This is a genomic window from Paenarthrobacter sp. TYUT067, assembly GCF_023656375.1.
Taxonomy (GTDB): domain Bacteria; phylum Actinomycetota; class Actinomycetes; order Actinomycetales; family Micrococcaceae; genus Arthrobacter.
Genome location: NZ_JAMOIT010000025.1, coordinates 1 through 54,857, shown reverse-complemented (window position 1 = coordinate 54,857; position 54,857 = coordinate 1). Strand labels below are relative to the sequence as shown.

The window sequence follows — 54,857 nt, the reverse complement described above, 5'->3', positions numbered from 1 at the left end:
TCCCCTTTTTCGAGACTAAGGATTCGCGCGGCCTGTGGATAAGACCTAATGTGCGTGGATCTATAAGGGGCTCTTATGACGCGGGTCTCTTTATGGGGTTTCAGAACCCATTCGGCGCACAGAATGCGTATGAACGCACCCTGAGGCACCTCTTCCATGCACTTTGCTTATGGGTTCACGCGGTATTGGTATTTTCTTGGACCGGTGAACACTGCCTAGATTCGAGGGGTCAGAAGTGCTGTTCCGAAACTGAAAGGGAGCCAATGACAACCCAACAAGAGTCAGGGCCCGCAGTTTCGCACCAAGCCAGGTCAGCCACCGGACGGTACACCTACCGGGCCAAGGCCCAGCGTCCGCAGACCACGGATCACAGTGATCACGCCAAGTTGGTGCATGCCCTCGGAGCGCATCGGCAGCTGCTGTCCCACGCAACGAGCGCCATTCGTACCCTGGCCGCTGCCAGGAACGAGCTGATTGCGCAGGCCATTGAGGATGGGCTCACCATCGCCACTGTTTCGGCGGCTACAGGGGAGAACATGAAGGCGGTCCGAACCATCGCTTTGGCTTATGACGATCTCCACCCGAGCGGGATCCCCCGCAACGTACACTTGTCCGACTTAAAGCAGAAGAGCGACGAACTCAGGGCCGCCGAATGTCATCGGGACCAGATCACCGAACGACGCGAGGCCCTCATTGTGATGGCCCTCCGCAATCGAGTCTGCGACGACCTGGAGCTCGCCTCACTGACCGGCCTCACTCCGGACCACATCCGCCGGTCAACGCGGGGGATCGCCCGGCCGGCCTGAGTTCCCTGGCCCTCACCGTTGAACCCACCGGCCCCGGAGGGTAGAACGGGTAGATGACCAACGACGTGAACTCCTGGATGGACAAGTACGAACGCGCGTGGACCTCGAATGAGCCCGAGGACGTCCGGGCACTCTTCACCGAGGATGCCGTCTACTACGACAAACCCAACACGGACAAACCATGGAAGGGCCACGAAGAGATCGTCAAAGCGTGGGCTGACGCCGGCGACAAGCCCGAGGACTGGACGTTCGAGTGGAACCTTCTGGGCCAGGACGGCGACACGGCTTTCGTCCAAGGCCTGACCACGTACCTGAACGGGGATCCCACCTACGACAACCTGTGGGTCATCCGCTTCGCCGAGGACGGACGCGCCCGCGAATTCACCGAGTGGTACATGGCGCGGAAGCCCACCCCGCCCGCACCCAACTGAGTCAGTAGCTGTCGCGCTCCGCGGTCTCGGACACGGGGATGAACGTTGAGGCGAACCCCTCAGACGCGCGGGCCAGCACCGCAACATCGGCGCCGACCAGCACAAAGGAGGCACCGGCGTCGAGATAGGCCCGGGCGGTTGATTCGTTGAAGGCGTTCACGCCGGCGGGCTTACTTGCCGCTTTTGCGGCTTCAAGGCAATGCTCGACGACGGCCCTCACCAGGGGATTTTCCTGCTGTCCCAGCAAGCCCATGGAGGCTGCTAGGTCCGAGGGGCCCAGGAAGATTCCGTCAACACCGTCGACGGCCAGAATCTCCTCGACGGCCGATGCCGCAGCCTCCGATTCGATCTGAACCGTCAGGCTGATCGATTCCGAAGCGGACGCCAAGTAGTCCGGGACCCGGTTCCAGCGTGATGCGCGGGCCAGAGCCGAGCCGACTCCCCGCACCCCGAGTGGCGGGTACATTACCGCGGCCACTGCGGTGGCTGCCTCGAAGGCCGAGTTCACCATGGGGATCAGCAGGTTCTGCACACCGAGGTCCAGGTATTGCTTGATGATCACGGTGTCGTTGACGGGTGGCCTGACCATGACCTGCGGCGGGTACCCGCTGACGGCGTGGAGCTGCGCAAGGATGGATTCGAGCCCGTTGGGGCTATGCTCGGCGTCGATCAGCAGCCAGTCCAAACCGGAGCCCGCGCAGATCTCCGCCACGAGCGGACTGCCGGAACAGACCCACATGCCGGCCAACGGACGGCCGGCTTCGGAGAGGGCCGAATAGAAGGTGGGGCTCAGCTGAAGTGACATGTCACAACTCCCAACGGTCCGTAGTCCGCGTGCACGGTATCACCTTTGTACACCCATAGGGGACGTGTAAACGAGCCCGCCAGGATGATATCTCCGGCCTTCATGGAGTCCCCGTGGGCGGCGATCTTGTTGGCCAGCCAATGGACGCCGTTGGCCGGGTGGTCCAGCACGCCGGCTGCCACACCGGTCTCCTCCACGGTCTGGTTTTTGTACAGAATGGCGGAGACCCAGCGGAGATCGACGGCGTCGGGCCGCACCGGGCGGCCGCCCACCACCATGGCGCCCATCGCAGCGTTGTCCGAGATGGTGTCCACGATGGTCCGGCCCTCCATTTCGATCCGGGAGTCCAGGATCTCGAGGGCCGGAACCACGTAGTCGGTGGCGTTGAGGACGTCGAAAATGGTGCAGCCGGGTCCCTTGAGCGCGTCCTTGAGGACAAACGCCAATTCCACCTCAACCCGCGGATGCGTGTACTGGTCCCACTCCACTGAGCAGCCGGTTTCCAGGACCATGTCATCGAAAATGGCACCGTAATCAGGCTCGGTGATGCCCGTGGCGGCCTGCATGGCTTTGGACGTGAGGCCGATCTTCCGCCCCACCAACGTGCGTCCGGCTTCCTCGTTTCGCCGCATCCACAACTGCTGCACGGCATAGGAATCCTCCACCGTCATCTCCGGATAACGGGCAGTCAGCCGCGGCACCGGCTTGCGGTTCCGCCCCGCTTCCACCAGTTCATCGGCTATGGCTTCGATCGTCTTTGCGTCCAGCATTTTAGACCTGCGCTCCCAGTTTGAAGCCCTCGGCAGCTTCGCCGGAGGCAGCGTCGGGGCGGGTGTAGGAGAAGCCATCGGCGCCCACGGTGACGGCCATTTCGGACTTGTCCTCGCGTTCAATAATGGGCTGCGGGTTTCCGTCGAGGTCCAGGACCGGGGAGGCCTCCGTGTACCAGGACGGGACCACGGGGTTTCCCCACCAGTCGCGGCGCTGGTTGTCGTGGACGTCCCAGGTTACGGTGGGGTTGTCCGGGTCTCCGGTGTAGTAGTCCTGGGTGTAGATCTCCACGCGGTGGCCGTCCGGGTCCAGGATGTAGAGGTAGAACGCGTTGGACACGCCGTGGCGCCCGGGGCCGCGTTCGATCCTGTCAGAGATGCGCAAGGCGCCCATCTTGTCGCAGATCTGGATGATGTTGTGTTTCTCGTGCGTGGAGAACGCGATGTGGTGCAGGCGGGGTCCGTTGCCGCCGGTCAGGGCGGTGTCGTGCACGGTCTGCTTGCGGTGCATCCAGGCGGCGTACGTGACGCCGTCGGAATCTTTGATGTCCTCAGAGACGCGGAAGCCCAGATCCTCGAGATAGGCCCGGCCGCGCGGAACGTCCGGGGTGACCTGATTGAAGTGGTCCAAGCGGACCAGTTCACCGGCGGAGTAGAGGTCGTAGCGCTGGGTGAGGCGTTCCACGTGCTCCACGTCGTAGAAGAACTCGTACGGGAAACCCAGCGGGTCCTCCACGCGGACGGAGTCGCCCACGCCCTTGGTGAAGCCTTCCTTGCGGCGTTCCACCCGGCAGCCCAGCTCGCGGTAGTACGCCTCGGCGGCGTCCACCTCGGCCGGGGACTTCACCCGGTACGCGAACGCTGCAGCGGCGGCGACGGGGCCCTTGCGAAGGACCAGGTTGTGGTGGATGAACTCCTCGAAGGAGCGCAAGTAGATGGTGTTCTCGTCCTCTTCGGTGACGTGCAGGCCCAGGAGGTCCACGTAGAACGCGCGGGACTTCTCGAGGTCAGTGACCACGAGTTCCAGGTAGGCGCAGCGGACAATGTCCGGCGCGGGGACCGACGGTGTGGGGATGGGGCCGGTGAAGTTGCTCATGGGATTCTCTCTTCGTTGAAAGGGGTCAGGTGGATGGAGTTTTTGTACAGGTACGGCCCTTTAGAACGGGTTTTAGGGGCGTTATCTGTACAAAAACTCCGAGTTTAGGCGCCGAATTTGGGGGTGTGCACGGATCCGAGGGTGATGTGCACGGCCTGCTGGTCGGTGTAGAAATCGATGGAGCGGTAGCCGCCCTCATGGCCCAGACCGGACGCCTTCACGCCACCGAACGGGGTGCGGAGATCGCGGACATTGTGGCTGTTGAGCCACACCATGCCGGCTTCCACGTTCTGGGAGAAGTTGTGGGCCCGGGTCAGGTTCTGCGTCCAGATATAGGCCGCCAGGCCGTACTTGGTGTTGTTGGCCAAGGCGAGGGCTTCGTCGTCGTTCTCGAAGGGCGTGATGGCCACGACGGGACCGAAGATTTCCTCTTGGAAGATCCGCGCGTCAGGCGCGACGTCGGCAAACACCGTGGGTGCGATGTAGTTGCCTTCAGGGAGGTGGTCGGGTCGGCCGCCACCGGCCAGGAGCCGGCCTTCGGACTTGCCGATCTCCACGTAGGACGCCACCTTGTCGTAGTGCTCCGGGTGTACGAGTGCGCCCACCTGGGTCTTGGGATCGTGGGGATCGCCCACCACGATCTTCTTGGCCCGGGCGGCGTACTTCTCGCAGAATTCGTCGTAGATGGCCCGCTCCACCAGGATGCGGGAGCCGGCGGTGCAGCGCTCGCCGTTGAGCGAGAAGACCCCAAAGAGCGCGGAATCAATGGCTGCGTCCAGGTCTGCATCTGCGAACACGACACACGGGGACTTGCCACCGAGCTCCATGGACAGGCCCTTGAGGTTTTCGGCCGCGTTCCGGAAGATGGTCTGGCCCGTGGTGGTCTCACCGGTGAAGGAAATCAGCGGAACATCCGGGTGCTTCACCAGTGCATCGCCGGCTTCTTCGCCCAGGCCGTTGACCAGGTTGAACACACCGTCAGGCAAGCCTGCGTCCTTGAAAATCTGCGCCCACAGTGACGCGGACAAAGGTGTGAATTCGGCAGGTTTCAGGACCACGGTGTTGCCCGTGGCCAGGGCCGGGGCAAGCTTCCAGGACTCCAGCATGAACGGGGTGTTCCACGGGGTGATCAGGCCGGCGACGCCGATCGGCTTCCGGTTCACGTAGTTAATTTGTGAGCCCGGGACCTTCATGGCGTCGTCGAACTGGGCCACGATCAGGTCCGCGAAGAAGCGGAAGTTCTCCGCCGCACGGAGGGCCTGGCCCTTGGCCTGGGTAATCGGCAAGCCGGTATCGAACGTCTCAAGTTCGGCGAGGCGTGCTTCCTGCGCCTCCACGGCATCGGCGATCTTGTTCAACACCCGTGCACGCTCGCGGGGCTTCATCTTCGGCCACGGCCCATTGACGAAGGCTTCACGGGCGGCGGCGACAGCAAGGTCGATGTCTTCCTTTTGGCCGGCAGCAGCGGTGGCGTAGTTGCCGTTGGATACCGGATCCAGGACGTCGAAGGTCTTGCCGGACACCGAGTCAACGAACTCACCGTTGATGAAGTGCTGGATGTGGGTGGGCAGGTCCTGGGGGACGTAGTGCTTGGTGGTTTCTGTAGAGGTACTCATCATTGAAGTCCTTACTGGTTCTTTGCTGTGGCGAGGTACGCGTCCAAGGTGGCGGCGCGGTGTTGTCGGGCTGCTTTTTCGATGGTGTCGGCATCTGCTCCGCCCTCGATGAGCTGGAGGAGTGCCTCGTGTTCGCGCACCGATTCCTGGGCGCGTCCGGGGACAAAACGGAAGGTGGACGATCGCAGGGACGCCAGCCTGTTCCACCCCCGGTGCACGAGGTCCAGGATGTGCGGGTTGGGGCAGTGCTCAAACAGGACGCTGTGGAAATCCTGGTTCAGCGCGGTGAAGCGGACGGGATCAAAATGCTCCAGGCATTCGCGCATCTCGGCGTTGACCGCACGCGCACGTTCTATGGCAATGGCATCGATCAGTGGCGCGGACAACGCGGTGGCCGCACCTTCCACGATGCTCAGCGTCTGCATGGTGTAGAGGTACTCGGTGGGATCAATGCCCGAGACCGTGGCGCCCACGTTCCGCTCGAACTTCACCAGCCCTTCGGCCTCCAGCCGGCGGATCGCTTCCCGCACGGGAACCACGCTAAACCCCAGGTCCTCGGCGATCTTGGCGAGCACTAGCCGGTACCCCGGCGTGTAGGTGCCCTGGATGATCCGCTCCTTGACGGCGGCATACGCCTGCTGGGATTTACTCTCGACGGCGGCGCTCTCGACGGCGGTTTCAGGCACCGTGGGCTCCTTCCGCGGTTTGCTGGCGAGCGGACCACTCCTGGAAGCGTGCCTGCCATTCCTTGTTCATGGGGTAGAGCCCGTCAACGCTGTTGCCTTCCTGCACCATCTGGAAGATGAAGGTTTCTTCCTTCTCCTGGGCAATGCAGTCATCGGCAAGTTCATCGGCGATGGCCGGCGGGATCACCAGAATGCCGTCCGAGTCGGCCACAATGATGTCCCCCGGCTGCACGGTAGCGCCGCCGCAGGCGATGGTGATGTCCGTGTCCCACGGAATGTGGCGGCGGCCCAGCACTGCCGGGTGCGGGTTGGCGAAGTAGGTAGGCATGTCAAGGTCAGCCACGGCCGAGTAGTCGCGGACGCCGCCGTCGGTGATGATCGCGGCAGCTCCGCGGACCTGGGCCCGCAGCGCCAGGATGTCCCCCACGGTGCCGGTGCCCTTCTCGCCGCGGGCTTCCATGAGCAGGATTTCGCCCTCGTTCACGGAATCGATGGCACGTTTCTGGGCGTTGAATCCGCCGCCATGGGTTGTGAACAGGTCCTCGCGGTTGGGAACGTAGCGGAGAGTCCTGGCGAGGCCCACCACTTTGCGGTCCGGACGGGTTGCCTGCAGTCCGTCGATGCTTACATTGTTCAGTCCACGCTTGCGGAGTTGCGAAGAAAGGGTCGCCGTAGCAACGGATTCCAGCTTCGCCTTCAGCGCCGGAGTCAGCACGGAAACGGCAGGAGCCAAACCGGCAGCTTCGCGCGATCCGTAGGCCTCTTCCCGCTGGGTGTCATCAGTCCTGGGCCGGGCACCAAAGTCCGCGAACGGCGTCGTACCTTCCGTTACTCTGGTGGCCAGGCGGCCGCTGCTGAAGTCGCCGCCGGTGACTTCAATTTCGACGACGTCACCCGGCTTGGCAACAGAAGCGCCGGCCGGGGTGCCGGTGAGGATGATGTCGCCCTCTTCCAAGGTGAGCAGCTGGGAAAGGTCCGCGACGAGCTGCGCGAACGGGAAGAGCAGGTCCTCGGTGGTGTCGTCCTGGACCAGGTCCCCGTTGTGCCAGGTGCGAATTCGCAACTGGGCCGGGTCAACGGCGTCGGCCGGGATCAGCGCGGGACCAACGGGAGTGAAGCCGTCGCCGCCTTTGGAGCGGACATTGGAGCCCTTGTCCGCGTAACGGAGGTCGTACACGCCGAGGTCGTTGGACGCCGTGACCCACTCGACGTGGCTCCAAGCGTCCTCAAGACTGACGCGGCGGGCGGACTTGCCGATGACCAGCGCGATCTCACCCTCATAGCCAAGCAGTTCACAACCGGCCGGGCGCTCTACCGTGCCTGGAGCTTCAGTGGTGCCGAGCGCCAGCGAGGACGACGGCTTCAGGAAGTACGACGGCTGTTCAGGGGTGCGTCCGCGCTGTGCGGCGCGGCTGGGGTAGTTGATGTGGACGGCAATGACTTTGCGCGTCCGGGCCAGCATGTCCTGGCTGACTTCCTGGGTCCGAAACTCCAATGTCACGGCGCCTCCTCTTCCTCGAATACGATCAAGTACGAAATCGTATACGAATCACTATGACGTCGAACGTGACCTTCGTCAACCCCCCGTACGCACCCAACCGAGTAGCGGCAGAGCGCGTTTTCAGCGCTCACAACCGCTCTGCTGCGACCTGGTTGGGTGAGGGTGGAGTTGGGGGAAGCCTACAAACTGTCGGTGGGCTCCCGTAGGGTACCGGCATGGACATCATCCTTGTACCCGGATTCTGGTTGGACGCATCGTCGTGGGAGGAGGTGACGCCGCCCCTGGAAGCAGCTGGCCACACGGTTCATCCGCTGACGCTGCCAGGGCTGGAGTCGGTGGATGCTTCACGCGCGGGCATCGGCCTCCGCACGCACATTGACGCCGTGGTGACGAAGGTGGACTCCCTGGACGGCAAAGTCATCCTGGTGGGCCATTCTGGTGGAGGCGCCATCATCCACGGCGTGGCAGACACCCGCCCGGACCGGGTAGCCCACGCCATTTACGTTGACAGCGGACCGCTCGGTGAGGGCGGGGTCATCAATGATGAACTGCCCGACGACGGCGACGACCTCCCGCTGCCGCCTTGGGAACTGTTCGAAGACGAAGACCTGATTGACCTGACTGACGAGCTTAAGGAAGCGTTCCGTGCGCGGGCCATCCCCGAGCCCAAAGGCGTTGCCTTTGACCAGCAACACCTGAGCGATGTCCGGCGCTACGACGTTCCGGCCACCATCATTGCCTGCCAGTTCCCGCCCTCTCTCCTCAAGGAGTGGATGGATGCCGGGCATCCCTTCACCGCGGAACTCGCCAGGATCCATGACGTCGGGTACATCGACCTCCCCACGGGACACTGGCCGCAATTCACCAAACCCAAGGAACTGGGCGAGGCGATCCTGACTGTGGTGGAACGCGTCAGCTAAGGCTTGGGCGGCGTGTTAGTGGCCGGCCCTTCCGGTGCAGCGCCGCCCTCGCCGGTCCAGTCGCTTCCTGTGGTGTCATCAAGGGCGGGATCAGAGACGACATCCGACTTAATGGTGGGAACGGTGGGCGTGCTGCTGGAAGAGGAGTCCGTGTGCTGGCCCGACTTGGGGGAAGTGATGCCCGGGAACATGGTCTCGGCCTTTTCCATCAACTTCTTGCCGGCCTCATACAGGTTGTCCAGAATGTCCGGAACCGACTCTTGGACCGCTTCCGTCGCTTGATGGACGTTCTCTTGCACGTCCGGGTTCTTCCAGACCTTCTCCGTGCCTCCGCGGATCCGCCGGTACACCTCCGGCCAGGACTTCGATCCCCACACGTAGCCGACAGCCACGCCAACTGCGAACAATGCTTTGCCTTTCACAGCGATCACTCCTTTCGAGGTGTTTGTATATCGACATTAGCCCCGCGCGCCGCACCCTGCCACCTGCACTTTGACGGCGGGGCGGCTTATTTGATGGCGGGGTGACTTAACTGTGACCGCCAAAATAGAGCATTAAATTCAACTGCTTTGCCAACCATTGGAATTCCACAGAACTAACAGGATGACAACCCCATGGATGAAAACCCTGAGGACCGGGGCTGCGGGCCGAGGGCCGGAGGAGCATTCGGATGCAAACCCGAAGCCGTCGCGCGAGAAAGTTCAGCGCACTGCCAAGGGGTTCATGGACTCCCATAAGGGCCACTGGAGCACGAATCCCCGGTGTTTGGAGGCCGCAAGCAAGGGCGCGCTAATAGTCAGGTTACTTGCTACTAGTCCCGGGAGCAGCTAGCGTTGCTGATGTAGCACCCAGTCCGACCCCATCGGCACGGGTACTTTGTTCGCTGTAATTCATAATTTCATCGGGGTTGCGCAGTTCGTTCCACTCCCCACATTCCATAGGGCCTTCAGGGCCCGCATTTGGTGACTACATTTTGGAACAGGGCACCCGATGAACTGAACCTCTTCATAATGTTCATGGGACCTCCATCAATAAGAAAGTAGGAACAAAAATGGGTTTCTTTGGTTTTCTTCTGCTCGGTCTTTTGGCCGGCGCTATCGCTAAGCTTATTCTTCCCGGCCGTCAGGGTGGCGGCTGGCTCATCACTCTGGTGTTGGGCGTCGTCGGCGCACTCCTGGGTGGTTGGATCGGCAGCCTCATCTTCGGCACCGGGCTGCAGGAATTCTTCTCCCTCACCACCTGGCTCCTGGCCATCGGCGGCTCCATCATCGTGCTGCTGATCTACGGCCTGGTCACCGGCCGCAAGGCACACCATGGCTAACAGCCAGAACCACGACGCCAATGGCGATGAACTCGACGGCCAGTATGTCGAGGGCGATTACGGCGACGCAGGCGCGTCACCGGAAACGCTGAAGGAGGACGCCGGCGGTGATTACACCGAGGGCGACTACGCCGAGAAGACGGTCCCATCCGCGGACGCAGAGCTCGACGAGCACAACACGGAAGACACCCCAAAGGACCGGCCCTTCTCATCCGAACCGGATGAAGAAGCGTCAGGCTCCAGTCGGCCGTAACATCTGAATACAGTCAAGAGCCCGGAGAACTGCAGCTGCAGTCTCCGGGCTCTTGCGTTGCCCGGGACCTGATATTTTCGGGCACGGATTGTTGGGCGCTCGGCCTGGACACGCGGGTAGCGTCGAAGGAAAGGATGGAGGCAGGTGCAAGAGGGAGACGGGGTGCCGGACATGATGCACGGCTGGAACCGGGCAATAGGGCTGATCGAGCAGGACTTGACCACGGACATCGAAGTACGGTTTTTGGCCAAAGCCGCTTTGACGTCCGAGTATCACTTCAGACGGATGTTTTCCTCCCTGGCAGGCATGCCGGTTTCTGAGTACATCCGCAGGCGGCGCCTCACCGCAGCCACGGCGGAGATCCTGGAGGGCCTTACGGTCCTGGACGTGTCCGTTCGCTACGGATACGGATCGGCAGAAGCATTCGCCCGTGCCTTCAAGGCCATGCACGGACTGAGCCCCTCCGAGGCACGGCTTCCGGGCGCAGTTCTCCATTCCCAGCCTCAACTGAGGTTCCACCTCCGAGTCGAAGGGAACACCGACATGAAACACCGCATAGAAGACAAAGAAGCTTTCCGCCTTATTGGCCTCAAAGCCCGCGTACCGCTGGTCTACGAAGGACCCAACAACGCCATCATCGAATTCCAGCGCGGCGTGGATCCTTCTGTCACCAAGCGTTTGCTGGAGCTTGCTGATATGGATCCGGCCGGCCCTGTGTCCGTAACGGACAACCTCGAAGAACAGCGCACCGAGGGCAGCGAACTGGACTACTGGCACGCGGTGGCCTCTACCCAAGCGGCTCCGGAAGGTTTCGAGTCCCTTGAAGTCCCGGCAGGCTTATGGGTGGTCTTTGAAGCGGAGGGAAAGTTCCCGGAAGTCCTGCAGGGCATGTGGGCAGACGCCGCAACGGAATGGTTTCCTGCCAACCCTTACAGGTGGGCACCGGGACCCGAAATGCTCAGCGTCCAAGTGGGGCCCGGGGGCACGCACGGCCGCGGCCAGTTGTGGATCCCCGTGGAAAGGGAAGAAGCGGGTTAAAGCCCCTTGCCACCCGTGACGGGAAGGACCGCCCCTGAGATGTAGGATCCTTCGTCGGATGCCAGCAGCACGTAGGCCGGTGCCAGCTCGGCCGGCTGGCCTGCCCGGCCCAGGGGCGTGTCCTGCCCGAACGTGGGCAGTTTGTCCGGCCATTCGGTAGCTGGGATCAGCGGAGTCCAGATGGGGCCCGGCGCCACAGCATTGACGCGGATACCCTTGGGTCCCAGTTCCTCGGCCATGGCCTTGGTGAAGGCTACTTGTGCTGCCTTGGTCATGGCGTAATCGACCAACTGTGCGGAGGGGTTGAAGGCCTGTATCGAGGCCGTGACAATGATGGAGGCACCTGGACGAAGATGCGAAATGGCTGCCTGTGCCGTCCAGATGAGGGAATACAGATTGGTCTTGAAGACGCGGTCGAACTCCTCGGTGGGGATAGTCTCCAGCCCTTCGCGGTTCTTCTGGTACGCCGCGTTCAACACCAGTACATTGAGCCCGCCAAGCTCCTGCACCGTACGTTCCACGATCTGCGCCGCGAAGCCTTCATCCCGTGCGTCGCCGGGCAGCAGCAGGACCTGCGAGCCGCACTCACGGATCCATTCCGCCGTCGACTGCGCGTCTTCTTCTTCCTCCGGCAGGTAGCTGATAGCCACGTTGGCACCTTCACGGGCGTACGCGATGGCGACTGCCGCGCCGATGCCCGAGTCACCGCCGGTGATGAGCGCGATCTTGCCTTGGAGACGCCCATGCCCCACGTAACTTTTCTCGCCGTGATCTGGTTGCGGATCCAACGGTTTGGTAAGTCCGGGCTGTTTCTGTTCCTGCTGGGGGAACTTGCCCGAGTGGTACCCGCGGCGGGGGTCCGATGGCGCGGAGGAGAGGCGGTTCCCGTCGGTTAGCGGCTTATCAGCCTGGTTCGGATCACCTTGCGTCATGGTTCTGCCCCTTTTCAGATTGCACTACACGGTTCCTGTGCCCTGTACCCAGCCTCCCAAGCTCCTAAACCCGGATAGCCCTAGGTCCGCAGCGTCCTCGCTTTGACCATGAGAAACAGACCGTAAGCAATGAGCCCCAGAGCCACGGCAGCCAACAGATAAGGCCCGTAGGGCTGCTCCTTCAGGGCTTTCAGGCCGCCGTCAAGCCCGGTTGATTGTTCGGGCTGGGCGCGGGCCGCGGCGATAACCACCAGCAGGCCAACCAGGAACAAAGCGATTCCTTTTGCGATGTAGCCCACCACGCCAACCCAGAGTTGGAACTTATGCACCGACTGGTTGGACGACAGCGAAAGGTCTTTGGTGAACTTCTTCCGGAAGCCCCTGACCACAAACACGATGCCGGTAATGGCGATACCTGCACCGAGGGCAATTAGCAGGAATACCCCGAACGGCGCCTGCATGAGAGTCGCGGTGAAGTCGCTGCTGGACTCCCTGCTGTTCCGGCCTTGCCCCAGCACGAAGGACACGATGGTGGCAGCCAAGGCGGCGAATACCAAGGCCTGGCCAAGGGCAGAGAGCCTCTTGGTCAGCTTGTTGTCCGAGACGTTCCGATAACCAAGGATGGCGTTTCCCAATTGCCACAGAGCAAGCGCCGCACAGGCGGCGAAGCAGGCCCAGAGCAGGACGGGTCCGGCTGGCTTGTTGGCCAGCTCGGTCACTGCCCCGCTGACGTCGGCCTCGCCGCTGCGGCCCACCGCGAGCTGGATTGCGATGACGCCAATGAGGACGTGCAGCAGGCCGCTCACGGCGTATCCCGCGCGGGCAACGGCTGCGAAAATCTGCGAATTAGCGGCTTCCTCGGCCACGTCGGCGGCCTTTCTCATCTCATCCTTGATGACAAGCCTCCTTGTTGAGTGGACTGGATTCCATGGTCCCTTAAACGACGTCGGGCAGGGTACCTTCCAAGAGAAAGGTCCCTGCCCGAATCACAAACCGTGGTGTCCTAGAACCCAACAACCGACTGCGGCCAGATGCTCCGGAGACCCGCGCCAAGGGGATTGAACTGCTCACGGATGGTCACCACCGCACGGGCCTGACCAGCGGCGTCCGCGGCATGGCCAGCGGTGTCGGCCGTGCCCGCAAGTGCTTCGGACTTCGTGTGAGCCGAGCCGGCAGTTACGGACTTGGCGGAGATCTGGTCAGTCATTTCGGTGGTCCTTCCTGGAAGTTCCCGTCAGCTAATTGGCTGATGTTTCAACCATCGGACGGGGTCCTCAAGAAGGACGCCGGGTCATCTCAAGATTCGCTCAAGATTTCGCACCAGCGCACCAGCGGGACTGCATGAGGAGACTCAAGGCATATCCAGCATCTTCCGGGCACAGGGCACCAGGGCTACTCCTCCAGGCGCTCGTTCAGCAACTGCTCTATATCGGCAAAACCAAGTCCCGCCGCGATGGCAAGATCCGGAAGGCCCGCACCGGCCGCTGCGGCGGCACGCATTGCCGTAGCCAGGCAATCCCGCGCCTCGTCCATCTCCCATTGAAGACCCTCAACCCGCGCGGAGGCCGTCCACACTTCGTCCAGCAGGCTGGTCCTCACTGAGGGACTGGAGGTGGCACTTGGCGCCCCGGAGGTCACCGTAGGGAGAGCCTCGCCCTGTTCTTCACTCACAAGTACTGCAGTCATTAGAGCCCTCCCGTGTAAGAATGTGTCTCGACAAACTAGTTATATGGGAATCTAACTAAATAAGCCAGTAATGACCTTCGGACATGTGATGCACATCACATAAATCAACCGTGAGGAATGCCCCAGTCGTCACGTCCTATTCATGACGGCGCAACAAGCACCGCATCAAACCGAAAGGAGTGATCGTCTTGACGATCCAAACGCACACCCCCGCAGACGTTCCCGCCAAGAACTCCCAGGCGACCCCGGCACCCGTGCTGGACACCCCCAACAAGGGTAAAGACGGCCGCGGAGCCACCACCGTCGCCGACGGCGTAGTAGCAAAAATTGCGGGCATCGCCATCCAGGAAATTCCCGGCGTACACGCCCTTGGCGGTGGAGCAGCCAGGGCAATCGGCAATCTCCGCGAGAAGGTGGGCCAGAAGGACCTCACCCAAGGCGTCAGCGTAGAAGTGGGGCAGACCCAGGTGGCTGTGGACGTGACCCTGGTGGTCGAATACCCCCATCCGCTTCAGGAAGTCGCAGACAACGCACGCGACGCTGTCTACACCGCGATCGAAGACCTGGTGGGCATGGAAGTCACGGAAGTCAACGTCACCATCACTGACATCCACGTGCCGTCCGACGACGCAGACGTAGAGGACTCCGAGCGTGAACCGAGGGTGTCATGAACCCCACTATCGCAGGCGTAGCCATCGGCGCCATCCTGGCCGTGGCGGGGCTCGCCTTCGGGTTCTGGGGCCTGCTGCTCACGGCACTGTTCATGGGAATCGGAGCAGTGCTGGGCCGCGCAGCCGAAGGAAAGCTTGACCTTCGCGGGGTGCTGGACGCCTTGCGGGGCAAGCGCTCATCCACATGAACGGGACAAGATCCGCCACCATGAGTCCCCCCACGAGGCGGCCTGACGGCAAGGAAACACGGGGCCATAACCGGATCACCCATCACGCCATCCGGCAAACCATGGAAGCAGTCACCGCCCGGGCCTTCCGCGTCGGCAAAGACAACGTCACCGCTGCTTTGGAGGACGACGCCGGCAAACTCGGCGTCAGCGTCTCCATCAAGTTGAGGCTCGAGCCACTTTTGGAACCGCGGAACAGTAGCGGCACCATCTTCGAACGGGCTCAGCAGGCCCGCGCTGAGATCACGTCCCGGGGTACCGAACTCACCGGACTGGAGATCGGACGGGTGGACATCCGCCTTACCGGCGGGAAACAGGAAGTGTCCAAGGAAAGGAGAGTGACATGAGCAAGGATCCACACATCCGGCGCCTGGTTCGCCGGGAAACGCACTCTTCCCGCGCCGTGCCCTCCATCCTGACGGCTTCTGTCCTGCTGGCAGCCTCGCTCTGGCTGAGCCTCGAATCCGTGCTGTGGTTACTCAAGGATCAACCCCTGCTCGTCAGCCCGGCCCAGATGCTGCGGTGGCTGGAGGAACTTCCGGGAAAGACTGTCCCGGCGGGCATGATCGCGGCCGGCATCGGCGTGGCATTGCTCGGGCTGCTCGTCCTGGGACTCGGGGTGGGGAGGGGCCGCCGGCGCCGCCGTTCCCTGGAAAGCGACCGCGCAGCAGTAGTGGTGGACGACGACGTCATCGCAGCAGCCGTCTCCGGACGGGTTCGGCTCGCCGCCGGCCTTGCACCGGGCCAGGCGACCACCACCGTGGGCGGACGCTCAGTGCGAGTCCAAGTGCGTCCGACGTCGGGCCAACCGCTCGCGGTGGACAGGGTACGGGAAGCGGTCGACGGCGAACTGGCCGCCTACGGATTGGACCGCCGGATGACATCCGGCGTCCGGGTTCTGACGGAAGGAGCGGTGGGGCAATGAGAAACACACATCGGGGCCTCAACCGGATTTTGCTGACCCTCGTGGGGATCCTGTTGCTGGGTATTGGTGCCGCACTCATCGCGACCGGTACCCTCCCATCGGCGGCGGACATCTGGACCACCACGGCATCCTCAGTGCGGGACCAGGCCCGGAGCCTTGCCGGGACGGCACCTCTACCCGAACCGGTTCGGAGTTGGTGGCTGGTGCTGGGAGTTGCCCTGCCCTTGGTGGGCGCAGTCCTCAGCGTCGCTTGGCTGGCGAGCCAAGGCGGAGGCAAAACACCCCGCTTGGCCGAGCAATCCGACGGTACCGCCGGACGAACTGTTGTTGACGCCGGGCTGGTCTCCACCGCTATCCGGGAAGCCCTCAACGGGAACAAGGATGTGCTCTCAACCTCCGTCTCCGCTTGGGAATCACGCCGTGGCACCGCGCTCCACATCCGCCTGGAGGCCCGCAAAGGGGCATCCCCCAGGGAGCTCACGCACACGGTGGAACACCTCCTCCGGAGCACCGACTCCTGGCTGGGACATCCATTGCCCGCGCTGGTCCGGATCACCAGCGGCCCACGCACACAGATTTCCGGAACCCGTCGCGCGCGGTGACCGTCTCTCAGAATTTCCACTAAAACACGCGCGACTCAGCAGAGACCGTGCACAACAAGAAAAGGGAACACCATGGGAATCAACGACAAGATCAACAACGCAGCCACCGAGCACCTCGGTGCAGCCAAGGAAGGCGCCGGAAAGCTCACCGGCGATCAGTCGCTGGAGCGCGAGGGGCAGCACGATCAGGCACAAGCCAAGATCCAGCAGGCAGGCGAAAAGGTCAAAGACGCTGCAGCCGATATCACCGAGAACATCAAGGATGCGGCGCAGAAGCTCAAAGAAGGTTTCTCCAAAAAGTAGCTTGCGGCCCGGGACGGTTCTGCTGGCCAGCGGGACCGTCCCGCCACTGAGCATCATCAGGACCACCGAGACCTTGGACGACCATAGATGGGGAAGGCAGAAAACGTGACTGGTTCACCCGCAGCGCAGCACCAATTGGACCTGGTGCCCGATGCTCTGCTGGCCGGCCGGGCCGCAGACGGTGACACCGCAGCCTTCGAGGCACTGGCGCGGCGCCACGGCCCGTTGATGCGGGCCACGGCCCGGCGATTGACCGGCTCACAGGCCGACGCCGACGACGTCGTGCAGGAAACACTCGTCCAAGCCTGGAAGCAACTGGACAACCTCCGCGACCCCGCAGCAGTCAAGGGATGGTTGCTCAGGATTGTCGGCAGCCGCAGCATCGACCACCTCCGGAGACGCCGCAATCATGCAGGCCTCGACGCCGTGGAGAACCAGGTGGAACACGACGCCAAGCCGCAGGCAGCTGACCCCGAGCACAGCGCAGTTATCACCTCCCGCGTGGAGGCCCTAAAAGCGGCGCTCGCAAAGCTTCCCGAGGAACAACGGCGATGTTGGGTTCTTAAGGAATTCAATGACCAGAGCTACGAGGAGATCGCACTGACGTTGAATATCAGCCAAGCCAGTGTCCGCGGCCGCTTGGCCAGGGCACGGATCACCCTTGCGCGCATGATGGAGGAATGGCGATGAACACCCCCGAAGACTCCTTGGACTGCGGGCACAGCCTTGCCGAACTAAGCACTTATCTGGACACCGGAGAGATTGCAGATCCCGCCCATCTCCACTCATGCCCTGAATGCCAAGCTGGCCTGGCATCGTTGCGCCGGCTATCCCAACTGGGCAGCGAACTGCTGACGTCGGATCTGGCCGATGCAGGCTCGGGCCATGACGACTGGATGCAGTCCATCCTGGACAACCTCCGGCTGGAGCTGCGTCCAGGCAGGAGCATTCCCCTGCAGGCCGGGAACCCGAAGGACACCCTTTGGGAAACCGAGGGTTCAATCTCAGCACTCATCCGATCCGTGGCTGACGCCCTGCCTGGCACGGCCGCCGGCAAGTGCCGGTTGCATGGCGACGTCACCACACCAGGAGCCGGAATTACCGTGGACGTGGAGATAGCCGTGGTGTACGGACACCCCCTGGATGAACGTGCCGAAGAGCTGCGCCGTGAGTTGGCGCAGACGCTCGCCTTCCAAACGGAGCTAAACATCGAGACCATCAACATCACCGTGAGGGACGTTCTGGAACCGCCTTCCGCCGCAGACCAGGTTCCCTCTCCACCCACCAGCCCCGCACCCACCACTCGGGAGGATCAGCCATGACGGAACATCTGGAACCCGGGAGCATCCAATCCGCAGGTGCTTCACCCGCAGTGGCGGAGGAACTGCTCGGTGTCATCCAAGGAGTGGAGGGAGTTTCTGCCGTATATCCGGCCCAGCCCTTATGGCAGTCGATAGCGGGTGCGGCCATGGCTGCCGTGACCGGGGAGATTCTTCCCTTGGTCTCCGTCACCGGCGATGGAGACGCGCTCGCAGTCAAGGCCCGGATTGGCGTAGGCACCCTTCGCCCCGCACCCAGCGTGGCCCGCGAAGTAGCCGGCGCGGTCCGCACGCACCTGCTCCCCCGGGATGCCGCCGTCGAGGTATACGTGGTCAAGGTAGGACCCTGACCGTCTTCTCATCCACCCGGCGCTTAGGTTACCTGTAACTGCTGGACGGTTATGGCCCCTTTGAGTACCAGCCGAAGCGTCCCGCTCGCGGTCCAAGCCGGGAGAACGGAGGGGTCGACGTCGATTCCAACCTCGCCGCTGTAACCCTCCTTCAGTTGGCACTGGCCAAGATCGAGCCAGGTGTCGGCTGGCCCGGAGGTCTGCACGCTGATGCTGCAGTCACCAAAGCCCTTCCCTGTCCTGGCGGACAAGACCTCACAGTTGACTGCAGTTATTGGCAGGCCGTCCCACTTGCGGTAAACCGCCCATGCAGGTTCGAAGGGATCTGCTGGAGTGATCGCTGTACCCGAGAGGGGCTGAGAGGGCACCAGGTCAATGTTTGATTTCGTGTCGTAAAGCCGCGCCGGCACCCACGTCCCTGCTATCCGCCGGGAACGCTGTCCGCGATCCGGGACCTGAATGGCCACGCTCACTGGCAGCCTCTGGGCGGAAGAGCCCACCAGGATCCGGTACTCCCCGGGTTCCACCACCATGGCCTCCGCGACGGTACTGAACGTGGCCAACCGTTCCACAGGGATGCGCAGGGTGGCCGTTATGCGAGCGCCTGGAGCCAGTTCAACCCGCCGGTGGGCAACTAAAAGCCGCCGCGGAAAGTGGTCCTGATGGGTGGGAGCTGAGGCGTAGGCCTGCACCAACTCGTGGGCCACCCGATCTCCCTGGTTGGTGAGGGTGACGTCCACGCCGATGGTTTTGCTGGCAGGGTCGCTGCTGACAACGGCATTCGTGTACTGGACATCTCCATAGCTGAGGCCGTGACCCAGCGGATAGAGCGGCTCCGCACGCGTGTACAGGTACGTGGATTCGGATCCGATGATGTCGTAGTCAAGAATGTCCGGCAGGTCCCGGTCCCGGGCGAACCACGTTTGCGGGAGGCGTCCCGTGGGTTCGGCGTCTCCGCTGAGCACGTCCACCACCCCCGGACCCAGTTCCTGGCCCCCGTGCGATGTCCAGGCGATAGCGGGGAGATCGGCCAAATCACCCAGTGCATAGGGATAAGAGGAGACAACAAGCAGGATGGTTTTGGGATTCGCATCCTGCACGATCCTGACGAGTTCCTGCTCGGACTGCGGCAGGTCCAAGGATTCCCGATCCTGGGTTTCCCTCCCGCCAAGGTGGGGATCGTTGCCTACTACTACCACTGCCACATCTGATGAAGCGGCCGCAGCATGCGCTGCATGGTGCCCGGATTTGATGGTTCTGATCACAAAGCGATCAGCGGCGGCTTCCACCCCGGAGGCCAGCACCAAACTCCCTGTCCCTGACTCGACGCGCACCCATTGGGAGGAGGCAACGTGCTGGATGGCAACGGTTCCGTCGTGGGAATGCACCAGGCGGAAGGTTTCCTGCACCACCCACCCTCCGATTCGATCCGCCGAAGCCCTGAGGTAGTTGTCGGTGCCGGCTGCGACAAAACGCCCGGTCAAACTTGACTGAAGACTGAACTCGCCGCTCCCCCAGTCCTTCAGCGTGAAGTGTTCCCCAACAGCTGGTGAGGTTGTGTCCGCGACCAGGACGCCGCCGTCGTCGTCGGTGGTTTCCGACGGCGACGGCAGCCCCAGGTAGGTGCCTGTACGGACGCTTCGCAGGGTTATAACGTCCAGGCCGTCCTCAGCTATGACGTCCTGGTAACGCCGGGAAAGAGCCTCTGCTATGCCACACTCGTTCTGCAAGGTGCCGCTGTACCAGTCACTCAGGACGCGCTGGCCCAAGGTTCCAATGACGGCAATGGACCCAGGGTTGTTCCCCAGTGGGAGCAGGTGGGGATCCGGCTGATTACGCAGCAAGACCACGGACTTCCGGGCAGCTTCGCGGGCCAGGGCCACGGTTGCAGCCGCATCGCTCTCCCCTGCGCTGGTCGAAGAAGAGCCGTGATGGTCGCCGAATTCTCCCGTCCTGGCGCGGAGCGTGAGGAGCCTGAGCACGCTTCGGTCAAGGTCATCCACCGTCAGCAGGCCCCGTTCCAAGGCGTCCTCAAGGTAAGACACTGACGGGCCCGGGTTGTCGCCGTCGTCAGTGAAGTTATCCACCCCTGCCTTGAGCGCGGCAGCGTAGGCGGACGCGCCGTCGGGAAAGTACTTCTCGGCGCGGAAGAGTGCGGAGGGCGCACCTGCGTCACTCACCACAACCACCGAGCCGCCGTTGGTCCATGTCCGCAGATGCTTGTTGACCAGGTCCGAGACGTGGGCCGGGCGTCCGTTGACCAGGTTATAGGAGAGCATTACCGCTCCAGCTACGCCGTCCTCGATGGGTTGCCGATATGCCGGCAACTCGTATTCGTGCAGGACCCTGTCGCTGAGGTTGCTGGAGGTGAGGCTGCGATCGTGCTCGTTGTTATAGCCAAGGAAATGCTTCAAGGTGGGCACCGTCAACCAGGTCCCGGCATCGGCTCCTTTGAGTCCTGCGCAAAAGGCGCTGGCAGCGCGGGCAGTCAGGTGCGGGTCCTCGGAAAAGCCTTCCTCGTTCCTCCCCCATAGCGGGTGTCGCAGCGGGTTGACCACGGGGGCCCACACGTTGAGGCTGACGCTGGGGTCCATTTCCTTTTTTGCCTTGACCTCGCGCCCTATGGCTTCGCCCACCCGGGTGATGAGGTCCTCGTCCCATGTTGCAGCCAACCCTACGGGCTGCGGGAAGACGGTTGCCGGTCCAAGCCACGCCACACCATGGGCAGCTTCGGTGCCTGTCCTGAAAGGTGCCAGGGCAAGCTCGGGAACCGCGGGGGCATGCTGATGGAGCATGGCGATCTTTTGCTCCAGCGTCAGGAGGCGGAGCAGGTGTTGCGCTGCCTGGACATGGCTTTTAGTCACGAAGAGTGTCCTGTCATTGACTGTTGAATCGCTTCTACGAATGGGCGTCGAACTTCAGTGTTCCATCAGCTCACTGTGATGTGCAACACCCAAACCATTGCGTCAAAGTCAGCGAATAGCCTAGGGTGGACGCAATCGAAGCGTTTCGACAGTTCTTGCAATGAATTCATCACAAAGGAGTGTTTCATGCTTGGTTCCAACACGCCGCCGTTTAAGACTTTCCGGGAAAAACGCTCGGAAGCACCACCTCGCGGAACGGGGGCAATCAACGTCAACCGCCGGTCCTTCCTGGGCGTCCTTGGCGGCGCGGTATTTCTGGCAGCTGCACCGTCAGCCCTCACAGCCTGCAGCCCGGGAGCGTCCGCACCCCTTGCCACAACTTCCGGTGGTCTGGCCGAGGCAGTCGCCAAACTGGTCCCGAGCTACATTCCGCTGGATCTGGTGAAGCCGGACATTCCCTCAGTCAAGGGATCCACCCCCGGATTTACCACGCTCCCGGCCACCCTGGTTAAGTCCGTGAAGGACACGCCCGGCAAGGGAGGCACCTATACAGCCATGACACCTGCATGGTGGGCAATCCCGCCGTCCCTGCCGGAGAACAGCTACTACAAAGCCGTGAATGCCGAGCTCGGAACCACCATCAACTTCCAGGTCAACGACGGCAATAGTTATGCAGACAAGATTCAAACCGTCCTCGCCTCGCCCAAGGACGTCCCGGATTGGGTAGTCATACCCTCCTGGAACCTGCCGCCGCGATTCGGTCAGGCGGCCAAGGGCATCTTCACCGACCTGTCAGAGTTCCTGGCCGGGGACAAAGTGAAGAAATACCCCAACCTTGCCAACATCCCCACTGCCTCGTGGAAACTGGGCTGCTTCGATGGCGGCCTCTACGGACTTCCCTACCCCGGCGCCCTGATCTCCGACGCCATCTTCTACCGGGCAGACATCTTCGAGCAGCTGGGAGTGGAACCGCCAAAGTCTGCCGACGACTACCTCAAGGTGGCCAAGCAGCTGACGGATCCCGCCAAGAACCGCTGGGGTTCGGAGGACGTGTGGAACGGCGCCCAGATCATTCACGGAGTGGTTCCCAAATGGAAGCGAGTGGACGGAAAGCTCCAGAACAAATTCGAAACGGACGAATACCGCGCTGCGTTGGAGTGGACTGCCAAGCTCTTCGCGGACGGTTCGGTGCACCCGGACGCCGTGGCCGGCAACGCCCAGCAATCCAAGCAGCGCTTCGAGTCCGGCGCATCGCTCATGGCATCGGACGGCGTAGGTGGCTGGCACGAAGCACTGGCCCGGGTCCTGCCCTCCAACCCGGGTTTCAAAATGCTCCCCATGGACTACTTCGCACCCGACGGCGGGGCGCCCACCCTGTTCCGTGCCCAGCCGGCAGCAATCTTCAGCTTCATCAAGAAAACCGATGACCCCGCCAAGGTGGAGGAGCTGCTCGCATTGGCCAACTTCATTGCTGCCCCCTTTGGAACACAGGAAAACCGGCTGATCACCAGCGGCGTGGAAGGCGTGCACTACACCAAGGACTCCCAGGGCATCCCCAAAATGACTGAAAAGGGAAGCCAGGAAGTTACCAGTACTTACGCCTTCCTTGTGGCGGGCCCGATCGTCAATTCCATGGTCCAGTACCCGGGACTCGTAGAAGCCCAGTCCGGATGGGAGGCCCGCCAGGCACCCCATGTGACGGAGGATGCTTTCTTCGGTATGCAGATTGAGGAACCCACCAAGTTCGCCTCATTGGGTAAGCCCTTCAACGACCTCGCCAAAGACATCGTCCGGGGCCGCAAGAGCATTAAGGACCTGGACAGCGAAGTGGCCTCCTGGCGGAGCAAGGGTGGAGACGAACTGCGCGACTTCTACGCCGGCTTCCTGGCCTAGGACGGCACTCCATGACTATCGAAACCGAAAAACCCTCGCCTTCAGCGGGAGGCGATAAAACGGCAGCCCACAGCAGCGGGTCAGCCAGGGAACCCCAGACCGGCAAGAAATCACAGACCGACAAGAAATCACGGGCCGGAAAGCGCCTGCAGGAGCAGGTGTCCGGACGACCCCGGGCCGGCAGGCTGGCCCGATTCAAGCGCGACCGGTCCTTGGTGTTCATGGCCTTGCCCGCGGTCCTCCTATTGGCCGTATTCGCCTACCTCCCCATGCTCGGTAACGTGGTGGCGTTCCAGGATTACTCCCCCTTCATAGGCTTCGCCGACAGCCCATGGGTTGGCCTGGATAACTTCTCCAGGGTCTTTGGCGATCCCGATTTCTGGATGGCCGTCAAAAACACCCTGGTCATCACTGCCTTTCAGCTGGTCTTCTTCTTTCCCATTCCCATCGCTCTGGCCATTCTGCTGAATTCGCTGATCAACCCCAGGCTGCGCGCAGCCATCCAGGCCGTGGTGTACCTGCCACACTTCTTCTCGTGGGTTTTGGTGGTCTCGGTATTCCAGCAAATCTTCGGCGGCGCCGGCCTGTTGAACCAGTCCCTGCGCGCCAACGGCTGGGAGGCCGTTGACGTCATGACCAACCCGGATACCTTTCTCTTCCTGATCACCTCCCAAGCCATCTGGAAGGACGCCGGGTGGGGCATCATCGTGTTCCTCGCTGCGCTGAGCGCCATTGATCCCGCCCAATACGAGGCGGCTGCAGTGGACGGCGCGGGCCCGTGGAAGCGCATGTGGCACGTCACCCTGCCGGGGCTCCGAAGCGTGATCGTCCTGCTGTTGATCCTGAGGCTGGGAGATTCCCTGTCCGTGGGCTTTGAGCAACTCATCCTTCAGCGGGACGCCGTGGGTGCCGAAGCAGCGGAGGTACTGGACACGTTCGTCTACTACACCGGCGTGCAGAACGGCGATTGGAGTTATGCAGCCGCGGCCGGCCTCATCAAAGGCGTTATCAGCCTGGCCCTGATCCTTGCGGCGAACAAAGTCGCCCACATATTTGGCGAGAGCGGTGTGTATTCAAAATGAGCATCCTGGTCAGAAATACCAGAAAACCGGACAGCATCTCCCAACGCGCAGCCTGGGAGGAGGAACCCGGCGTAGTGGCGAAGGCCGGGAAGTTCCTGATCCTCGGCGCTGTGGTCCTGGCCGTGCTGGGGCCGCTGTACACCATTGTGCTGACCAGCGTTTCTTCCCAGGCCACCATCACGCAAGCCGGTGGTTTGGTGTTGATCCCGGGGGAAATCACCTTTGCCGCGTATCAACAGATCCTCAGCGGCGGGGTGGTCACCAGGGCCGTCCTGGTCAGTGTGGGCGTCACAGCGACGGGAACGGCATTGAGCATGGTGGTTTCGGTGCTGTGCGCCTATGGGTTGTCGCGTCCGGGCTCGTTCGCACACACACCCATCCTGTTCACGCTGCTGATCACCATGTTCTTCAGCGCGGGAATCATTCCGGCCTATCTGCTGGTGTCCAGCCTGGGCCTGATCAACACATACTGGGCGCTGATCCTGCCCAGCTGTATCTCCGTTTTCAACATCATCATCCTCCGCGGGTTCTTCATGGGCATTGACCGCGGCATCCTGGACAGCGCGCGCATGGACGGCGCCAGCGACTGGCGGACGCTCACGCAGATTGTGCTGCCCATGTCCAAAGCTGTCACCGCCGTCATTGCCCTCTTCTATGGGGTTGGCTATTGGAACGCTTTCTTCAACGCCGTCCTCTACATCAACGACAGCGCCATGAATCCGCTCCAGGTGGTGCTGCGTTCCTACGTCCTTCAGGGCGTGACGGTGCCTGGGCAGATCGACGTGGGACAGGGCGCAGCTGCTTCGCCGGCACTTCAAATGGCCGTCATTGTGCTGGCCATGGTGCCGATCCTGCTTGTTTATCCGTTTGTTCAGAAGCACTTCACCAAGGGCGTCATGATCGGTGCGGTCAAGGGATGACTGGGGTTCAGGGAGCTTCGGCCGTTGTCTCGCCCGGCGTCAAGGATGGCGCAATAAGCCTCAGTTCTGCGGGCTTGTCACGGCTCAGCCGATCCATCACCATTTCCACTGCGGACCGCCCAATGTCCATGGCCGGAATGGATACGGCGGTCCACGGGCGGGCTGCCGCTTTGGCTACATCTGCCGGCGCAATGACAACCACTGAGATGTCCTTGGGAATGGCCAGGCCCCGGAGTGAAAGCTCTTCCCGGAGCATGGGAAGCAGGGCCTCGTTGTGCACCACCAGCGCAGTGGCCGGATGTTTTCCGGTGAAGATGGCGTCCAGGGACTCTGCCAGCTGCGGGGAATCCGCCTCACATGCCACGGCCCGGCCGGTGGCGCCAAAACTGTTTGTGGCGTCGGTGAACCCCTGCAAGGCGCGGTCTGCATACGTGGCGTGGCGTTTCAGGGAGGCAGGCGGTGAGCCGATGAACGTGATGCTTCGGTGCCCCAGGTCCCAGAGATGGCGGACCGCCAGCCGGGAGGCGCCGGAGAAATCGAAGTCCACACAGCTCAGCCCCCGCGGCTCGTCCGGCATGCCGATCAGGACCGCTGGCTTCTGCAAACGGGCCAGGACGGGAATACGGGGATCGCGGGCTTCGATGTCCATCATCAACAACCCGTCCACCATCGATTGCGAAGTGACTCGTTCGATGCTTCCGGGGTCGTCCTGCGTCAACAGCAGGACATCCTGGTTGAAGGTCCGGGCAGTGGTTACCACGGCGGTCACGAACTGCATCACCACGCCAACGTTCACGTCCGGCCGGAGCGGAACCACCAATCCCAAAACGTTGGACCGGCTTGAGGCCAAGGCCCGGGCGCTGGACCGGGGACTGTAATTCAACCGCGCCATGGCGGCCTCAACGACGTCGCGTGTTTCTTTCGAAATAGTCCGCTTACCACTCATCACATAAGACACCGTGCTGGTGGATACCCCGGCCTCCCGGGCGACATCGGTGATGGTCGCACTTGTTGAAGCCCTTCGATTATCCATAGCCACCATTTAACCAAGGAAAACAATGCAACTCCGTAGCCACGGCCTGAAAAACGTGACTGATGGGACCGGCCTGCTCTTCGGCGCGGACTACAACCCCGAACAATGGCCGGAAGAGACCTGGCCGGAAGACATAGCCCTCATGAAGCGGGCAGGCATCAACATAGTGACCGTTGGGGTGTTCAGCTGGGCCCGGCTCCAGCCCGAAGAAGGGCAGTGGAACTTCGGCTGGCTGGACCGTCTCCTGGACTTGCTGGCTGACAACGGAATCCGTGTTTGCCTGGCAACACCCACCGCTTCCCCGCCCCCATGGCTGGGCCACCAACACCCTGATTCGCTCCCCACCACCGCGGACGGCACCACGCTCTGGTACGGCTCCAGGAACCAGTTTTCGCCGTCATCCTCCGCCTACCGTGCAGCGGCGTTGGCCGTCACCTCCCGGCTCGCCGCGCGCTACGCGGCCCACCCAGCCGTTGCCATGTGGCATGTGGGCAACGAGCTAGGTCAAATCAGTTACGACGACGAAACGGCCGTGGCGTTCAGGTCATGGCTGCTGCGCCGCTACGGATCCCTCGACGCCGTCAACTCGGCGTGGGGGACGGCTTTCTGGAGTCAGGGCTACGGCAGTTGGGAAGAGATCCTTCCGCCGCGTGCCGCGCCGTACATGCATAATCCCACCCAGGTCCTCGACTTCCACCGGTTCACCTCAGAGGCTCTCCTCGAGTTGTTCGTGGCGGAACGTGATGTGATCCGAAACCATGCCGAGCAGCCGGTCACCACCAACCTGATGGGCTTCTTCCGGGGTGCTGACTACTTTCGTTTTGCGCAGGAAACAGACTTCATTGGCAACAACCACTACGTTGATCCGGCAGAGCCGCAATCTTGGGAAACCGCAGCGCTCACCCACGATCTTTGCCGGGGCCTGGCCGGGGGTGCGCCGTGGATGCTGATGGAGTCGGCAACCTCGGCGGTCAGTTGGCGCGGTCACAACGTGCCCAAGGACCCGGGCGCCCTCCGCGTGGACTCACTGGCAGCTGTCGCACGGGGCTCCGATGCCGTGTGCTACTTCCAATTCCGCCAGTCCGCCTTCGGAGCCGAACGCTTCCACTCCGCAATGGTTCCCCTTGCGGGAGCAGACACCAGGGTGTTCCGCGAAGTTTGTACCCTGGGTTCAGACCTTCAAGAGCTTCGCCTTCTGGCAGGCACCCCTGCTCACGCCCGGATTGCAGTCTTGTTCGACTGGGACAGTTGGTGGGCTTCGGAATCACCGGACCGCCCCAGCAACCGGCTGGGTGTCATGGACCAGATGCTCGCGTATTACCGGCCCCTGCTCCGGCGCGGGCACTGCGTGGAAGTCATCCACCCCTCAAGCCGCCTGGGACGTTACGATCTGGTGCTGGCACCGAGCCTGTTCCTGCTGACCGAAAAGGACGCTGAAGCACTGGACGCGTGGGTACGCGCGGGGGGCACCGCCGTCGTAGGTCCCTTTAGTGGAGTGGCCGATGCCAACGGCCATCTTCGGAACGGCCGCCACCCGGCAGTGCTCGCGGACCTGCTGGGAGTGACAGGGGAAGAGTGGCGCCCGTTAGCCAGCCCGGTGCGCCTGGCATTCGGCCAGGGCGTCGCGATGGACGCAGAGGCGCTCAGCTGGTCCGAGGACCTCCGCATCCACTCAGGCAGCGCCTCACCCGTGGCGTCCTTCGCCGCCGGCCCATTGTCCGACCAGCCGGCGGTGGTGCGTAACAACCACGGCAAGGGGTGGAGCTGGTATGCCGGAGCCGACCTGCCCGAGGACGCCGTGGATGTGGTGGTCGAGGGCGCGCTACGGGATGCAGGAATCGCCTCTGTGGTGGCCGGGAAACTGCCGGCCGACGTCGAACTCGTCCAGCGCGGCGACTACCTTTTCCTGCTCAACCATGGGGACGGGAGCCGCCACATAGAACTCAACCAGCACATGAGAGCCAACGGACCCTCCATAGACATGCTCACAGGCACCAGCCACGAGGCGGAACTGACGCTTCCTCCCTACGGAGTCCTGGTCCTGAAATGCGGCCCGACTACCCAAAACCCGCACTCGCCACAAAAGAACGGAAACTGAGTCACCATGAAATTCACTGACGGATATTGGCTCTACCGCAAGGGCTTTTCCGCCCTGCGCCCGCAAGACGTCTCTGATGTGGTGGTCAATGAAGATGCCTTGACGGTTTACGCCCCTACCAAGCGCATCGCCACCCGCGGGGACGCGTTGAACCTTCCCCAGATCACCGTCACTTTCGACGCCCCGATGCCCGACGTGATCGGGGTGACCATTGAGCATTTCCAAGGCGGTTTGGACAAGGGGCCCAGGTTCGAGGTCAAGCACGACGGCGCCGCACCAACCTTCCGGGTCGATGAAGACTCCGCGCACATCACCTCGGGAGGCCTCACGGCCACAATCAACACCCGTGGGGACTGGGGCGTCGATTTCTTCGGCGACGGCCGCTTACTGACCAGTTCCACGCCCAGAAGTGTAGGGGTCATTACGGACGATCAGGGGCGGACCTTCGTCCATGAGCAACTCAGTCTGGGTGTTGGGACCAACATTTATGGATTGGGCGAGCGCTTCGGCGCCTTCGTCAAGAACGGTCAATCCGTGGATATCTGGAATGAGGATGGCGGAACGTCCAGCGATCTTGCCTACAAGAACGTCCCATTCTTCATGACCAATGACGGCTATGGCGTGTTCGTGAACCACCCGGAGTTGGTTTCGTTCGAAGTTGGCTCGGAGGTGGTCTCCAGGACCCAGTTCAGCGTGGAGGGCCAGAGGCTGCAGTACTACATCATCCATGGGCCCTCCCCCAAGGACATCATCCGCCGGTACACCGAACTGACGGGCCGGCCGTCCCGAATCCCGGCATGGTCCTACGGTTTGTGGCTGTCCACGTCATTCACCACGGACTATGACGAGAAAACAGTGACCTCGTTCATTGACGGAATGGAGCAGCGGAAACTTCCGTTATCGGTGTTCCATTTTGACTGCCATTGGATGCGTTCCTTCCATTGGAGCGACTTCATCTGGGATCCGGCCACGTTCCCTGACCCTGAGGGAATGCTTCAACGCCTGCATGATCGTGGACTCAAGGTCTGTGTGTGGATCAACCCCTACATCGCCCAACGTTCACATCTCTTCCGTGAGGGTGCCGATCTGGGCTACCTGGTGAAGCGTCCGGATGGTTCGGTGTGGCAGTGGGACATGTGGCAGGCGGGCATGGGTCTTGTGGACTTCACCAACGCCGATGCGGTGCGCTGGTATCAGGACAAGCTGCGGGTGCTGCTGGACCAGGGGGTTGACTCCTTCAAAACGGACTTCGGCGAGCGCATTCCCACCGATGTTGCCTGGCACGACGGCTCTGATCCGCAGAAGATGCACAACTACTACTCCCAGCTGTACAACCGCGCGGTCTTTGATCTGCTGAAGAAAGAACTGGGCGAAGGTGAAGCCGTAGTGTTCGCCCGTTCCGCAACTGCCGGCGGCCAGACCATGCCGGTGCACTGGGGCGGAGATTGCGAATCTACGTTTGCGGCCATGGCAGAGTCGTTGCGCGGCGGCCTTTCCCTTGCGGCCTCCGGATTTTCGTTCTGGAGCCACGACATTGGAGGCTTCGAGGGGACGCCTGAACCGGAAATCTTCAAACGCTGGATCGCTTTCGGACTCCTTTCCTCCCATTCGCGACTCCATGGCTCCAATTCCTACCGCGTTCCCTGGCTGGTGGACGAGGAGTCCGTGGAGGTTCTCCGACACTTCACCGAGCAGAAAATGCGTCTGATGCCCTATTTGCAGATGGCGGCAGAAGAAGCATATTCGCAAGGCATTCCGCTGATGCGCCCCATGTTCCTGGAGTTCCCGGAGGACCCCGGCTGCGCACCTTTGGACCGGCAGTACATGCTGGGGCCGGATCTCCTGGTTGCTCCGGTCATGAATCCGGGCGGCGAGGTTTCCTTCTATCTTCCCGAGGGCACATGGACGCATCTTCAGACGGGAGAAACCCTGAACGGTCCGCGCTGGCATCACAAGGCGTACACCGTGATGGACGCGGCGGTGTGGGTACGGGAGGCCGCTGTCATTCCGATCGGCACGGTATCCAACCGACCCGACTACGACTGGGGCCAAGACGTGGAATTCCACGCCTTCGCGGCCCCCGACGGTCTTGAGCGCAGAGTGCGGGTGCCTTCGCCGGATGGAAGCAGCAGGGTTTTCACGGTGCGTGTTCAGGACGGAAAAGTCACGGCAACGCTCCTCTGACGGACAGCCTGCACCGTTTCGGATTCGCTGCGGCACCGCAGCGGCACCGCAGCAAACGTACGACGGCGACCTCCCGCCGTCGTACGTTTGCTGCTGATAACCGGTGACCGGCTTTAGCGCGCATCCTTCTTGGCTTGGCGCTGGGCACCTTGGGACCGGCTGGAGGCGTCGCGTTTCACGCCGCCGGTCGTCTTCTGGTGGGACCGGCTCCGTCCGGGACCGGTTCCTGACCTGGCACCGGCACCCACGGAATCCGGCCCCGTTGACTTCCCGGCACTGGCGCGTTCCAGGCGCTCATGCTTGAGGGCTTCGGCGGCTTCGTGAGCTACACGGGCGAGTTCGTTGCTCACGATCGAAAGGGCTTCCTCGAACACGAAGGCCCGTGCCCTGGCTTTGTCCGATTTGTTGGAAGCAGCTCCGCGCCCGCCGGCCTCCAAGACCTCGTCAGCGGCTTTACGCCGGTAATTGGTGGTGTATTTGTTGCGGGCCCGCCGCACCCGTTTGTGCAACTTCAGCAGGCCGTCCTCGTCAAGGAGTTCGAGCCTGGCCGGCTCCAACTCCCGAATCAAATCCAGTTGATCTTCCTTCAACACCCACAGATATTGGTCCATTGGCCGATACTTGCATACCTCAATGACGGGGGAAAGAGGTTATCGAGTTATCACTCGAAGCGGGCGAGGACTCTGTGATTATTCGAAGAGATCCGGGGCTGCCGTCAGCGCAACGTAGGCCCACACATCAAGGCCGAGGGGCTCCAGTGCTTTGACAACCGCCCGCCGGACGGCGTCTTCCTCGCCCACGTTCCAGTCAGTTCCCGCCACCACGAAATCTACTTCCACGTAGAGCTTTCGCCCCACTTTTCCGGATCGAATAAGCGGTTTTTGCAGCCCGAATTCTTGCCGCACGGCCTGAACTGCATCAGTGATGGCTGCGTCCAGTTCCTTGGACGGTGCACCTTCGAGGAGTTCGTTCAAACCGGTCCGGATCAGTCCCACGGGAATGTAGGCCAGGATCAGGCAGGCAACAAGCACCAGGACCGGATCAACGTAGAGGGCAACATCGTCCAGGCCAAGGCCCTGCAGGACCAACGCCACCACAGCACCCAGTACCATCATGACGCTCAGGATTGCCCCGGCGCGCCACTGCGCAATTTCTGCAACCACCAGATCCGAATCAGGTGCCGCCCGCCCCATCCACCAGACAAGCGCGAACCCAATCGCCGCGGTGATGACCCCATAAACAGCAATAATGGCGGCGCTGACCGGAGAACCGCCGTCGCGAATGATTACCACAGCGTCACCTGCCGCGACCAGCAGCGTTCCGGCCACCGCCAGGCCCTGGATGAGCACCACCAACGGGGTGAAGGCATCCCGTCCGAAAGGGAAGCGACGTGTGGGTCCGCCTGCGGACGCAGACGACGCTTTCAAGGAGATCGCTGTAAGTATCAACCCGATCCCCATGTAGGCACCGTCGAACACAATGATCCTTGTCCCGCTGAGGACCCCCAGCATGATGGCCCCGGCCGCCGAGCCAACGGACACCCACAACGAAATCCCCAGGGCCCTCCGCTCTGCCCCCACCTCTCCGGCCGACATCAGTTGCTACCCGTGGCGAGGGCGTCCAGCAGACGGATGAACACGGCGATCCAGCCGTAGATGATCACAAAAGCGACCAGCTCAAAAGCGGTCAGGTTGAAATAGCCCACCGGGAAGAACAGCACGAGCGAGACGATCAGGGCGGCCAGAAAGCCCCCGCACACCAAGAAGAAGCGGCCCGGCAGCCCCCTCAGAATGAACGGGGAGGCCAGTAGCAGCAGAATGAAGACCACGGCCATACCTGAAGCAAACAGCGTATGGATCAGGAAACTGACGGATAGCGGCACAACCCCTACGCCGGCCAGCAGCAGTCCCATGGCAACGAACGCGCCGGAGCAGAGGCCCGCACTCCACCGGTGCACCAGCACACCGCGCGCGATCAGCGACTTCAGATCCCGGTCCAGGTACACGGCGAACGTGGTGATGAAGAAGCCCGCAACGATCAACGACAGGTTGAACAGGCCACTGGACGCCCCGCCCAGTGTGCCGAGCTGGCTGAAATGGTACTCCCACCATTTGGGATCCTGCGACGTCGCCATGCTCGCCACAATGCTCATGACCATGAACAGGACCAGCAGCCCTGACAGTTTCCGGGTGCTGATGTCCGCCACGGAAAGGTAAATCCAGTAGACGGCAAGACCGGAGGCCACCGCCATCCCCACTGTCGCCGCATAGATGTCCACGGTGAGGCCTTGGAAGCTGCGTTGCAACAACAGGAACGAGGAAACGGTGGCGATCGCTGCGATCAGCGCGTGGACCAAGGCAACAGTGGACGCATCCACGATGAACTTCCAGGGAGGCAGGCCCAGCCGCCAGTGCTGGTCCGGAAGGTACCGCGAGCGCCAGTAGCCAATGTACGCCGCAGCCATCCCGAGCACCAGAATGGCACCCGCGGAGATGAGGCCCAGGGAAACGCCACCCCACAAGGGCGGCGTCCGGCCAAAGAAGATCACCAATGCTGCCAGGCCTGCCACCACCGCCGCGGAGGATGCGGCCAGGAGCGCCTCGGATTCGGTTGCCATCCGGTTCTGCGGGGCTGGGTGGACGGGTGACGGCGTTTCAGAGGTGCTTCTTCTCGCTGCTGCCGGTTGGGTCATAGTGCGGCTCCTCCCAAAGAACCTGAACCGCCCTTCCGCTGATCCATGGCATGCTGAGCCGTGGCATTTCGATGAGCAGTTTGCTGCTCCGGTTCCACGAGCCACGCCATGGCTTCGGCCTCGGAGGAAAAGAACCGGGTGGGGCAGGGTGCCGGTTGGGCGGCCAGCTGATAATCCACCAGCATTCGGTCAACCGCGTTTTCGCCCAGCAACGCGATCCTGGATGCCGCGCAGGGCTCTACGAAAACGTCCCGCGCGGCCCGGCTCAAATGGCTCGTTTTAGCCATTCTGACCAGCAGGGGGTAGCGATTACCGGCAGCGAACTCGTTGACCGCGTCTACGGCTGCCCGGGCATTCTCGGCTTCGATCCGGGCTCCCGGAGCCCACGCCAATGACAGGACATTGTCCGGCTCAAGCTGGAGCGTGTAATCGACGTGGTTCGCCTCAGCCATAGAACCGTCTCCATCTCTGCAAATACGCAGGACTGCCCGCGGGCCACGGACTGACTCCACCCTGCACCACGCGGCAATCATCCCGTCTCATCCGAATAGAGTGATCTTTGCCGTGAATGTGGGGATGTTCCGCATCCCGTCAGGCGGTGAAGCGGCGTCTGTAGTCCGTGGGCGAGGTGGAGAAGGTGCCGGCAAAGTTTTGCCGGAGGGTCACTGCGCTGCCGAAGCCGCAGTCGGCCGCAACCTGATCGATGGACAAGTTGGTGGTTTCCAGGAGTCGGCGGGCAGCATCAAGCCGGCGACTACGTATCCAGGCAGACGGCGTCGTCCCGGTTGAGGCACGGAAGGCGCGCACAAAGGTTCGCCGGCTCATGTGGGCTTGGGCCGCGAGCCGGTCAATACTGAGGGGTTCAGCCAGTCGCCCCATGGCCCATTCAAGCAGCCTTGCCATGGGGTCGCCTTCGGCTCGCGGCGGAAGGGGGTGCTCGATGTACTGGGCCTGCCCGCCTTCGCGGTGCGGAGCGATGACCAGGCTTCGCGCCACCTGGTTTGCTGCCGCAGACCCCAAGCGGCCCCTCACCACATGCAGGCAGGCATCGAGCCCGGAGGCCGTACCGGCAGAGGTGAGGACGTCGCCGTGATCAATGTAGAGCACTGTTTGGTCGAGGGACACCTCGGGGTGCCGGACAGCGAGGGAATCAAACGCTTGCCAGTGCGTGACGGCAGAACGGCCATTCAGAAGGCCGGCATCTGCAACGGGGATGGCTCCCAGGCACAACCCCACAATGGTTGCACCCCTGGCGTGGGCTTGTCGGAGGATCTTACTGAAAGCCTCGCCGGGCTCGCGCTCGTCGTCGAACCACGAGGGCACCACCACGACGTCGGCCCGTTCCGCCGTCGAGGGTCCCTGAACCTCCCCCAGCGTGTACCCCTCAGCGGTTTGGACGGGGCCCGCCCGGTGGGAGAACAGGGCGGTGGTCCACTCGGCCAAACCCTGGCGTGACACTTCGCCGAACACCATTTGCGGCACGGCCAGGTGAAACATCGTGATGCCGTCGAAGGCATATACCGCGATCCTCACACCGTGCTCCCTAATCCTTTGGCCCGAATCAATCGTATATAGGCATACGTGCCACTGGTGCCTAAAGGGACTCGGCCCAAAGATGAGAAGGGACATCCAAACACAAGCAACCACCTACGGAGAACACCATGAGCACAATCCGCCGCGCCCTGATCCTTGTAGACGTCCAGCAGCAGTACTTCAGCGGGCCACTGGAAATTCGGTACCCGCACCACCAGGAGTCGCTGCCCATGATGACCCAGGCGATCGATGCTGCAACCGCCGCAGGCATTCCCATCGCAGCGATCCAGCACAGCGAAGGTGAAGGCGCGCCCGTTTTCGCCCCGGGATCTGCTGAATACGAGCTACACCCTGAGGTGGAAGCCCGCAGGACCGGTTTCTGGAAGAACGTCGTCAAGCGTTACGGTTCGGTGTACGCCGGCACCGATGTTGCTGCCTGGCTCCGCGAGCACGACGTCGACACCGTCACCTTGGTGGGTTACATGACCAACAACTGCATCCTGGCCTCGGCCGTCGAGGCAGAATTCCTTGGTTTTGCCACCGAAGTCCTCTCAGATGCAACCGGTGCCATCAACCTCAGCAATGAGGCAGGAACCGCTGACGCGAAGACCGTGCACACCACCTTGATGGCGTTACTCAACTCCAACTGGGCTGCGGTTGCCTCAACCCAAGCATGGGTCAAGGCGGTCCAAGGCGGGCAGGCCCTGGAGAAGAGTGACCTGGGCACTTCTGCCATGGCAGGAGCCGCAGTACGCGCAGCCTCCTGATCAGCCCCGTCAAAGCGGGCGCCCTCGCTTGAGGGGCGCCCGGGCACCCCTAATGCGAGGACGGCGTTTCCGAGCTTTCACTCTCCCGTTCTTCCGTTGCCGTCTGCGTCTTGGAGGTTTGCGCATAGGAGGCAGACACGCGGCGGTAGACGGGAGTGAGGAAAGCGATCAGCGCCACCACGATCATGATGATGCCGGCGGCCAGGAACACCAGGGCGATGCCGCGGGAGATCCCCTCGCCCAGCAGCGGTGCGAGGTTGGCAGATCCCTCCGCGGACCGGGCGTACGGGATGATCCAGAATTGGGCGATCGGGGCAATGAGGAAGGCAGTGATGGGCGCCGCAGCGGACTCGAATGCCATGGCGAAGCCAAACACCCTGCCCTGCCGGGGAAGTGGCACCACGCTTTGGATGACGGTCTGCTCGGCGGCTTCCACCACGGGAACCAGCGCCATGTAGAGCCAGATTCCTACGATGTAGAGCCAGGCCCACTCGCGGAAGGTGAACAAGGCGCCGATGAATCCCATGAGCACCACGGCAATGAGCATGGTCCGCAGGGGGTTGGACCCCAGGCCGAATTTGCCGACCAGTGCGCCGCCCACAATGAAGCCTGTGGCACCGATGGCAGAGACGACTCCCCACATTTCAACGGAGAACATTTCCAGGCCATAAGGGTCCATCAACGCCATGTAGACGCCGCCGATGAAGTTGTTGAACGTGGAGAAGAGAATCAGCGCGAAGAGCCCGGAGATTGCCATGACGGCAGCCCACGACCCCCGGAGGTCGAAGCCGCCTTGCGCATCGGAGGCCGCCGCCTTCACTTCCTCCGGCAGACGCAGGGTGAGCAAGTGCGCGAAGGCCAAGGCGGTCAGCACCAGGGCGACAACTACGGTCCAACCCATGCCCAGCAACCCCACCGATAGCCCGGAGAGGACCGAGGTGACAATGAACATGAGCCCTTGCACCATGCCCACCAGCCCGTTGGCGTTGGCCCGCCGATCCGGTTCGATCAGGATGGTGACGGTGGTGGATAGGGCAATGTTCCGCATGTTTTCCACCACTGCACCGATCAGGATGATCATGGTGAAGATCCAGAACCATGGCTGCGTCAGGTCCAGGAGCGCCTGCTCCGGTGTCAGCAGGAACATGACGCCTGAGAGGACGAACATCCCCATGGTGAAGGCTGCGGCGAAACGCATCACGGCAAGCTTCCGGTAACGGTCCACGAACGTTCCGAAGCTGATGCTGGAGAGGGCGATCAGCAGCATGTACGCACCGCCGATCACTCCGGTGGCAATGACGTTGCGTGTCTCCAAGTACACCCAGAACGTCAGGGCGAACCACAAGTAGCTGGTGGTGATATTTGCCAGGGCAGTGTTCACCAGGATCCCGGTGAAAGTACGGGATCTTTCCGCGGGGGTACGTAGGGAGAGATCGATGCTGTCAGTAGACGCGGCGGAGGCCGGTTCCTGCTCGGTCATGCGTCCCAGTAAACCACCGCCGCCAGCGTCCCGGTAGTATCGGCAGGGAATCCTAATGACGCTTGGGGGAGTAATAATATGACGGAAGTTCAGGGCCAGCTTTCCTTCACTGATGACATCAGCCGGGACCTGGAACTACAGGAGTATGGCTTGGACCCGGCCTTGGATTCAGTACTGCTTCCCAATGCTGCCGTCATGAGCGCCCTGCAGAACCTGGTGCGGCTCGCCACGGAGCTGTGCGGCGCTCCCTTTGGCGTGGTCAACATCATCAGCGCGGAGTACCAGCACCAGATTGGCGCCTGGGGCGTGGACCCGGGCGTCTGCTCCCGTGAGGACTCCATGTGCGCCAAGGTGTTCCTCTCCCGTGAGAGGACAGTGGTGGCCGATGCCTCAAAGGATCCGCGCTTCGCGGACAATCCCTTTGTTACCGGTGAACTCGGGAAAGTCCGCTTCTATGCTTCGGTCCCCCTGCAGACAGAATCCGGATTCGTCCCTGGAACCTTATGCGTCTTCTCGGATAAGACAAAAGAACTGCGCCCCGAACAGGTGAGCATGCTGGAGGTCTTGGCAAAGCAGGTGGTGGAGTTGTTGGAACTTCAGCACCGCACCACCCAGCTGGACCGGACCTATGCCGAGTTGAAGGACAGCAATGCCAAGCTCGCCGGGTTTGCCGGACGCGTCAGCCATGATCTCCGCATTCCCCTCACCACCATCCTGGGCTATGTGGAACTGGTGGAGGACGACCCCGATGTAGAACCGAACAGCACGGCTGCGCGTTACCTGGACCGCATCGGCTCCAGCGGACGACGGATGCTGGGCATGCTGGAGGATGTTCTGAGCTATTCCCGGGTGGGCGGCGCAGTCCAGCCCACCCACGTTTCCCTGCGCCAAGTGACCGAAGAAGTTGCCCGCGACCTGGGCATCGAGAATCACGGGATTGTGGAGGTGGAGGATTTGGCCCTCCATGCCGACCATGGACAACTCCGGACGCTGCTGCAGAACCTGCTCTCCAATGCCATGAACTACCGCAGTCCTGATCGCGATCTCCGCGTCCGGATCAACGGGGTTTCCAATTATCATGGCGCCACGATCTTCGTGGCGGACAACGGCAAGGGCATCGAGCCCGGAGATCGCGCCAAAGCCCTGGAGCCCTTGGTGCGTCTGCGGCGGGAAGGCGACGGCCCAGGTTCCGGACTTGGTCTGGCCACGTGCAGCAGCATCGCCAAAGCACATGGGGGCGAGCTCACGTTGACCGAAACTCCCGGCGGCGGAACAACCGTGGCGGTCAGCTTTCCCGCAGGTCTTTAAACTACTTACCCTCGCCGGGTCCTTTGGCCTTTTCAGACTTTTTCTCGCTCTTTCCGTTGCTCTTTTCCTTGGCAATGTCCGGGCCCGGCACCGCTGCGGGCGCCGGCGCTTGCACTGGCGCAGGATTCTGGGCGGGCTCCTGAAGATTGACGACGTCAGCGGGCTGGACGTCAGCACTTCCGGCGTCGCCGCTACCGGCGTCGGCAGGCTGGGCATCAGCAGGCGATGGCGCAACAGGGATGGCGGGCACCACCGGCGCAGCTGGCTGCGGCTCCGCCTGCGAAACGCCTGTGTCCGAAGGCTGGGAGGGATCGGCAGTGTTGCTTGCGGGCGCGAAACCCTGAGAGAGAATCAGCAGGGCCAGCGGAATGGTCACCGCTGCCGCGGCCACGCCACGGACGGTCTTGGGTCGCCGTTTGCTGAAGTCCCTAATGCCGGTAACTGTGGCCTGCTTCCGGGTGACTGCCCGCAGAGGCGGCCGGCTCGGAACCTGCGGCAGCACGGCGGTCCTTCGCCCGGCCTGTATCCCTTCCTCGGCGAGCGCCTGCTCCACGTGCTGCGCAGTGGGGCGCTTCCCCGGATCCATGTCTGTCATTGCTTCGAGCAACTCCCGCAGCGGAGCCGGCAATTCCAACGGAACCTGCGGTGCCCGGTGGAGGCGCGCTGATGCTGTCTCAATGGGGGTGCCCGGGTACTCGGCCCTGCCGGTGAGGCATTCGAGCAGTACCAAGCCCAGCGAGTAGATGTCGCTCGCGGGAGTCAGGCCCAGGCCTTGAGCCTGCTCGGGGCTAAGGTACTGGGCGGTCCCCACGGTGAAGCCGGTTGCGGTGAGCCTGTTGTCGTTCATGACCAGAGCGACGCCAAAGTCTGCCAGCTTGACGGTCTGCGCCAGGCCGTCGTCGTCGGATACCAAAATATTGGCCGGCTTGATGTCGCGGTGGATAACGCCGTGTTGATGGACCTGGGAGAGTGCCCCGGCCAGCCGGATGCCGATCCGCGCGGTCTCGGGAACGGTCAGCGGCCCGTCAGTGAGCACGGCGCGCAAATCCCTGCCCTCAGCAAGTTCCATCACCAGATAGGCACGTTCTTCGTCATTGCGCGTGTCGACTCCGGCGTCGAAGGCAGCCACCAGCCCCGGGTGGTCGAAGGCGGCCAGGAGCCGCATTTCGTTTTCCTGGCGGGCCCGGAACGATTCGTCGCCGGAACCGGGCAGGAAAATTTTGATGGCCACGTCGCGGCCGAGCAGCAGGTCCGTCGCCTGGTACACGGCTGACATGGCGCCTCTGCCCAGAACGGGTCCCAGCTGGTAGCGGCCATCAAGTGTTTCAGCGGCACCTGCAACGTCTGTTCCTGCAGTTGCGGCTGAGGCGGGGAGATGGGGGTCCACGGCCTCGTAGTTGTTGCCCACGAATGTCACGTCCTTCAGGCCGACCTGGAGCCGCGGACCCAACCACTGTCCTAGCGTCACCACGCAATGCCGTCATTCAAACTTTCACGATGGCCGCGCGGCCGTCTGCTTCAGCCACGTGCGGCCCAGGCAAACAGCCCACACAGCATCATCCGGTTTACCAGATAAGTAATCAGGATACTGATTAAGCAGCCGGATGGGTAATGCTAAGACGCAATTGCCCGGCTATGGCGCGATCCGGAGCCGGTCCACCGCCACCCGGGACTCAGCATGGACCTGGCTGAATCCGGCGGAGATCGGGCCGGGCGGCACTAATCGCAGCAGAACGCCCGACGGCGACCTCCCGCCGTCGGGCGCTTCCTCACGTGACGTAACGTCCCTACGTGACGGAGGAAACTGCGGAGCGGCGCGCCTGCAGGGCACAATGGAAAGCATGACCCTCACAACTTTCGCCCTCGTCCGCCACGGCCAAACCGACTGGAACGCGGAGCGCAGGTTGCAGGGGGCCACTGACATCCCGCTCAACGACGTCGGCCGCGGACAGGCGCGCGACGCCGTCGACTTCCTCTCAGACCAGGCATGGGACACCGTAGTGTCCTCGCCACTGAGCCGTGCCGCCGAAACTGCCCGGATCATCGCCGACGGCCTGGGACTCAAAGTTGCCCGGCTGGTTCCGGAGCTCACCGAGCGCAGTTTCGGTCCCGCCGAAGGACTCCAGGCAGGGCCCGAGCTGGAGGCATTGCGCATCCCGGGCGGCTTCCGTGGAGGCGAAACAGACCAGGCCGCTGCTGACCGGGGCATTGCCGCCTTGGAATCACTAGCTGAAGAATTCGCCGGCAAACGCGTCCTGGTGGTTGCACACGGCACCCTGATTCGACTGACCTTGAGCCAAGCGATCGGCCGCACCCTGGACAGCGTGCAGAACGCTGTGCTCAACCTGGCCCACCACCATGTGACTGACGGCTGGCAGCTGGAGTACTTCAACGGCCAGCGCGTCACGGCCGACGTCCAGCCCTAAGCCGTCAACCCCAGCCGGGACCCCCGTATACCAGTCGCTGCATCGGGGACCAAGACGCAGGCTTGAAGCAGCTATCGAGCGTCGAGCCGGGCCCTCAGTTGCTCCGTGTAGTCCGAATAGGCGGCAGCAATCTCTTCCAGGTCAACGGTCTGCGGGAAATCGATCACGGGTTGATGTTCGGCCAGATACGTCGTGGTTTCTTCAACAACACGCTGCTCCTCAAAGACGTCCAGGCCCGCCTCAGCCAGGAAATCCGGGTTGGTGTGGACCAGGGACTCCCCGGTTTGGCCTTCCGAGGCCCACCGCACCAAGTACTCGTTGTGATTGACCAGTTCAATGTCGAATGACTTCTCCATGGCAGCAGCCTACGCCGCTAGGGAGATGGCGCTGACATACCCCGCATCGGCTTGGCTATCTGAATTCGGCTCCGGCCAAGATGGTCTCCGAACGGCTTGACCACAGGCGCACCCTGAACTGTCGCCGCCGGGCCCTCCGGGCGACTGGCACTTCGGGTCCGGACGCACAACAGCGCACGACGGCGGCCTCCCGCCGTCGTGCGCTTCTTCGATAAGTTGCGGCTGCTAGACCTCGGGGCGCCGCTCGACAACCGTGTGGGGATCGCCGCGGCGTTCAACAACAGTGCGGCGGGTCCTGTTGGACATGGCGATGGAGATGATGAGGCCGATGATGCCGACCCCGATCAAAATGTAGCCGACCAGGACTTGGTCGAGGAAGGGGATGATTCCGGGGGCGAGCGCGAAAGCCAGAATAGCTCCGATGGCAATCAGTGCAATGGAAGAACCAATTCTCATAACGTGCTCCTCATATTGTTTTGGCGCAGTCAGGGCCTGCGTCAAATCTGTGTCATCAGGATACTTACGAACAAGAGCTCCGGCCAGTCATCGCCACGCCGCGTTCATCGGCGTTAATTAATGACCGTAGCGTTCCGCCACCCTGCCGATTGCATCCTCGGGAGTCGGCGCTGGACCAAATACCTGCTCCTGGCGGCTGATGTCCGCAACGTACCTGCCGGTCTCGAACCACGCCACCATGCTTGCCATATCGCCCACCAACGGCAGGACTTTCGCGGTCACTTTACCGAGTCCCGCTATGGCACCGGCGGGTACGGACATCACCTTGATCTGCTTTCCCGCCCGACGGCCAGCCAGCTCCGCCGCTTCATGAATACTCACCGGCCGGCTCCACCCGATGTCAATCCGCTCACCCTCAACAACGTCCGCGTCCACCGCCTCCGCAAGGTACGCGGCGACGTCACTGGCCAGGACGAAAGTGAGCCGGGCATCCTTGGAACCGAGCCACACGAAGCGGCCCTTCGCGAAGGGATCCCCGCCCATCCCCACCGCTTGGTCGAAGAACGCGCCGGGCCTGAGGGCCACAAAGGGAACACCGAGATCTTCGAAAGTGTCCTCGGCCTTCTTCTTGTTCCAGAAATGGGGAACCTGGGGAGTCTGGTCGCACGTGACGATGCTGATGAGCACGAAGCGCGGCACCCGGGCGTGCTTCGCCGCGACAGCCAGGTTGTTGTTGCCGAAAGTGTCGATCGCTGTGGCGTTCTTGTCATTGCGCGTATAGCCGGCCGCCGTCGAGATCGCCGCCGAAACACCGGTCATCGCAGTGATCAAGGAGGCGGTGTCCAGCATATCCCCGCGGGCAATCTCAACACCCTTGGCAACAAGCTTGGCCGCATTGGACTTCGGTCTCACCAAAGCGCGGACTTTCTTGCCACGCTTGAGAAGCTCGTCCACCACTTGGCCACCCAGGAAACCCGTAGCACCAACAACAAGGACAGGTAGGTCTTCGGCCACGGCTTCTCCTCAAGGGTTTGTTCCTAGGGTCAGTGGTAGCACGCGACGGGAGCTCCGGGCTAGGGCATGTTCAGCCGAGCACATTGCCCTCGCCTGCGTGGCTTACCCTGCGTGGCTTACCCTGCGTGGCTTAGATGGTGATGACCACCTTCCCGCGGGCTTTACCGGCGTCGAAATAACGCATGGCCTCGGGGACCTGCGCCAGCGGAAACGTTCGGTCTATTGCAGGAGTGATGGTTCCTGCGTCCAAGAGCTCCGCAAGGTGTTCCAGATCCCCAGCCGTCTGGGTTCCCACTATCATGGTGAGCCGCTGCTTGATGAACGGGGAGAGTGCCACTGCCCGCAATTGGCGATCCATGCTCCCCGTCCACGAGCCGCCTTCCTCACCACCGGTGATCACAGCAGTACCGGCAGGGGTGAGCGACCGCCGAAGTCGGGCAACGGACGGGTTGCCTGCGATGTCGATGATGACGTCGTAGCGTTCCGCGCCATCAGCAAAATCCTCCGTGGTGTAGTCGATGACGTGGTCTGCGCCGAGGGTTCGGACCAAGTCCAGCTTGGCGGTGCTGGCAACGCCGGTGACCCGGGCGCCTGCAGCCTTGGCGAGCTGCACCGCGTAGCTGCCCACGCCTCCGGAGGCGCCGGTGATCAGTACGCTGAGCTCCCTGGATGCCGCCGCCTTTTCCTTTGGCATCGAGGCCTTCATCGGATCAATACCGCCGGCGCGCAGCGCAATCAGGGCAGTGCAGGCTGAAACCGGCACCGCAGCGGCCTGCTCGAAGCTAATACCCGAGGGCTTGTGCGCAAGATGATTTTCACCGGCAGCGGCGTACTCAGCGAAGGTTCCCTTCCCCGACCCGAAGACATGGTCACCCACAACAAACCGCGTCACTTGTGAACCCACCGCCTCAACGGTACCGGCGAGGTCCAGCCCGGGAACGGGATGCCTCGGAGCGCGGAAACCGTAGACCGGGCGCAGCGCATACGGCAAACCGCTGGTGATGTGCCATGTCCCGCGATCCAACCCGGCGGCCTGAACCTTCACCAGCACTTCATTCTCACCTATGGCGGGGCGCGGGACCTGAGCCTCGCGCAGGACGTCGGCGGAACCGTAACCCTCCTGAACAATGGCCCTCATGAACGGGCCCGGCATGGACCGCCGCTTGTGATGACGTGATTCCTTGGCGTGCTGACCAGTGGTCATGGCCGGACCTCTCAGGGTGTGCGTTGATGGGTTACGGGGTTGTTTCAGCAATTTCGTACGCTGTACCAAAGACAGTACCGTACACTGTACTAAAGGTCTAGGGGTACTAAACGTCTAGAGGTACTAAAGGTTGAGGACCTAGACCACCAGCACCAAACCGCCATGAACCCGTTCCAAGCCGAGGGAGATCCCGTGACCGCAGCAGCCCAGCGCCTCCCCCTGAGCCGGGAACGCGTCCTGGAGTGCGCCGTCGCGCTCGCGGACGAATCCGGGCTCGCTGCGTTGACCATCCGCACGCTTGCTCACAGCATGGGAACCAAACCCATGTCGCTCTACTACTACGTAGCCAACAAGGACGAAATCCTGGACGGAATCGTGGACATGGTCTTCAGCGAAATCGACCTTCCGGCGTCCGACGGCGATTGGCGCGAAGAGATGCAGCGGCGGGCAACGGGAGTGCGAGCGGCACTAAAGCGGCACCCCTGGGCAGTCGGGCTGGTGGAAAGCCGGTCCGCCCCGGGACCGGCCACACTCCGGCACCATGAAGCGACACTCGACACTTTGCGGAGTGCGGGGTTCTCTGTGCAACTGACGGCCCACGCTTATGCCCTACTGGACAGCTACATCTACGGATTCGCCGTCCAGGAAGCTGCCCTGCCGTTCGAAGGCCGCGACACTGCAGCGGAAATCACCAAACCCATCATGGAGCGCTTCTCCACAGGTGAGTATCCGCGCATGGTGGAGATCGCCGTCGAGCATGTCCTCAAACCCGGCTACGACTTTGGCGACGAGTTCATGTTCGGCCTCGACCTCATCCTGGACGGACTCCAACGGTTTAAAGCCGGCACCGAATAAAAGCCCTCCGGCAGGACGCGCGAGTCTCATTGGAGGCACTCAGGCGCGCGGGGTACGGTTCGGGCATAGCAGACGACGCCGACTGAGGGAGTTTTGTTCATGGCCAGGATCGAGGACTATGCCATCATCGGGGACCTGAACACGGCTGCCTTGGTGGGGCGCAGCGGCTCCATCGACTGGATGTGCCTGCCGCGCTTCGACTCCCCGGCGTGCTTTGCTGCACTATTGCACAATCCCGACGCTGGCCGCTGGCTCCTCGCCCCCGCCGGGACACCCGACGGGGGAAACAGCACGCGACGCCAGTACCGCGAGGACACGTTGATCCTGGAAACGGAGTGGGAAGTTGACGGCGGCTCGGTCCGGGTGATCGATTTCATGCCCGTCCGCGACGACGCAGTGGATCTGGTGCGGATCGTCGAGGGGCTGTCCGGCGAGGTGACCATGAAAATGGAGTTGGTTCTGCGCTTCGACTACGGCCGGGTGGTGCCGTGGGTCCGGCATAGCGAGCACGGCATCAGCGCGGTGGCCGGCCCCGACTCGGCCTACCTCACCACCCCGGTCACCCTGGAGGGCCGGGACAAGCGCACCTACAGCGAATTCACGGTAAAGGCAGGCGACCGCGTTCCCTTCGTGCTGCGATGGGCGCCAAGCCACGAACGGGAGCCCCGACGAATCGATCCCTTCCGTGCCGTTTCCGGAACGGAGAAGTTTTGGCTGGAATGGATTGGACGCAGTGAGATGTCCGGCAAATACAAGGAGCCGGTGGAACGGTCCCTGATCACCCTTAAAGCCCTGACGTACGCACCTACCGGTGGGATTGTGGCCGCCGCAACTACGTCCTTGCCCGAGCAATTGGGCGGGCCGCGGAACTGGGACTACCGGTACTGCTGGCTGCGCGACGCCACGCTGACCTTGCAGTCGCTGCTCGCTGCGGGCTACACGGAGGAAGCCGGCGCGTGGCGGGATTGGCTGCTGCGCGCTATCGCCGGCGACCCTTCAGAGCTTCAGATTGTGTACGGGCTCGACGGCGCCAGGAGACTTCCGGAGGCGGACATTCCCTGGCTCTCCGGTTACGAAGGTTCACAGCCGGTCCGTACCGGAAATGCCGCTGCCCCGCAGCTTCAGTTGGACGTGTGGGGCGAGGTACTGGATGGTCTCTCACTGACCCGGGCTGCTTCTCCTCAGGGCACGGTGGACACGTCATGGGACATCCAGGTGGCGTTGATGGAGTACCTGGAGGGTGCATGGAACCAGCCTGACAACGGGCTGTGGGAGATGCGCGGACCGCGCCGGCACTTCACCCATTCCAAGGTGATGGCCTGGGTGGCTGCGGACCGCATGGTCAAGGCGGTGCGTACATCCGGCTTACCCGGCCCGGCTGACAGGTGGGCAGCGCTTCGCAGCGAGATCCACGCTGACGTCATGACCAAAGGCTTCGACGAAAAACTCAACACCTTCGTCCAGTCCTACGGAAGTACGGAATTGGACGCGAGCCTGCTCCTCATTCCACGGGTGGGTTTCCTGCCGCACCGGCACCCGCGGGTTGCCGGGACCGTAGATGCCATCCAGAAAGGACTTAGCGATGACGGCTTGGTCCTGCGTTACCGCACCCAGTCCGGGCACGACGGACTCCCGGGTGACGAAGGTGTCTTCCTGGCGTGCTCGTTTTGGTTGGTGGACGCGCTGCTGGGAATCGGCCGCACCGGCGAGGCGACCGAGCTGTTTGAGCGACTACTCAGCCTGCGCAACGATGTGGGCCTGCTCAGCGAGGAGTGGGATCCTCGGACGCAACGGCACCTCGGCAACACACCGCAGGCATTCAGCCACTTCCCGCTGATCCACAGCGCGCTTCAACTCCACCAGGGCGAAGCCCACAGCAGTGACACGCCGCTCCATCAGCCCAAACATCATCCAGAGCGAGCCAGCGGCTCTACCCTTCGGAATGGCCCTCGCCTTCGGTGACAGACGTTCCGTCCTTGTGGCTGGCTTCCTCCAAGTGAAGGTCCAGCTTGCGTTCGGCTTCGCGGCGACGCTGGCCGACGGTCCGCATCTGCTGCGTTGTAGGATCTCCCCGTTCTTCTGACGCCACACTGTATGTTGCTACGCCCTCGGCGGGCTGCACATTCTCTTGTTCGCCCATATGACTATGGTCCCATCCTTGGGTGGCCAGAGATAGCTTGATGCCGGCGTTGTGAGGCCCGCCGTCGGGCCTTTGATAGAAATCGCTTTCACGGATCAGGAACATAAGCTACATTTATCTCCAGCGGTTTTCGGGATGCCATCCCTATAATCGGAATCAAGAAATCCGCATCCCTACTCACACGGCTACAACCTCTAGCCATCACTCGCTTGGAGACAAGATTGACTGAGAACAGCGTTGTTCAGAATGCCCGCCGGCCAGGTACCGGCACCCCATCCGAGGTGAAAAACGTCCGCCGCGCCGCATGGGCCGGACTGATCGGAACTGCCTTGGAGCAGTACGACTTCGTGATCTACGGAACCGCCTCCGCGATCATCTTCAACACGATCTTCTTCCCCAACGTAGAGCCCGCAATCGGCATCCTCGCAGCGTTCGGAGCCTACGCCGTGGGCTTCGGCGCGCGGCCCCTGGGTGGACTCTTCTTCTCCAAATACGGCGACAAGTTGGGCCGCAAGTGGGTGCTGGTGGCCACCCTTTTCCTCATGGGCATCGCCACTTTCGCCATCGGGCTTCTTCCCACATACCAGCAAGCCGGGCTCTGGGCACCAGCGCTGCTGGTTGCCTGCAGGTTCCTTCAAGGCTTCGGCGCCGGTGCTGAGCAGGCCGGCGGCGTGGTCCTGATTGCGGAAACCGCTCCCAAGGGCACGCGCGGCAAGTACGCCTCACTCGTCTTCGTAGGGGCCGCGGCCGGCACGGCGCTTGGAGCTGTGGTGTGGATTCTGGTCCAAATGATGCCCAAGGAAGCCCTGGAGTCCTACGGATGGCGACTGGTCTTCTTCTCCTCCATTTTCGTGACGATCGCCGCCTACGTCATCCGCCGAAAGCTCAAAGAGTCCCCGGTCTTCCAGGAACTTCAGGAAGAAGGCGCTATCGGCAAGAAGGACACCCCGGTGGCAGATGTGGTCAAGAACGGCCGCAAGAACCTTGTCCGCGTTTTCTTCATGAACGTCGGCGCCAACGCCCACTCCTACCTGTTCCAGGTGTTCCTGGGTTCCTACCTCATCAGCCAACTCAAGATCGACGCGACGTTCATACCGAAGGTCCTGCTGGTGGGCGCCCTGTTCGCGTGCGTGTCCGCTTACGTTTTTGGCAACCTCTCGGACAGATTCGGTCGCCGGTCCATGTACTTGGTGGTCACCACGTTCCTCTTCATCTTCCCCGTCCCGGCCTTCCTGCTGATCAATACCGGCAACCTGTTCCTGATTTCGCTGGTCATCGTCCTGGGCTTCATCTTTGCCGCCCAGGGATCCGTAGGCGTCCAATCCGCATACTTCCCTGAGCTCTTCGGCGCACGCTACCGCTACGCCGGCGTGGCACTTGGCCGCGAGTTCTCCTCCGTTTTCGGCGGCGGCATAGCCCCGCTGATCTGTTCCGCATTGGTTACTGCCTTTAGCGGATCCTGGGTCCCGGTTGCCATCTACATGATGGCCATCATGGGGATCAGCCTGTTCACCACCATCAAATCCCCGGAGACGGTCGACCGCGACCTTCTCCTTGAAGAGGACGCCAAGTAATGCCGCAACCCACCACCCCCACTCATCCCACCAAAATAGTCATCACCGACTGTGATCATGATTCGATCGAGATTGAGCGTGCTGTCGCCCGGGCTGCCGGCGTTGAGCTGGTGTTGGCTCAGTGCCGGACCGAGGACGAGGTCATCCATGCTGCTGCCGGCGCGGACGCGATCGTTGTGCAGTACGCGCCTATCACCGCCAAGGTTTTGGACGCGTTGCCGGGCCTGAAAGCGATAGGCCGTTACGGCGTCGGGGTTGACACGCTCGACGTCGCAGCGGCCACTGCGCGCGGCGTCGCCGTCTGTAACGTTCCCGACTACGGCACCGAAGACGTCAGCGATCACGCGATCGCGTTGGCTGTGAGCCTGGCCCGCGGGATTACGCAGCTGGACCGTGGCGTGCGCCGCGGCGAATATTCGCTGGGGCCGGTTCAGCCGTTGCACCGGATCAGTGAGCGCGTGTTCGGGGTAGTGGGTTTGGGCCTGATTGGTGCAGCCACGGGCCGGAAAGCAAAGGGACTCGGTTACCAGGTCATTGGTTCGGATCCGCTGCTGGCTCCCGGGGATGTCACGGAGGACGGGATCACTGTGGTGAGCTTCGAGGAACTCATTGCCGGTGCTGATGTGATCTCCCTCCATGTGCCGCTCAACCAGCACACCCATCACCTGATCAACGGTGACGTCCTGGACCGGGTGAAGCCGGGCGCTGTGCTCGTCAACACTTGCCGCGGCGGAGTGGTGGATACCGAGGCCGTGGCAGCAGCCCTCACGGACGGTCGTCTGCACGCTGCCGGCCTGGACGTCTTCGAAGTCGAACCCTTGCCCAGGACCAGTCCGTTGCTCGAGCTGGACAACGCGGTCCTCACTCCCCATGCGGCTTGGTACAGCGAGGAATCCTACGCGGAACTCAAGCGACGCACGGTGGAGAATGTGGTGGAGGTGTGCGCCGGCCGCACACCGCGGAACATCCTTAACATTGAAGTGTTGATGGGGAGCGTGTCCGCATGAGCATCGAAACTGCAGCTGAAACCACGTCACTGACGATGGGTGCGGCCGTCTGGACCGGTCCGGACACCATCGCATACCGGACCGTTCCGCTCCCCGAGGTGCCGGAAGGTTGGGCATTGGTCCGGTCAGAGCTCACTGGTATTTGCGGGACGGACTTTTCCATCCTTCATGGCAGCCACCCCCGGGCCGAAGCGCCGGTGGTGATGGGTCATGAGATCACGGGAATCGTAGAGGTCGCAGCCCCGGGGGGCCCGGCAGTAGGAACACGGGTGATCGTGGAGCCGCTGATTCATTGCGGGAACTGCCACCCGTGCCGCCAGGGTGACACGCATGTGTGCCGGAGCCTGAAGCTGTACGGGATTGACGTCGCCGGGTCCCTGGCAGAGTACGTTGCTTTGCCGGCGGAAACACTCATCCCCATTAACTCCGGGGTTCCGGTCCAGGAAGCTGCGTTGGCTGAGCCCCTGGCGGTGGCGGTGCATGCGGTGTCCCGGTCCGGGCTTCGTGGCGGGGAACGGGTGGTGGTGTTCGGCGCCGGTCCCATCGGCATCCTCACCGCCTTGGTCGCCCGGCATGAAGGGGCCGGCAGCGTGCTGATTTCCGAGCCCTCGGAAGAGCGCCGCAAGGTGGCCGAGGAGCTGGGCTTTGACACCGTCCCTACCGGCTCCGACCCCGTGGCAGCCGTTCTGGACGCTACGGGTGGGGACGGCGCGGACATTGTGTTCGATTCCGCAGCCCACCCCTCCGTGGCGGCACTGTTGCCTAAAGCTGTCCGGGTGCTGGGCACCATCGTCTTGGTGGGTGTGTACAAGAAACCCGTCGAGGTGGACCTGCAAGCCCTGACCTTTGCCGAGAACACGGTGGTGGGTGTCCGCGTCTACACGCGGGCCGACGTCGAACGCGCAGTGGAACTGATCGAGGGCGGCAATCTCGGGCTCGGACGCATCCCCGTGGAGGTCTTCCCCCTCGACCAAACGCTGGCCGCGTTGACCAAAGCCATGACCGCCGGGGCGGTCCTCAAAGTATTCGTGGGCCCCGCCACCGCCACGGCGGCAGCGGCCCCCGGCAAGGAAGAAGCATGAAAGACACAACGGGAACTGACACCGGCACCACTGAGACCGTGGCGCTGCGGGCGCCTTTTGACCTGACCGGCTCGACGGCGGCCATCACCGGAGCTTCCCGCGGCATCGGCCTGGGCATCGGGTTGGGATTGGTCCGGGCGGGCGCGAACATTGTCGCGCTCCAACGCGGCCCGCTCGCCCCGGAACTGGCAGCAGCCGCGGCAGAAGCCGGCGTGAGGGCCGAGGCCGTGGCCATCGACCTGTCCAGCCAGGACTCCGTCACCCATGGCATCGAAACGACGCTGGGCAGGCACCGGATCGACATCCTGGTCAACAACGCCGGTACGCAGATCCGCCATGATTCCGTAAAGTTCCCGTTGGAAGACTTCGACGCGGTCATGAACATCAATACCCGGGCCGTGTTCCAGCTTTGCCAAGGCTTCGGCAAGCCCATGGTCGAACGCGGGCACGGCAAAATCATCAACCTCGCATCCCTGCTGTCCTTCCAGGGCGGCTTACGGGTCCCGGCCTACGCAGCATCCAAGGGAGCGGTAGCCCAACTGACCAAAACCCTCTGCAACGAATGGGCCCCGCACGGGGTGAACGTCAACGCCGTTGCGCCCGGGTACATCGCCACGGACATGAACGAGGCACTCCTGGCCGACACCGTGCGGAACGAACAAATCTCCACCAGGATCCCGGCAGCCCGCTGGGGAACAGGGAACGACCTCGCCGGCGCGGTGGTGTTCCTGGCCTCCCCGGCCGCGGACTACATCCACGGCATCGTACTGCCCGTGGACGGCGGGTGGCTGGCCCGATGAACAACCATCACAGCCCGGCACGCCCGGCCCCTTCGGCGATCCTGACAGCCCATCCTGTGGTGGCCGTCATGCGGGCACACCACGCCCGCGAGTACGCCCCCGTGATCGAGGCACTGATCCGCGGCGGGGTCCGGTCCATTGAGCTGACACTGAGCACCGAGGGCGTGTTCGCCGAACTGCCCCGGCTTAAGGAACGCTTCGGCACGGACGCCGAAATCGGCGTCGGCACCATCACCACCGTGGACCACGCCAGGCAGGCCCTCGAGGTAGGTGCGGACTACCTTGTCACCCCCGCAACGGTCACCGCAGTGGTGAGCGCCGCCGTCGAACGTAACATTCCGGTGTTCCCGGGTGGCCTGACACCCACCGAACTACTCGCCGGCTGGGAAGCCGGCGCCACCGCCGTGAAGCTCTTCCCCGCCTCCACGGTCGGACCCGGCTACATCAGCCAACTGCGCGGACCCTTCCCACAAATGCGGATCGTTCCCTCCGGCGGCATCGGGATCGAGGACGCGCCGGCCTGGATCGCAGCCGGCGCCCTGGCCGTGAGCCTCGGCGGCCCGCTGCTGCGCGACGCCTTCACCGGCGGGAACCTGACCGAACTCACCGCACGCGCCGAAAAACTCAGCAAGCTCGTGGCTGAGGCCGTGGACGCGAGGACAGCCACATGAGTTGCACTAACGGGACATACACGGACGTGGTGACCATGGGCGAAACCATGGCCCTCATGAAAGCCGTAACGCCGGGCCCCCTGGCACATGCCGGGTCACTGGGGCTGGGCATGGGCGGGGCCGAAACCAACTTCGCCATCGCCCTGCAACGCCTCGGTACCAGCGTGACCTGGCTCGGGCGCGTCGGGCAGGACAGCCTCGGAGACCTCGTACTCCGGGAAGTGGCCGCCGAAGGCATCACCACACTCGGCATCCGCGACCCCCACGCCCCCACAGGCCTGATGATCAAGGAACGCCGAACCCAGGAACACCTGAAAGTCTGGTACTATCGCACCGCCAGCGCCGGCTCACGCCTGGCACCGGAAGACGTCCCCGTCGACGCCATCCAAAACGCGAGACTCCTGCACCTGACCGGCATCACACCCGGCCTCTCCGCAACAGCGCATCAAGCCGCGCTGCACGCAGTAACCGTGGCCCGCGAAGCCGGGGTGACCGTCTCGTTCGACCTGAACTACCGCGCAGCCCTCTGGACAGAAGAGGAAGCCGGGCCGGTCTTCCGGCGCTTCATCGAACAAGCAGATCTTGTTTTCGCCGGCGACGACGAAGCCGAAATCGCAGTAGGGCCCGGAGCGGACTCACTCCAGCTCGCCCACAAAATCGCCGCGTTGGGCCCCCACCAAGTGATCATCAAAAACGGCCCAGCCGGTTGCGTCGGTGTGATCGACCACGCTGAATACCGCCAGGAAGCAGTGCGCATCAACGCTGTGGACACCGTCGGCGCAGGAGACGCCTTCGTAGCCGGCTACATCTCCGACCTCCTAGCCGGAGCCCCCATCCAGGACCGGCTCCACACCGCAGTACGAACAGGCGCCTTCGCCTGTCTCGTCCCCGGCGACTGGGAAGGCATGCCACACCGCCACGAACTCGAACTACTGGACGCCTCAGAACCCGTGAGGCGGTAGCCGCCGTCGGGTCGGAAGGGCTGGGTCTGCCGGGGCTAGATCCAAGCCCTTTCGAATCCGGGAGGAAGGCAACTGGTGAGCTCCGGCTGGAACTTCTGAAGCAACACAACAAGGGACTGGATGCGCTCAGGGGTCATGTGGACGCTGGGGGCCGAGACTGACACGGCGGCAGCCATGACACCGCTCAAATCGGGTATCCCGATGGCCAGGCACGTGATCCCGAGTTCGTTCTCCTGATCATCCATGGCGTAACCATTGTGCTTCGCCCGGTGCAGCGCATCCAGGAAGTCTTCGGCCGTCCTAATGGAAAGCGGCGTGGGAGTGAAGGTGTGGTTAAAGGCCTTGATCGCCTCCGACTCGTCCTTCTCGGCCAGCAGCACCTTGCCCAGTGCAGTGGTTTGAGCCCGTCGGCGGACGCCGGGGTAGGAGGTCATCTCGAACCCACGGTGACCACGGGCCTTGGCCAGGTACACCACTTCATCCCCGGAGAGTATTCCCAAGTGGGTGGCGTCCAGGGTAATCCGGGCGATGTCGGACAAGATCTGCTGCACGGCTCCTGGCAAGTCGATGCTGGTTTGGGCTTGAGTGCCCAGCTCCAGCAGCTTCACGCCAAGGTGGTAGCTTCGGTCTTCGGCCTGGCTCAGGTACCTTGCTCCTACAAGTGAGGTCAGCATCCTATGGGTGGCCGAGCGACTGAGTCCCGAGGCTTTGGTAATGTCCTCGAGCCGATGGTTGCCTGCCGCTACATGGTCGATCAGGCTGAGTCCGCGTTCAAGCGTGCGAGCTCCTGCGGTGGTGGCTTCCATGCTTCAAATTCTCCCACGCAACAGGCACGGATCCCTATATTTGGGAACCCTGGCGCCAAGGGTGGGATGGAGTCCAGCGCGGTTTGGCACGCGCGGTTTGGCAGAAGTCGACTCCTGCGCACGTGCGCGTGCATATTCTTGGCCCGGCTGACGCCGATGAATGAGGCCGTAGGAACGACGTCGTTGCCGCGGAGAAGGAACGCTTCGGCGGAACCAAGTGGGGTTCGGCATTCTTCGGCTGGTTAACCGCCATCGGGATGACCGTCCTGCTAAGCGCCTTGGCCACGGCCATAGGCGTAGGTGTAGGAGCGGCAAATCCATCCGAGACCCAACAAGCGGCGGAGCAAGCCCGGCAGAACGCGGAAACCCTGGGCATGGTGAGTGGAATCGTGCTGGCGGTACTCTTGTTTCTTGCTTACTACTGCGGAGGGTACGTCGCTGGCCGGATGGCGCGTTTCGACGGCGTGAAGCAAGGACTCGCCGTGTGGCTTTGGGGCATCATCATCGCCATCATCGTGGCGATTCTCGCAGCGGTGGCTGGGAGCCAGTTCGATATTCTCGGCAATCTTAACGGCGCCCCGCAGATTCCCGTCGACGGAAGCCTCATGACCGCCAGCGGCATCGTTGGACTCGCCATCGCCCTAATCGTCCCTCTCCTCGGCGCGATCGTGGGAGGCGCGGCCGGAATGCGATTCCACCGGAAAGTCGATCAAGCCGGCGTCCACCACCAAACCGGGCTCGTCGGTTAGGCCCAGCGCAAGGATTAGCCCTGCCAATGATTAGCCCTGCTAAGGATTAGCCGTGCCAAAGATTAGCCCTGCTAAAATACGCTCGCGCCGGGCGTTGGCATTTGGCAGTTGGGTGGGGTTTTCCACATAGCATCGATTGGGTCTGATGGTGGTGAAGCCTTCGTGACAGGGTTGGGTTATGGAAGGCATTGGGCAGGTCGTGGCGCGGCGGGGCGGTTCCCCCGGCGCCAGTGAGGTGCCTGGAATTGGCTTCCCAGCTTCCTCGGACATGCTTTCCCGGCCATCGGTGCGCAAGCCCTCGACGGCGGCAGGACCCGCCGCTGATCCCTCTTGGAACGCTGGGCTGCTTCTTGGATTCGAATCGTTGCATGGGCTTGGGGAACCAGGGCCGGAAGAAGTGCCCCCGTTGTTGCTCAAGCAGCCGTCCGAGCGCGGGGAATCCACCCCGACAGGCAAACCAGCGGCTGGGTTGTCCGCGGTGTCCGCGGTGGCCGGTTCGGCGGTCCTGGAGGCCGCGCTCCTTGAGGGTGCTGCCGCAACTGATGCGCTGCGATCAATAGCGGCCGATGAGGTGCGGTTGTTGGGGTTTGTTGAGGCGGCTGATTTCGCGGGCAGGGTCGAGGAGATCTCCCGAAACGTGGAG

The 54,857-nt window shown here is 62.7% G+C and carries 58 protein-coding genes and 1 pseudogene; 33 read left to right on the top strand and 26 right to left on the bottom strand.

All coding sequences use genetic code 11. The features are described 5' to 3' along the window. Positions 1–263: 263 nt before the first annotated feature. The gene (locus MOD31_RS19535; protein ID WP_250821448.1) at positions 264–806 is read left to right on the top strand and encodes a hypothetical protein; all 543 of its coding nucleotides are present in this window, start codon (positions 264–266) and stop codon (positions 804–806) included. Positions 807–859: 53 nt separating this feature from the next. Next, entirely contained in the window at positions 860–1,237 is a 378-nt protein-coding gene (locus MOD31_RS19530; RefSeq protein WP_250821447.1) for a nuclear transport factor 2 family protein, read from the top strand. Between the two features lies 1 nt (position 1,238). Here the strand turns inward: MOD31_RS19530 and MOD31_RS19525 are convergent, their stop codons facing one another. The 6 genes from MOD31_RS19525 to MOD31_RS19500 all read right to left on the bottom strand — a co-directional run bounded on the left by MOD31_RS19525 (position 1,239) and on the right by MOD31_RS19500 (position 7,711). Further along, positions 1,239–2,042 carry an HpcH/HpaI aldolase/citrate lyase family protein gene (locus MOD31_RS19525; RefSeq protein WP_250821446.1) on the bottom strand — a complete coding sequence of 268 codons (804 nt, stop codon included), beginning with the start codon at positions 2,040–2,042 and terminating at the stop codon, positions 1,239–1,241. Continuing rightward, a complete protein-coding gene (gene hpaH / locus MOD31_RS19520; RefSeq protein ID WP_250821445.1) occupies positions 2,027–2,812 on the bottom strand; it encodes a 2-oxo-hept-4-ene-1,7-dioate hydratase in 786 nt (261 codons plus the stop codon). The genes MOD31_RS19525 and hpaH overlap by 16 nt, the downstream gene beginning before the upstream one ends. Before the next feature lies 1 nt (position 2,813). After that, on the bottom strand, positions 2,814–3,908 hold the full coding sequence (gene hpaD / locus MOD31_RS19515; RefSeq protein WP_250821444.1) for a 3,4-dihydroxyphenylacetate 2,3-dioxygenase: 1,095 nt from the start codon (positions 3,906–3,908) through the stop codon (positions 2,814–2,816). Positions 3,909–4,012: 104 nt separating this feature from the next. Further along, entirely contained in the window at positions 4,013–5,524 is a 1,512-nt protein-coding gene (gene hpaE / locus MOD31_RS19510; protein ID WP_142937539.1) for a 5-carboxymethyl-2-hydroxymuconate semialdehyde dehydrogenase, read from the bottom strand. Between the two features lie 11 nt (positions 5,525–5,535). After that, positions 5,536–6,210 (bottom strand): GntR family transcriptional regulator, encoded by a 675-nt coding sequence (locus MOD31_RS19505; RefSeq protein WP_223941175.1) that lies wholly within the window; start codon positions 6,208–6,210, stop codon positions 5,536–5,538. Next, complete coding sequence (locus MOD31_RS19500; RefSeq protein ID WP_223941176.1) at positions 6,203–7,711, bottom strand: fumarylacetoacetate hydrolase family protein; 1,509 nt, start codon at positions 7,709–7,711, stop codon at positions 6,203–6,205. Before MOD31_RS19500 ends, MOD31_RS19505 begins: the two co-directional genes overlap by 8 nt. A gap of 215 nt (positions 7,712–7,926) precedes the next feature. Here MOD31_RS19500 and MOD31_RS19495 point away from each other — a divergent pair, with 215 nt between their 5' ends. Then, positions 7,927–8,631 carry an alpha/beta fold hydrolase gene (locus MOD31_RS19495; protein WP_250821443.1) on the top strand — a complete coding sequence of 235 codons (705 nt, stop codon included), beginning with the start codon at positions 7,927–7,929 and terminating at the stop codon, positions 8,629–8,631. Here MOD31_RS19495 and MOD31_RS19490 read toward each other — a convergent pair. Beyond that, positions 8,628–9,053: a hypothetical protein gene (locus MOD31_RS19490; RefSeq protein ID WP_166842513.1), complete on the bottom strand. Its 426-nt coding sequence runs from the start codon at positions 9,051–9,053 to the stop codon at positions 8,628–8,630. The genes MOD31_RS19495 and MOD31_RS19490 overlap by 4 nt on opposite strands. A 629-nt stretch (positions 9,054–9,682) precedes the next feature. Between MOD31_RS19490 and MOD31_RS19485 the strand changes: the two genes are divergently transcribed. From MOD31_RS19485 to MOD31_RS19475, 3 genes are all read left to right on the top strand, one after another. Continuing rightward, on the top strand, positions 9,683–9,952 hold the full coding sequence (locus MOD31_RS19485) for a GlsB/YeaQ/YmgE family stress response membrane protein (protein ID WP_142937534.1): 270 nt from the start codon (positions 9,683–9,685) through the stop codon (positions 9,950–9,952). After that, a complete protein-coding gene (locus MOD31_RS19480) occupies positions 9,945–10,205 on the top strand; it encodes a hypothetical protein (RefSeq protein ID WP_142937533.1) in 261 nt (86 codons plus the stop codon). Before MOD31_RS19485 ends, MOD31_RS19480 begins: the two co-directional genes overlap by 8 nt. 144 nt (positions 10,206–10,349) lie before the next feature. Then, a complete protein-coding gene (locus tag MOD31_RS19475; protein WP_250821442.1) occupies positions 10,350–11,243 on the top strand; it encodes a helix-turn-helix domain-containing protein in 894 nt (297 codons plus the stop codon). On the opposite strand, the gene MOD31_RS19470 is transcribed toward MOD31_RS19475, so the two are convergent. From MOD31_RS19470 to MOD31_RS19455, 4 genes are all read right to left on the bottom strand, one after another. Beyond that, positions 11,240–12,175, bottom strand: coding sequence for an SDR family oxidoreductase (locus MOD31_RS19470; RefSeq protein WP_250821441.1), 936 nt, complete (start codon positions 12,173–12,175; stop codon positions 11,240–11,242). The two genes, MOD31_RS19475 and MOD31_RS19470, sit on opposite strands and share 4 nt — an antisense overlap. 80 nt (positions 12,176–12,255) lie before the next feature. Next, a complete protein-coding gene (locus tag MOD31_RS19465) occupies positions 12,256–13,059 on the bottom strand; it encodes a DUF1206 domain-containing protein (protein ID WP_250821440.1) in 804 nt (267 codons plus the stop codon). Positions 13,060–13,178: 119 nt separating this feature from the next. Then, on the bottom strand, positions 13,179–13,382 hold the full coding sequence (locus tag MOD31_RS19460) for a hypothetical protein (protein WP_166842516.1): 204 nt from the start codon (positions 13,380–13,382) through the stop codon (positions 13,179–13,181). Between the two features lie 185 nt (positions 13,383–13,567). Further along, positions 13,568–13,861 carry a hypothetical protein gene (locus MOD31_RS19455; protein WP_142937529.1) on the bottom strand — a complete coding sequence of 98 codons (294 nt, stop codon included), beginning with the start codon at positions 13,859–13,861 and terminating at the stop codon, positions 13,568–13,570. Positions 13,862–14,049: 188 nt separating this feature from the next. Here MOD31_RS19455 and MOD31_RS19450 point away from each other — a divergent pair, with 188 nt between their 5' ends. From MOD31_RS19450 to MOD31_RS19410, 9 genes are all read left to right on the top strand, one after another. Then, a complete protein-coding gene (locus MOD31_RS19450; protein WP_142937528.1) occupies positions 14,050–14,532 on the top strand; it encodes an Asp23/Gls24 family envelope stress response protein in 483 nt (160 codons plus the stop codon). Further along, positions 14,529–14,720, top strand: a complete 192-nt coding sequence (locus tag MOD31_RS19445) for a DUF2273 domain-containing protein (RefSeq protein WP_142937527.1) — start codon at positions 14,529–14,531, stop codon at positions 14,718–14,720. Before MOD31_RS19450 ends, MOD31_RS19445 begins: the two co-directional genes overlap by 4 nt. Before the next feature lie 20 nt (positions 14,721–14,740). Further along, positions 14,741–15,106, top strand: coding sequence for a hypothetical protein (locus MOD31_RS19440; protein WP_250821439.1), 366 nt, complete (start codon positions 14,741–14,743; stop codon positions 15,104–15,106). Next, positions 15,103–15,684, top strand: a complete 582-nt coding sequence (locus MOD31_RS19435; RefSeq protein WP_166842518.1) for a hypothetical protein — start codon at positions 15,103–15,105, stop codon at positions 15,682–15,684. Before MOD31_RS19440 ends, MOD31_RS19435 begins: the two co-directional genes overlap by 4 nt. Continuing rightward, the gene (locus MOD31_RS19430) at positions 15,681–16,286 is read left to right on the top strand and encodes a hypothetical protein (protein ID WP_142937524.1); all 606 of its coding nucleotides are present in this window, start codon (positions 15,681–15,683) and stop codon (positions 16,284–16,286) included. The genes MOD31_RS19435 and MOD31_RS19430 overlap by 4 nt, the downstream gene beginning before the upstream one ends. A gap of 72 nt (positions 16,287–16,358) precedes the next feature. Then, complete coding sequence (locus MOD31_RS19425) at positions 16,359–16,589, top strand: CsbD family protein (RefSeq protein WP_142937523.1); 231 nt, start codon at positions 16,359–16,361, stop codon at positions 16,587–16,589. 105 nt (positions 16,590–16,694) lie between these two features. After that, positions 16,695–17,279 (top strand): RNA polymerase sigma factor, encoded by a 585-nt coding sequence (locus MOD31_RS19420; protein WP_238703312.1) that lies wholly within the window; start codon positions 16,695–16,697, stop codon positions 17,277–17,279. Continuing rightward, a complete protein-coding gene (locus MOD31_RS19415) occupies positions 17,276–17,911 on the top strand; it encodes an Asp23/Gls24 family envelope stress response protein (protein WP_142937521.1) in 636 nt (211 codons plus the stop codon). Before MOD31_RS19420 ends, MOD31_RS19415 begins: the two co-directional genes overlap by 4 nt. Beyond that, positions 17,908–18,258, top strand: coding sequence for a hypothetical protein (locus MOD31_RS19410; protein WP_142937520.1), 351 nt, complete (start codon positions 17,908–17,910; stop codon positions 18,256–18,258). The genes MOD31_RS19415 and MOD31_RS19410 overlap by 4 nt, the downstream gene beginning before the upstream one ends. 23 nt (positions 18,259–18,281) lie before the next feature. Here the strand turns inward: MOD31_RS19410 and MOD31_RS19405 are convergent, their stop codons facing one another. After that, a complete protein-coding gene (locus MOD31_RS19405; RefSeq protein WP_250821438.1) occupies positions 18,282–21,122 on the bottom strand; it encodes a glycoside hydrolase family 3 C-terminal domain-containing protein in 2,841 nt (946 codons plus the stop codon). A gap of 186 nt (positions 21,123–21,308) precedes the next feature. Between MOD31_RS19405 and MOD31_RS19400 the strand changes: the two genes are divergently transcribed. The 3 genes from MOD31_RS19400 to MOD31_RS19390 are packed head-to-tail and all read left to right on the top strand — an operon-like array spanning position 21,309 to position 25,017. After that, entirely contained in the window at positions 21,309–23,015 is a 1,707-nt protein-coding gene (locus MOD31_RS19400) for an extracellular solute-binding protein (protein ID WP_250821437.1), read from the top strand. 11 nt (positions 23,016–23,026) lie between these two features. Beyond that, positions 23,027–24,097 carry a sugar ABC transporter permease gene (locus MOD31_RS19395; protein ID WP_166842520.1) on the top strand — a complete coding sequence of 357 codons (1,071 nt, stop codon included), beginning with the start codon at positions 23,027–23,029 and terminating at the stop codon, positions 24,095–24,097. Continuing rightward, positions 24,094–25,017 carry a carbohydrate ABC transporter permease gene (locus MOD31_RS19390; protein ID WP_223941188.1) on the top strand — a complete coding sequence of 308 codons (924 nt, stop codon included), beginning with the start codon at positions 24,094–24,096 and terminating at the stop codon, positions 25,015–25,017. The genes MOD31_RS19395 and MOD31_RS19390 overlap by 4 nt, the downstream gene beginning before the upstream one ends. Positions 25,018–25,024: 7 nt before the next feature. Here the strand turns inward: MOD31_RS19390 and MOD31_RS19385 are convergent, their stop codons facing one another. Then, positions 25,025–26,050 (bottom strand): LacI family DNA-binding transcriptional regulator, encoded by a 1,026-nt coding sequence (locus MOD31_RS19385; RefSeq protein WP_250821436.1) that lies wholly within the window; start codon positions 26,048–26,050, stop codon positions 25,025–25,027. Between the two features lie 25 nt (positions 26,051–26,075). Here MOD31_RS19385 and MOD31_RS19380 point away from each other — a divergent pair, with 25 nt between their 5' ends. Further along, positions 26,076–28,148, top strand: a complete 2,073-nt coding sequence (locus MOD31_RS19380) for a beta-galactosidase (protein ID WP_250821435.1) — start codon at positions 26,076–26,078, stop codon at positions 28,146–28,148. A 6-nt stretch (positions 28,149–28,154) separates the two neighbouring features. Then, positions 28,155–30,332, top strand: a complete 2,178-nt coding sequence (yicI, locus tag MOD31_RS19375) for an alpha-xylosidase (protein WP_250821434.1) — start codon at positions 28,155–28,157, stop codon at positions 30,330–30,332. A gap of 113 nt (positions 30,333–30,445) precedes the next feature. Here the strand turns inward: yicI and MOD31_RS19370 are convergent, their stop codons facing one another. The 5 genes from MOD31_RS19370 to MOD31_RS19350 all read right to left on the bottom strand — a co-directional run bounded on the left by MOD31_RS19370 (position 30,446) and on the right by MOD31_RS19350 (position 34,557). Then, on the bottom strand, positions 30,446–30,943 hold the full coding sequence (locus MOD31_RS19370) for a hypothetical protein (protein ID WP_142937515.1): 498 nt from the start codon (positions 30,941–30,943) through the stop codon (positions 30,446–30,448). A 78-nt stretch (positions 30,944–31,021) separates the two neighbouring features. Beyond that, entirely contained in the window at positions 31,022–31,927 is a 906-nt protein-coding gene (locus MOD31_RS19365; protein WP_142937514.1) for a cation diffusion facilitator family transporter, read from the bottom strand. Next, on the bottom strand, positions 31,927–33,024 hold the full coding sequence (locus tag MOD31_RS19360; protein ID WP_250821433.1) for a DUF998 domain-containing protein: 1,098 nt from the start codon (positions 33,022–33,024) through the stop codon (positions 31,927–31,929). The genes MOD31_RS19365 and MOD31_RS19360 overlap by 1 nt, the downstream gene beginning before the upstream one ends. Further along, positions 33,021–33,476, bottom strand: coding sequence for an STAS/SEC14 domain-containing protein (locus tag MOD31_RS19355; RefSeq protein ID WP_165450158.1), 456 nt, complete (start codon positions 33,474–33,476; stop codon positions 33,021–33,023). Before MOD31_RS19355 ends, MOD31_RS19360 begins: the two co-directional genes overlap by 4 nt. Before the next feature lie 139 nt (positions 33,477–33,615). Next, complete coding sequence (locus tag MOD31_RS19350; RefSeq protein ID WP_250821432.1) at positions 33,616–34,557, bottom strand: GlxA family transcriptional regulator; 942 nt, start codon at positions 34,555–34,557, stop codon at positions 33,616–33,618. A gap of 128 nt (positions 34,558–34,685) precedes the next feature. On the opposite strand from MOD31_RS19350, the gene MOD31_RS19345 reads away from it, so the two are divergent. Then, complete coding sequence (locus MOD31_RS19345) at positions 34,686–35,324, top strand: isochorismatase family protein (protein WP_142937511.1); 639 nt, start codon at positions 34,686–34,688, stop codon at positions 35,322–35,324. 49 nt (positions 35,325–35,373) lie between these two features. Here MOD31_RS19345 and MOD31_RS19340 read toward each other — a convergent pair whose 3' ends face one another. Continuing rightward, positions 35,374–36,804, bottom strand: a complete 1,431-nt coding sequence (locus MOD31_RS19340) for an MFS transporter (RefSeq protein ID WP_166842527.1) — start codon at positions 36,802–36,804, stop codon at positions 35,374–35,376. A 78-nt stretch (positions 36,805–36,882) separates the two neighbouring features. Here MOD31_RS19340 and MOD31_RS19335 point away from each other — a divergent pair, with 78 nt between their 5' ends. Continuing rightward, on the top strand, positions 36,883–38,112 hold the full coding sequence (locus tag MOD31_RS19335) for a GAF domain-containing sensor histidine kinase (protein WP_166842528.1): 1,230 nt from the start codon (positions 36,883–36,885) through the stop codon (positions 38,110–38,112). Between the two features lies 1 nt (position 38,113). Here MOD31_RS19335 and MOD31_RS19330 read toward each other — a convergent pair whose 3' ends face one another. After that, positions 38,114–39,562, bottom strand: coding sequence for a serine/threonine-protein kinase (locus tag MOD31_RS19330; RefSeq protein ID WP_250821431.1), 1,449 nt, complete (start codon positions 39,560–39,562; stop codon positions 38,114–38,116). A gap of 382 nt (positions 39,563–39,944) precedes the next feature. Between MOD31_RS19330 and MOD31_RS19325 the strand changes: the two genes are divergently transcribed. Next, entirely contained in the window at positions 39,945–40,538 is a 594-nt protein-coding gene (locus MOD31_RS19325; protein WP_250821454.1) for a histidine phosphatase family protein, read from the top strand. Positions 40,539–40,609: 71 nt separating this feature from the next. Here the strand turns inward: MOD31_RS19325 and MOD31_RS19320 are convergent, their stop codons facing one another. From MOD31_RS19320 to MOD31_RS19305, 4 genes are all read right to left on the bottom strand, one after another. Further along, positions 40,610–40,894 carry a hypothetical protein gene (locus MOD31_RS19320; protein WP_142937507.1) on the bottom strand — a complete coding sequence of 95 codons (285 nt, stop codon included), beginning with the start codon at positions 40,892–40,894 and terminating at the stop codon, positions 40,610–40,612. 225 nt (positions 40,895–41,119) lie between these two features. Further along, on the bottom strand, positions 41,120–41,350 hold the full coding sequence (locus MOD31_RS19315) for a DUF6458 family protein (RefSeq protein ID WP_043470828.1): 231 nt from the start codon (positions 41,348–41,350) through the stop codon (positions 41,120–41,122). A 117-nt stretch (positions 41,351–41,467) separates the two neighbouring features. Continuing rightward, complete coding sequence (locus tag MOD31_RS19310) at positions 41,468–42,364, bottom strand: SDR family oxidoreductase (protein ID WP_250821430.1); 897 nt, start codon at positions 42,362–42,364, stop codon at positions 41,468–41,470. Positions 42,365–42,494: 130 nt separating this feature from the next. Further along, positions 42,495–43,568, bottom strand: a complete 1,074-nt coding sequence (locus MOD31_RS19305) for an NAD(P)-dependent alcohol dehydrogenase (protein WP_250821429.1) — start codon at positions 43,566–43,568, stop codon at positions 42,495–42,497. A gap of 162 nt (positions 43,569–43,730) precedes the next feature. Here MOD31_RS19305 and MOD31_RS19300 point away from each other — a divergent pair, with 162 nt between their 5' ends. Both MOD31_RS19300 and MOD31_RS19295 read left to right on the top strand, forming a co-directional pair. Then, complete coding sequence (locus MOD31_RS19300) at positions 43,731–44,423, top strand: TetR/AcrR family transcriptional regulator (protein ID WP_250821428.1); 693 nt, start codon at positions 43,731–43,733, stop codon at positions 44,421–44,423. 99 nt (positions 44,424–44,522) lie between these two features. Then, complete coding sequence (locus MOD31_RS19295; protein WP_250821427.1) at positions 44,523–46,385, top strand: glycoside hydrolase family 15 protein; 1,863 nt, start codon at positions 44,523–44,525, stop codon at positions 46,383–46,385. Here the strand turns inward: MOD31_RS19295 and MOD31_RS19290 are convergent. Next, positions 46,354–46,563 carry a hypothetical protein gene (locus MOD31_RS19290; protein ID WP_142937502.1) on the bottom strand — a complete coding sequence of 70 codons (210 nt, stop codon included), beginning with the start codon at positions 46,561–46,563 and terminating at the stop codon, positions 46,354–46,356. The genes MOD31_RS19295 and MOD31_RS19290 overlap by 32 nt on opposite strands. Positions 46,564–46,784: 221 nt before the next feature. Between MOD31_RS19290 and MOD31_RS19285 the strand changes: the two genes are divergently transcribed. The 6 genes from MOD31_RS19285 to MOD31_RS19260 are packed head-to-tail and all read left to right on the top strand — an operon-like array spanning position 46,785 to position 52,659. Continuing rightward, positions 46,785–48,137 (top strand): MFS transporter, encoded by a 1,353-nt coding sequence (locus MOD31_RS19285; protein WP_250821426.1) that lies wholly within the window; start codon positions 46,785–46,787, stop codon positions 48,135–48,137. Next, positions 48,137–49,144 (top strand): C-terminal binding protein, encoded by a 1,008-nt coding sequence (locus tag MOD31_RS19280; RefSeq protein WP_250821425.1) that lies wholly within the window; start codon positions 48,137–48,139, stop codon positions 49,142–49,144. The genes MOD31_RS19285 and MOD31_RS19280 overlap by 1 nt, the downstream gene beginning before the upstream one ends. After that, complete coding sequence (locus MOD31_RS19275; RefSeq protein WP_250821424.1) at positions 49,141–50,226, top strand: zinc-binding dehydrogenase; 1,086 nt, start codon at positions 49,141–49,143, stop codon at positions 50,224–50,226. The genes MOD31_RS19280 and MOD31_RS19275 overlap by 4 nt, the downstream gene beginning before the upstream one ends. Further along, on the top strand, positions 50,223–51,026 hold the full coding sequence (locus MOD31_RS19270; RefSeq protein WP_250821423.1) for an SDR family oxidoreductase: 804 nt from the start codon (positions 50,223–50,225) through the stop codon (positions 51,024–51,026). Before MOD31_RS19275 ends, MOD31_RS19270 begins: the two co-directional genes overlap by 4 nt. Next, a complete protein-coding gene (locus tag MOD31_RS19265) occupies positions 51,023–51,697 on the top strand; it encodes a bifunctional 4-hydroxy-2-oxoglutarate aldolase/2-dehydro-3-deoxy-phosphogluconate aldolase (protein WP_250821422.1) in 675 nt (224 codons plus the stop codon). Before MOD31_RS19270 ends, MOD31_RS19265 begins: the two co-directional genes overlap by 4 nt. Then, entirely contained in the window at positions 51,694–52,659 is a 966-nt protein-coding gene (locus tag MOD31_RS19260) for a sugar kinase (protein ID WP_250821421.1), read from the top strand. Before MOD31_RS19265 ends, MOD31_RS19260 begins: the two co-directional genes overlap by 4 nt. Positions 52,660–52,694: 35 nt before the next feature. Here MOD31_RS19260 and MOD31_RS19255 read toward each other — a convergent pair whose 3' ends face one another. Beyond that, a complete protein-coding gene (locus MOD31_RS19255; RefSeq protein ID WP_166842540.1) occupies positions 52,695–53,465 on the bottom strand; it encodes an IclR family transcriptional regulator in 771 nt (256 codons plus the stop codon). A gap of 257 nt (positions 53,466–53,722) precedes the next feature. Between MOD31_RS19255 and MOD31_RS19250 the strand changes: the two genes are divergently transcribed. Together MOD31_RS19250 and MOD31_RS19245 are read left to right on the top strand one after the other, a co-directional pair. Further along, entirely contained in the window at positions 53,723–54,214 is a 492-nt protein-coding gene (locus MOD31_RS19250; protein WP_250821420.1) for a hypothetical protein, read from the top strand. Between the two features lie 178 nt (positions 54,215–54,392). Further along, positions 54,393–54,857, top strand: a pseudogene (locus tag MOD31_RS19245) (HNH endonuclease); the annotation flags it as partial.

Coding starts and splice junctions, on each gene's coding strand:
- MOD31_RS19495 (WP_250821443.1), top strand. CDS start 7,927: ATGGACATCATCCTTGTACCCGGATTCTGGTTGGACGCATCGTCGTGG.
- hpaH (WP_250821445.1), bottom strand. CDS start 2,812: ATGCTGGACGCAAAGACGATCGAAGCCATAGCCGATGAACTGGTGGAA.
- MOD31_RS19290 (WP_142937502.1), bottom strand. CDS start 46,563: ATGGGCGAACAAGAGAATGTGCAGCCCGCCGAGGGCGTAGCAACATAC.
- MOD31_RS19345 (WP_142937511.1), top strand. CDS start 34,686: ATGAGCACAATCCGCCGCGCCCTGATCCTTGTAGACGTCCAGCAGCAG.
- MOD31_RS19385 (WP_250821436.1), bottom strand. CDS start 26,050: ATGGATAATCGAAGGGCTTCAACAAGTGCGACCATCACCGATGTCGCC.
- MOD31_RS19325 (WP_250821454.1), top strand. CDS start 39,945: ATGGAAAGCATGACCCTCACAACTTTCGCCCTCGTCCGCCACGGCCAA.
- MOD31_RS19360 (WP_250821433.1), bottom strand. CDS start 33,024: ATGACCCAACCGGCAGCAGCGAGAAGAAGCACCTCTGAAACGCCGTCA.
- MOD31_RS19465 (WP_250821440.1), bottom strand. CDS start 13,059: ATGAGAAAGGCCGCCGACGTGGCCGAGGAAGCCGCTAATTCGCAGATT.
- MOD31_RS19335 (WP_166842528.1), top strand. CDS start 36,883: ATGACGGAAGTTCAGGGCCAGCTTTCCTTCACTGATGACATCAGCCGG.
- MOD31_RS19410 (WP_142937520.1), top strand. CDS start 17,908: ATGACGGAACATCTGGAACCCGGGAGCATCCAATCCGCAGGTGCTTCA.
- MOD31_RS19270 (WP_250821423.1), top strand. CDS start 50,223: ATGAAAGACACAACGGGAACTGACACCGGCACCACTGAGACCGTGGCG.
- MOD31_RS19305 (WP_250821429.1), bottom strand. CDS start 43,568: ATGACCACTGGTCAGCACGCCAAGGAATCACGTCATCACAAGCGGCGG.
- MOD31_RS19460 (WP_166842516.1), bottom strand. CDS start 13,382: ATGACTGACCAGATCTCCGCCAAGTCCGTAACTGCCGGCTCGGCTCAC.
- MOD31_RS19300 (WP_250821428.1), top strand. CDS start 43,731: ATGAACCCGTTCCAAGCCGAGGGAGATCCCGTGACCGCAGCAGCCCAG.
- MOD31_RS19355 (WP_165450158.1), bottom strand. CDS start 33,476: ATGGCTGAGGCGAACCACGTCGATTACACGCTCCAGCTTGAGCCGGAC.
- MOD31_RS19390 (WP_223941188.1), top strand. CDS start 24,094: ATGAGCATCCTGGTCAGAAATACCAGAAAACCGGACAGCATCTCCCAA.
- MOD31_RS19440 (WP_250821439.1), top strand. CDS start 14,741: ATGAGTCCCCCCACGAGGCGGCCTGACGGCAAGGAAACACGGGGCCAT.
- MOD31_RS19470 (WP_250821441.1), bottom strand. CDS start 12,175: ATGACGCAAGGTGATCCGAACCAGGCTGATAAGCCGCTAACCGACGGG.
- hpaD (WP_250821444.1), bottom strand. CDS start 3,908: ATGAGCAACTTCACCGGCCCCATCCCCACACCGTCGGTCCCCGCGCCG.
- MOD31_RS19370 (WP_142937515.1), bottom strand. CDS start 30,943: ATGGACCAATATCTGTGGGTGTTGAAGGAAGATCAACTGGATTTGATT.
- MOD31_RS19485 (WP_142937534.1), top strand. CDS start 9,683: ATGGGTTTCTTTGGTTTTCTTCTGCTCGGTCTTTTGGCCGGCGCTATC.
- MOD31_RS19425 (WP_142937523.1), top strand. CDS start 16,359: ATGGGAATCAACGACAAGATCAACAACGCAGCCACCGAGCACCTCGGT.
- MOD31_RS19535 (WP_250821448.1), top strand. CDS start 264: ATGACAACCCAACAAGAGTCAGGGCCCGCAGTTTCGCACCAAGCCAGG.
- MOD31_RS19400 (WP_250821437.1), top strand. CDS start 21,309: ATGCTTGGTTCCAACACGCCGCCGTTTAAGACTTTCCGGGAAAAACGC.
- yicI (WP_250821434.1), top strand. CDS start 28,155: ATGAAATTCACTGACGGATATTGGCTCTACCGCAAGGGCTTTTCCGCC.
- MOD31_RS19295 (WP_250821427.1), top strand. CDS start 44,523: ATGGCCAGGATCGAGGACTATGCCATCATCGGGGACCTGAACACGGCT.
- MOD31_RS19395 (WP_166842520.1), top strand. CDS start 23,027: ATGACTATCGAAACCGAAAAACCCTCGCCTTCAGCGGGAGGCGATAAA.
- MOD31_RS19430 (WP_142937524.1), top strand. CDS start 15,681: ATGAGAAACACACATCGGGGCCTCAACCGGATTTTGCTGACCCTCGTG.
- MOD31_RS19435 (WP_166842518.1), top strand. CDS start 15,103: ATGAGCAAGGATCCACACATCCGGCGCCTGGTTCGCCGGGAAACGCAC.
- MOD31_RS19315 (WP_043470828.1), bottom strand. CDS start 41,350: ATGAGAATTGGTTCTTCCATTGCACTGATTGCCATCGGAGCTATTCTG.
- MOD31_RS19250 (WP_250821420.1), top strand. CDS start 53,723: ATGACCGTCCTGCTAAGCGCCTTGGCCACGGCCATAGGCGTAGGTGTA.
- MOD31_RS19530 (WP_250821447.1), top strand. CDS start 860: ATGACCAACGACGTGAACTCCTGGATGGACAAGTACGAACGCGCGTGG.
- MOD31_RS19265 (WP_250821422.1), top strand. CDS start 51,023: ATGAACAACCATCACAGCCCGGCACGCCCGGCCCCTTCGGCGATCCTG.
- MOD31_RS19380 (WP_250821435.1), top strand. CDS start 26,076: ATGCAACTCCGTAGCCACGGCCTGAAAAACGTGACTGATGGGACCGGC.
- MOD31_RS19445 (WP_142937527.1), top strand. CDS start 14,529: ATGAACCCCACTATCGCAGGCGTAGCCATCGGCGCCATCCTGGCCGTG.
- MOD31_RS19365 (WP_142937514.1), bottom strand. CDS start 31,927: ATGTCGGCCGGAGAGGTGGGGGCAGAGCGGAGGGCCCTGGGGATTTCG.
- MOD31_RS19260 (WP_250821421.1), top strand. CDS start 51,694: ATGAGTTGCACTAACGGGACATACACGGACGTGGTGACCATGGGCGAA.
- MOD31_RS19275 (WP_250821424.1), top strand. CDS start 49,141: ATGAGCATCGAAACTGCAGCTGAAACCACGTCACTGACGATGGGTGCG.
- MOD31_RS19480 (WP_142937533.1), top strand. CDS start 9,945: ATGGCTAACAGCCAGAACCACGACGCCAATGGCGATGAACTCGACGGC.
- MOD31_RS19340 (WP_166842527.1), bottom strand. CDS start 36,804: ATGACCGAGCAGGAACCGGCCTCCGCCGCGTCTACTGACAGCATCGAT.
- MOD31_RS19525 (WP_250821446.1), bottom strand. CDS start 2,042: ATGTCACTTCAGCTGAGCCCCACCTTCTATTCGGCCCTCTCCGAAGCC.
- hpaE (WP_142937539.1), bottom strand. CDS start 5,524: ATGAGTACCTCTACAGAAACCACCAAGCACTACGTCCCCCAGGACCTG.
- MOD31_RS19455 (WP_142937529.1), bottom strand. CDS start 13,861: ATGACTGCAGTACTTGTGAGTGAAGAACAGGGCGAGGCTCTCCCTACG.
- MOD31_RS19320 (WP_142937507.1), bottom strand. CDS start 40,894: ATGGAGAAGTCATTCGACATTGAACTGGTCAATCACAACGAGTACTTG.
- MOD31_RS19280 (WP_250821425.1), top strand. CDS start 48,137: ATGCCGCAACCCACCACCCCCACTCATCCCACCAAAATAGTCATCACC.
- MOD31_RS19415 (WP_142937521.1), top strand. CDS start 17,276: ATGAACACCCCCGAAGACTCCTTGGACTGCGGGCACAGCCTTGCCGAA.
- MOD31_RS19255 (WP_166842540.1), bottom strand. CDS start 53,465: ATGGAAGCCACCACCGCAGGAGCTCGCACGCTTGAACGCGGACTCAGC.